Here is a 57,671-nt window from a genome sequence, read left to right as displayed (position 1 = left end):
ACGTGAGAGCTGTCGCGGCCGAAATCTACTCGGCTCTGCCCCTGACGGCGATGGCCCTGCCTTGTATCCCGCGAGGAGGGTAATGTCCTCTGGGCTCCGTTGCGGCAGCATGGAACGTGTGCTGCGTCAGACAGTTTTCCGCTTCTTGGCTGCGGCACGAGGGCTCGACATTCGGTGCAGGTGCTGTCGAATGTTGATTCGAGCGTCGGTCTAGATCCATCGCATCTTGCAGGATTTTTTCGTTCACCTCCAATCTTGCGGCGGATTTCACCGCAAGCGTCCAGCGAAGGCAGTCAGATCGCCGAGAAACGAGGCCGTCGCGGTGCTATCTTGCGCGCAGACGCGAGGGAAAATGCAATGGGGCGGGGATCCAATGTGAAGCGCAATCGGCAGCTGGATGCAGCACGACGCCTGACGTTGAGGCTCATCCGCCGCAATCCTCATTTGGTTCTGAGCATCGAGTGAGCGAGCTTTCGTTGCAGGCGTGACGCGAAGGTCGGTATCCCGGCTCGGCGCATGGCGGGATGATCCGCGTCATGGAATGCCGCGCTGGCAACATTGTCTCTTCATTCGGACCATTGGATGACTGAGATCTCCATTGCCATTTGGCAGATCGCGCCGATTGGAAAAGCGGCGCAGCGCCGCGAGCTTAAAAGGCTCGGCGTCTTTAGGAAGGGCGCAAGGCAGGCAAATAGAGTCTAGCAAACGAGCTTTGTACCCAGTGCGAACAAGTCATCACTACGAACGAATTCGGCCGTTCCGCGGGCCTGCGCGCTTGGAAGACTATTGTATGAAGACAGGCGGCGCTCGCCGGGAGGTTTGGTGAAGATCGCCGTAACCAAGGAAATCGATCCGTCGGAGCCGCGTGTCGCCGCTTCGCCTGATACGGTGAAGAAGTTCAAAGCGCTCGGCGCCGAGATCGCCGTCGAGCCGGGTGCCGGCATCAAGTCGGGCCTGTCGGATTCCGAATTCACCGCTGTGGGTGCCACCGTCAGCGCGGATGCGCTTGTCGACGCCGACATCATCATCAAGGTGAAGCGTCCTGAGGCGTCCGAGCTTGCGCAATATAAGCGCGGCGCGCTCGTCATCGCCATCATGGATCCCTATGGCAACGAGGCCGCGCTGAAGACGATCGCCGATGCCGGCGTCTCCGCCTTCGCGATGGAACTGATGCCACGCATCACCCGTGCACAGGTGATGGACGTGCTGTCGTCGCAGGCGAACCTTGCCGGCTACCGCGCCGTGATCGAGGGAGCCGAAGCTTTTGGTCGCGCCTTCCCGATGATGATGACCGCGGCGGGCACCATTCCGGCCGCAAAAGTGTTCGTGATGGGCGTCGGCGTTGCCGGCCTCCAGGCAATCGCGACCGCGCGGCGTCTCGGCGCCATCGTCACCGCGACCGACGTGCGGCCGGCGACCAAGGAGCAGGTCGAATCGCTCGGCGCGAAATTCCTCGCCGTCGAGGACGAGGAATTCAAGAACGCGCAGACCGCCGGCGGCTACGCCAAGGAAATGTCGAAAGAGTACCAGGCCAAGCAGGCCGCGCTGACCGCCGAGCACATCAAGAAGCAGGACATCGTGATCACCACTGCGCTGATTCCGGGCCGGCCGGCGCCGAAGCTGGTCTCGGCCGAAATGGTGAAGTCGATGAAGCCGGGTTCGGTGCTGGTCGATCTCGCCGTCGAGCGCGGCGGCAATGTCGAGGGTGCAAGGCCGGGCGAAGTCGCTGACGTCGATGGCATCAAGATCGTCGGCTACACCAATGTCGCCGGCCGCGTCGCGGCGTCGGCCTCGAGCCTCTACGCGCGCAATTTGTTCAACTTCATCGAAACGATGTTCGACAAGACCAACAAGGCGCTGGCCGTGAATTGGGACGACGAGCTCGTGAAGGCGACCGCGCTGACCAGGGACGGCGCCGTGATTCACCCGAACTTCCAGCCGAAAGCGTAAGGAGAGCCGCGATGGAGCATGTTGCACAGGTCGTCGACCCCTTCGTCTTCCGGCTGTCGATTTTCGTTCTCGCCGTCTTCGTCGGCTATTTCGTGGTGTGGTCGGTGACCCCGGCGCTGCATACGCCGCTGATGAGCGTGACCAACGCGATCTCCTCGGTGATCGTGGTCGGTGCGCTGCTGGCGGTCGGCGTCGGCATGATCTCGAACGGCTCGGGCTGGGCGCGCGGCTTCGGTTTCGTCGCGCTCATCTTTGCCTGCGTGAACATCTTTGGCGGCTTCCTTGTCACCCAGCGCATGCTGGCGATGTACAAGAAGAAGTCGAAGTAAGCGGCCACCTCGGGCTGAAGGGATCAATGGGGACCTGAGATGAACGCCAATCTCTCTGCATTCTTGTATCTCGTGGCGGGGGTGCTGTTCATCCTGTCGCTGCGCGGGTTGTCGAGCCCGGCGTCGTCGCGCCAGGGCAATTTGTTCGGCATGATCGGCATGGGGATCGCGGTCGCAACCGCGCTCGCCAGCCATCCGCCGGCGGACGGCGTCGCCTGGATCCTCGTGATCCTAGGCATCGCCATCGGCGGCGCGATCGGCGCGGTGATCGCCCGCCGCGTGCCGATGACCTCGATGCCGGAACTGGTCGCCGCCTTCCACTCTCTGGTCGGCATGGCCGCGGTGCTCGTCGCCGCCGGCGCGTTCTACGCGCCCGAAGCCTTCGACATCGGTACGCCCGGCAACATCCATCCGCAGAGCCTGGTCGAGATGTCGCTCGGCGTCGCCATCGGCGCGCTGACCTTCACCGGCTCGGTGATCGCGTTCCTGAAGCTGTCCGCGCGGATGAGCGGCGCCCCGATCATCCTGCCGTTCCGTCACATCATCAACATTGCGCTCGCGATCGCCCTCGTCGTCTTCATCGTCGGGCTGGTAATGACGGGCAGCGCGCTCGACTTCTGGCTGATCGTCATCATCGCGCTGACGCTCGGCGTGCTCATGATCATCCCGATCGGCGGCGCCGACATGCCGGTCGTGATTTCGATGCTGAACTCGTACTCGGGCTGGGCCGCGGCCGGCATCGGCTTCACCCTCGGCAATTCCGCCCTGATCATCACCGGCGCGCTGGTGGGATCAAGCGGCGCGATCCTGTCCTACATCATGTGCCACGCGATGAACCGCTCCTTCATCTCGGTCATCCTCGGCGGTTTCGGCGGCGAGAGCGCCGCAGCCGGTGGTGGCGGCGGCGAGCAGAAGCCGGCCAAGCTCGGCTCGGCCGACGATGCCGCCTTCATCATGAAGAACGCGCAGAAGGTCATCATCGTGCCCGGCTACGGCATGGCAGTGGCGCAGGCTCAGCATGCGCTGCGCGAAATGGGCGACATCCTGAAGAAGGAAGGCGTCGAGGTGAAATACGCCATTCACCCGGTCGCCGGCCGCATGCCGGGCCACATGAACGTGCTGCTGGCCGAAGCCAACGTGCCCTATGACGAGGTGTTCGAGCTCGAGGACATCAACTCCGAGTTCGCGCAGGCCGACATCGCCTTCGTGATCGGCGCCAACGACGTCACCAACCCGGCGGCCGAAGAGGACAAGACCTCGCCGATCTACGGCATGCCCGTCCTCCAGGTCTGGAAGGTCGGCACCGTGATGTTCATCAAGCGCTCGCTCGCATCCGGCTATGCCGGCATCGACAATCCGCTGTTCTATCGCGACAACACCATGATGCTGCTCGGCGACGCCAAGAAGGTCACCGAGAACATCGTCAAGGCGATGTAGCCGCAACAGGAGCTCAACATGGCTCGGGACCTATCGATTGTTGATCAACCCCGGCGCCGCCGCGCGATGGGCTTGAACAATCGGCGCCCCCTGACAGCCGTGAGGCGTTTTCATCTCGCTTGCTCGATCCGCTGCAACCCATGCTTTCGGAGACATTGAGATGCCGCCCCCGCCGCTTTGGATTCCAGAGTCGCAAGATGCTCCTGACCTTTCGCCTGCGACCACTTGGTTGCTGGCGATCGTGGCCGCCCTCGTCAATCTCGCTTTCGTTGGATTGGTCCTGTTCTGGGCGTGAGCGCAAGCTGCGCTCTTGCGGTGAAGGCGACTATGTCCGCCTCTGGAATTCGCATCACGCCTCGGAGCACAAAGCGCCCCGATGCAGGAGCATCCAATGTTTCATATTCAGCTTGAGGAGCTAGCGTGACTGCATACCATGGGCCAGTGTTTGAGATGGCCGTAAAGCAATTCGAGGTGATCGCGAACTATCTGAGCATACCGGATGACGCGAGATCGCGCCTGTTGCTGCCGAAGCGATCTGTCACAGTGTCGTGTCCGATTCACCGTGATGATGGCACCACTGCGGTTTTCGAGGGCTACCGCGTTCAGCATCATTTGACGCTTGGCCCGACAAAAGGGGGCACCAGGTTCGCGCCGACAGTTGACCTTGGCGAAGTTGCAGCGCTTGCCATCTGGATGAGCTGGAAGTGTGCTCTGGTCGGATTGCCGTATGGCGGGGCCAAGGGCGGAATCAACGTCGACCCGTCGACCTTGTCGAAGCGCGAGCTTGAGGCGCTTTCGCGCCGCTATATGCAGGAAATGATCCCATTTGTTGGGCCGCACACCGATGTTATGGCTCCGGACCTCGGGACAAACGAACAGATCATGGCCTGGTTCATGGACACATACTCGATGTATCAGGGCCAGACCGTCACCGAGATCGTGACGGGCAAGCCCGTCAGCGCCGGTGGAACGCTCGGTCGCCGTGAAGCGACAGGCCGGGGTGTGGCTCATTTGGTCAGGCGCGCTGCGGACGAGCTCAAAATCCGCCTCAATGGCTCGACGGCCGTCGTTCAAGGATTTGGAAACGTCGGTTCGATTGCCGCGCTCGAGCTGCACAACATGGGAGTGAAGGTGATTGCTGTCAGCGATCATACCGGCGCGCTCTACCGGCCTCGGGGGCTCGACATACGCCAACTGGTCCGGCACGCAGCGTCGCAAGGAAGCCTTGACGGTTACTCCAACGAGCTTGCTCTTGACCCCGCAGAGATCCTGACCGTGCCGTGCGACGTGCTTGTTCCGGCTGCCGTCGAACGGGTCATCGACGCCGAAATGGCCGGTAGGCTGCGCTGCCGGATCCTTGCCGAAGGCGCCAACGGACCCACCACACCGGAAGCCGATAGAATCCTGGAGGGACGCCAGGACGAGGTGTTCGTCATTCCCGATATTCTCTGCAATTCGGGAGGTGTTGTCGTCAGTTACTTTGAATGGGTGCAGGACCTTCAGCGATTGTTCTGGGAGGAGGAGGAAGTCATGCGCCGCGAGTATCAGCTCCTGGATCGTGCATTCGAACGTGTCTTGGCGCGAAGCAAACGTGAAAAGTTGTTCAATCGCACCGCAGCCATGGCAATAGGCGTCGAGCGTGTTCGCGGTGCCAAGGAAACGCGCGGACTGTTCCCGTAACAGCTTCATCTTTTTTTCGCGTGCAACCGCTGCGGGCCCATATCGCGTCGCTCATCGAGCCACTTGAATGACCAGCTCCAAGCTAGCCTGTGCCCTCGCGCTAATGGTTTTCTTTGCGAGCTCGATACACCCGATCCGCTGGCAGACCGGTATGTCTGCCAATTAGCCCTAGACTTGGCTGGGCCGCTGCCGACAACCGCAGCGGCCCTTTTTACATTGAGTGACAGTCTCGCGTCTTACGAGTTTTCCATCGGCCGGAGGATTGGCAAGCCATGCGCCATTTTAAGGTCTGTACCTAATTAGCGCCACGTGATTCTCTTGTCCGCATATTTTGATTCGGGGACGAGAGATGCGTGGCGGCCTGTTTTGGTTGAATGATAAGCAGTGGGCGCGGATAGAACCGCACCTGCCGACGGGACTGACCGGACCGGATCGGAACGACGATCGGCGCATTATCAGCGGCATCATTCAGATGCTGCAATCGGGTGCGCGGTGGCGCGATTGTCCCCCTGAATACGGGCCTTACACGACGATCTACAATCGCTTCAATCGTTGGGCAAAGCGCGGACGATGGTGCGCGATCTTTGAAGTGCTGGCCAAGCCCGGCAAAGATGCCGTCGCGCTTTCGCTCGACTCGACCTCGATTAAAGCTCACCGGTGTGCCTCCGGCGGAAAAGGGGGGAGCACAATCAGGCAATCGGCCGCTCGCGAGGCGGCCGCACGACAAAAATCCATGCGCTGAGCGATCCGCTCTGCCGGCCAGTCGTCCTGCATCTGACACCAGGCCAGAATGCCGATATCTCGGCGGCGCCAGATGTTCTGGCGCTCGCGCCGCCGATGAGCGCGCTCCTCGGCGACAAAGGGTATGACGGCGACGACTTTCGCAGCGAAATCGTACTTCGCGGCGCCAAGCCCGTCATCCCCAACAAATCCAACCGCGTCGTCATCCACCCCTTCAACAAGCGTGCCTATAAAGGCCGAAACGTCATCGAGCGCTGCTTTTGCAGGCTCAAGGACTTTCGCCGCATCGCCACCAGATACGACAAGCTCGCCCGCAATTTCTTGGCCGCTGTTCATCTCGCCGCTCTCGTCGCATACTGGCTCAATTGAGTCCGGACCCTAGAAGGAAAGAAAGCATTGTTCTCACCTCTCACACTTCGCGCGCTCTCCTTCAAGCGCACCTCATTGTGGCGCTTGCTCAAGCTGCCTGCCAGCCGGGGAATCAGTGCCTCATTGCGCGTCAAGATCGGCCTGCTTGGCATTATCGCGGTCATTGCGACCGGTGCGGTCTGCCTGGTCGGGCTGAACTACGCAGCGCAGGTCCAGCGTGATGCGGACGAGGCCGCTCGCTTTCGCGACCGGTTTGCGGCGCTCTCCCTGAGCTTTCTGGAATCGCAACATGTGACGACCGAATTCCTGCGCCGGCGTGACGAGGCAATGATCGAGCGTCATGCCGAGCTGCTCAAGCAAGAAATGACGCTGCTCGGCGATATCGAAGCCTTTGCGGCCTAATTGCCCGAGGGCGACCCTCTCAAGAGCTCGTCCGAATTGCGCAGCGGGATCGACCTCTACGCCGCGCGCTTTCAAAACATCGTCTCGGCCGAGCGCGCTCTTGGTTTCAGCGGGGACCAGGGGCTTCAGGGCGGGCTCCGCACCGCCGAGCTTCAGCTGCAACAGCGGCTTGCTGAGCTGGACCAGCCAAGGATGACCGCGCTCATGGAGACGATGCGCGGGCACGAGAAAGATTTCATGCTGCACGGCGACGAGAAATACGGCCAGGATTTCGACAAGTCCGGCGCCGAGTTCGCCGGGCTACTGGCCGCTTCAGATCTCTCGTCGGGCATTCGGATGGAACTTGAGGGTCTTCTCAAGTCCTATCAAGCCGGCTTTTCTGCCCTCATGTTCGTGCAGCAGTCGCTGAACGACGAGATGGAGGATATTGCCAAGGTTTATAGCAGCCATCGACCGGCATTGGCACGGGCGATCGCAGAAGCCGATCGCCGAAGTGCAGCGGCTGGTTTGCGGGCGGCAAGCGCCCGCGATCTCTTATTTTGGCTGGTAATTGGCGCGATGGGCCTGGTCGCGACCTTTGCCCTGCTGTTCGGCCATCGCATTGGCGGTGCCATTTCTCGAATGACGGCCGCCATGCGTCAGCTTGGTGCCGGTCACTTCGCGATTGTTCTGCCGGGGCTTGACCGCAAAGACGAGATCGGGGACATGGCACGTGCGGTCGAAGACTTTAAGCACGGCATGCGCCAGAAGGCTGAGCGCGACGTTGCCGAACAGTTGGAGCGCGACCGCCTGCAGGGCGAGCGAAGCCGCGCGGAGCTCGTGCGGGTTGCTGATGCCTTCGAGGCGGCCGTCGGTAACGTCATACAGACGGTGGCTGATGCCTCTTGCCAGCTTGAAAGCGCGGCTCTTGGCCTTGCCCAGTCGGCCAAGCACACGACCGGCGTTTCGAGCCACGTCTCGACAGCATCCGACAGCGCCTCTTCCAACATCCAGCTCATTGCTGCCGCGACGGAGCAGATGATGACCTCCGCCTCCGAAATTGGGCGGCAGGCGCAGGAATCCTCAAAAATTGCGCTGGAGGCGGTCCGCCAGGCGGCGCAGACCGACAGGCAGATGTCCGAGCTCACCGAAGCGGCCGAACGGATCGGCTACGTCGTTCGGCTCATTGCGAAAGTGGCACGCCAGACCAACCTGCTTGCCCTCAACGCGACGATTGAAGCCGCACGTGCGGGCGAATACGGTACCGGCATTGCAGTGGTCGCGCAGGAAGTCAAGGCTCTGGCGGATCAGACTTCTGATGCCACCTCGGAGATTGCCGCGCAAATCGGCTCGATGCAGTCGGTCGCCCGCAAATCGGTGAACGAAATCGTCTCGATTAGTGCAACGATCGACCGCATCTCGCAGATTTCAGGAGCTGTGTCGGAGTCTGTCGAACAGCAGCTCCTGGCAACGCGCGAGATCGCGCAGAACATCCAGCAGACCGTCGCCCGAACATCGGAGGTTGCCAGCGGAATGAGCCAGGTCGCCTATGGCGCCGCGAGCACGGACACGGCTGCAAGTGATGTCCTGCAATCGGCGCGGGTGTTATCCAAGAGCAGTTCTGCGCTGCAGGCAGAACTGAGCCGTTTCTTGCAACCTTGAGACTGGCATGAGATGCCTATCGCGCAGCGGTCGACAAGGGAAATGTCCTTGCGCAGGAACAGCCAGCGCAACCTGATGATCAGCGAGACCAAATGGCGCTCAAAAGACACTCCACTTTGCTCCGGGAAAATACATTTCGCCCCAATCAGTCCGTTGTAATAAAAGAACTAGATCTAAAGAGCTCTTGTTGAAAAAAGAGCCCTGATCGGGTGGCCGAACCGGCGGCAGCTCACGATTCGCTTCCGTGAGTTAAGTCGCCGCCTGCGCGATAGAGTTTCCGATTCTCATGCGCGGGAAGTCTTGCGAGTTGCAAGAAGTTCGTAAGCAGCACGTGACCTTGTTGGGTGAGTATCGATTCTGGATGGAACTGCACGCCATAGGTTGGTTGATAGCGATGTGCGACGGCCATGATCTCGCCCTCGTCGGAACGCGCTCTCACCGTAAGATTCGGTGCGCATGACTCATCGAGCTCAACAACAAGAGAATGGTAGCGACCAACGCAGAGTGGGGACGGTAGCTCCCTGAATAGCCCTCGGCCGTCATGCATTACATATGAGGACCGACCGTGCATAGGGCAACGTGCACCCAGGCAGATACCGAGAATTGGAACGCGACCCGAAAGTTCGCGGACGACGGCCGTAGATACTCCGGCCTCAATTGGAGTGCACGGACCGGGGGAGATGACCACTGCGCGCGGCTTGAGGTCAACAAGGTCGCTGACCCTAATCGCGTCGTTCCGGAATACTTCCGTTGCTTCACCAAGCTCCTGGAAATAGCGGGCAATGTTGAAGACGAAGGAGTCGTAGTTGTCGATGATGACAATCAAAGTGCACCGGATGTTTCAGCACGAAATGCGTCAAAGATTCGCTGCGCCTTGGCAAGCGTCTCCTCGTATTCTGCCGCCGGATCCGACATCGCCGTTATACCGCTACCTGCATGGAATACAGCCATATCGTCGTCGATCGTTACAGTGCGGATCGCGATATTCGTATCCATCTGCCCGTTGAAGCCGATCGCCCCGCAAAAGACCTCGCGCGCCACACGCTCGATTTCCGTAATTATCTGCATCGCTCGCACCTTGGGCGCCCCCGTAATGGAGCCACCAGGAAAGCAAGCTCGCAGTAGCGTAACCGCATCTTCGTTGAAGTGGACCCCGGAAATAGGACCAAACGTTAAGGTGTGAAGCGTCCTGCTCTGTTTGAACCGACGGAGCACGGATATGACGAAATCGCGCAAGAAGTTCGATGCCGCATTCAAGGCCAAGATTGCCCTGGAGGCCCTGCGCGAGGTCGCGACGGTGCCTGAACTGGCGAAGCGGCACGGCGTTCACCCGAACCAGATCTACGGCTGGAAGAAGCAAGCCCTCGACAATTTGGCGAGCCTGTTTGTGCGTGGCGCGACGGCTTTGGGAGATGGCGAGGAGGAGCATGAGCGTGAGACGGCGAAGCTATATACCAAGATTGGCCAGTTGACGGTTGAAAGGGATTTCTTGGCCAAGAGGCCCGGGCGATGACCGTCCCCGAGCGCAGGGCGATGGTCGAGCGCCCTGGCGAGAATTTGTCGGTTCGGCGGCAATGTGAGCTGCTGAATCTGGCGCGTTCGGGCGTCTATCGCTCCGAGCCGGTGACCAGCTCCGACGATCTGGCCATGATGCGACGGATCGACGAATTGCATCTGAAGTGGCCGTTCTACGGCTCGCGACGAATGGTGTTCGAACTCAACCAGGCAGGCTACGGCATCAACCGCAAGCGCATGCAAAGGCTGATGCGCGTGATGGGAATCGAGGCACTGGTCCCGCGTCCCGGCACCAGCAAGGCAGCGCCCGGCCACAAGATCTATCCATATCTTTTGCGCGGCGTCAGCATCACCGAGCCCAATCACGTCTGGGCCAGCGACATCACCTACATTCCAATGGCGCAGGGATTCCTGTATCTGGTGGCGATCATCGACTGGGCTACCCGGGCGGTACTGGCGTGGCGTCTGTCGAACACGATGGATACGGGCTTTTGCATCGCCGCGCTCGACGAAGCGCTGGCGCGGCACGGCCGGCCTAAAATATTCAACACGGATCAGGGCGCGCAGTTCACCAGCTCAGCCTTCACCGGCAGGCTTGAGGCTGTAGGCATTGCGATTTCGATGGACGGACGCGGTCGTTTCATGGACAATATTTTCATCGAACGGCTGTGGCGCTCGATCAAGTACGAGGAAGTGCATCTGAAAGCCTATGCCGACGGACGCGAAGCGCGAGATGGCATCGGATCATGGATGAGCTTTTACAATCATTGCCGCCCGCACCAGGCAATGAATAACCAGTTTCCGATGGCGGCATGGCGTGCCGGCATCGACAGGATCGAGGCGGCGAGGACTGTGGATATGCCGCTTCGCTTGGACAACGCAAACGCGTTGCCCACATACCCACAGCAGACGCAACAGCAGCACAAGAAAGCTGCTTGATTTGAACGACAAGGCAGGCCGGATCACACCTTAACTTTGGCGATCCATGGTCCCCGCTCCGGGGTCCACTTCACGTCTCCCGCGAGTGTACCCGTAACGATGGAGACGAGGTGATGCACTGAGGCATAGGACTCGAGATCGCACTGGGCTGGAACGTCGACTGAATGTGGAGTGCAAACACGCGATAGATCGTTGCGCAGGAGGTCGACGATCATAATGTTCTCGGCACGATCCTTTTCGGACGCAACGAGCACGTTAGCGCGGCGCTGGTCTTCGTTGGAATCAACCGAACGCGCGATCGTGCCTTTGATCGGTCGTGTTTCGACCTTTGTTCCGTCGAGCTTCAGGAATCGCTCAGGCGAGCTCGATGCGATGGTCAGCTTTCCGCACCGTAGGAGGGCCCCAAAGGGTGCCGGGTTCAATGACCGCAGTTGACGATAGAAGGTGAGCGGATCGAATATAGTCGACAGCCTGGCCGTGAAGCGCTGCGCAATGTTGGCTTGGAAGAGGTCTCCGGCCAGAATCAAGTCGATGACGCGCTGTACCGCCGTAATGTATGCTTCTCGGCTGAAGTTTGAATTCCATGCACCCGCTGTGCCGGGGAGCACGATCCGCGGCGACTTTGGGTTGGCAAGCAGGGCTGCGAACTCATCGGCTCGACGACGTGCGCGCTCGCCGCGACGTGCGGGATCCTGCTCCGGCCATCCGGTCGAGACGATCCAGCATCTGTTGTTCCGGTGGTCGTAGCTGACGACCACGTCGTAAAGATGCAGAATGGAATGGGGTAAACGCTGACCGGGAATTGCCGGCGCCGGCAATCTCTCCAGCGTCCTGTTCAAATCGTAAGCGAAGAAGCCAGCCGCGCCTGCCTGAAATGGCGGGAGATCGGGACGATGCTCTTGCGGATAATTGGCGAGAAGAGTGCGAAGAACTTCCCATGGATCGCCATCGATATCTTCGCCGTTGCAACTCGCCCGTCCACCCGCGACTATGTAGGTGCTGAATGGATCGCAGGTCACATATGAGTAACGCCCGAGCAACTCATGCGTTGCTGCGCTATCGAGAAACGAGAGGTGCGGTCGATGCGCGAGACATTGCACCGCTGTGATAGGCTCAATCCACTGTAGTTCACGGACGTGCATCGCCTATGAGTCACCGCTGACTGGCGTGCTGTTAGACACGCTTCGATTATGATCCCGACCACAACGAGAGCGACGCTGGTCGGAGCGCCGCAAGCTCTCGAGATTGACTGTCAGACTAAGCCCCGTCGGGGGATACGATGCGCGGACTAAGTTGGACTCCGCGTGCCGCTGAGACGAAACGCGCATCTGTTGATACGTCATAGTCGGCCGCGAGGCGCAGCTCGCGCAGTGGTCGTGCTCGCCTGATTGCGGATTCCGACGAAGCCGGCCATGCATTCCAATTCGAAGCCGGCCGGTGATTCCGATCTGAAGCCGGCCACCCGTGGCGTCGTTCGCATGGGTCAATTTCATGATGTCGTCGAGGGCTGGGAAGGTCAAGAGACGGGTTGATCTTGAGCGGGTTGCTTCTGCCTCCTGAGGCTCTCTCCTTTGAGTTCGATGCGGTAGGCATTGTGGACGAGGCGATCGAGGATCGCGTCGGCGATGGTGGGGTTTCCGATGATTTCGTACCAGCGATCGACGGGCAGCTGGCTGGTAACGACAATCGAGCGGGCTTCGTATCGATCCTCGACGATTTCGAGCAAATCACGGCGCTGGTCGGCGTCGAGAGGTTCCGGTCCCCAGTCGTCCAGGATCAGCAGATCAAGTCGTGCGATCGCCCGCAGTATCTTGGTATAGCGGCCATCGGCGCGGCCGAGTGCGAGAGCGGCGAAGAGACGCGGCACACGATGGTAGGCAACTGAGAAGTCGTCTCGGCAGGCCTTGTTGCCGAGGGCGCAAGCGAGCCAGCTCTTGCCGACGCCGCACGAGACAGCGTCACAATGCCGGGTGTCCGGCGTTCGAGGTTTTGATCCTCTATCCGTTCCATCCTCGGGCCGGGCAGATGGTGCAGGTCGAGCACCGCAAGCGCTTCGCCGGCGAGGACCATCTGGTCGTGGTGCAGCCCGACGGGACACTCGCCCTGATCCCAGCCTGGATGAGCGAGGATATGCTCCACGCACGGCGCTTCATCGAGCGGTTTGCTAAGTCTCTGCTCGATCTTAATCTTAGGGTTGGGCTGAGTCCCTATGGATTCAGGAGTTTCCATACGCGGTATTGCTCGCGCAACTTCGCTTCTATCGCCACCAATTGGCCTTGATAGTCGTGTCCGTCGAAGCCGCGTGCCGCGATATCGGTCGACAACTGGACTAGCCGCCAAGGCGTGTATTCGTGGAATGGGTTTAACCCGATGACATTGCCAAGAGACAGGTCAGCCGGTGCCGGCGCCTTCAAGAGCTTGGCAAACGTTGCAATGGCTGCGTTCATATCCCACCGTGAGACAAACAACGACAGCGCGCAGAGGGCAAGGAGTGGAATCGGCGGTCCTTTCCACCTGTAGGAATCAGGATTGATCGGGCTGAACTTGATGCCAGCGTTCTTCGCGACAAAACCGCAAAGCGTCAGGGCTCCGTCGTAGTGCGGCCGCAAGGTACTGACGTCAAAAACCTCCTGGTCCTTGTGCTTGGTGGCCAGTTCCTGGGCCCTGCGCCAATGAGGCGGATCGAACGGCGTCTCCTTGAGAAGTTCAAACAGGGCAAGGTGCTCTTCTGTGAAGTGGTATTTCGCGGCCGAGGCCCAATCGAAGCCTGGCATTTCTGCCTGGGCGGGATGGAAGGTCCAGCGTTGAAATTGCGAGTGGCGCCGGAGGCATCGGGTCCATTCTATTTGCTCAGGCGTCACTGTTACTCGGACGCGGCTAGAGGCTTTCAGTTCGAAAAACCATTGGCGCATGGCGCGGATCGCCGATTGATCGAACAGCCTCTGCTCGATGCCCTTGCACACAAGCTCTCTAATCAGTCGTGTTTCCGCGGATTTCTCGGATCCGAGATTCACGAGCCCGTCAGGTTGGGTGAGGACGCCATCGTCTTCGCCATAGAATTCACAGAAAGGATGATGCGCGTCGTTGCCGTCCTGCCCAACGAACCGGAAGTGAGATTGCCTAATCAGCTTTTGTGTTGCGCGGGCACGAGCTGAACGCACGACATGAGCGCCGGTCCTGCCGCACGACGAACACCGAACGTCCGAGCGAATCCAGTCGCCCCATTTGGGATCTATTTCGGAAACCTGCTCGTCGGCGGCAATGGGCTGTCTTCCGCTCAGCAACCAGGCGAGTTGCTCGACGTCGATCTCTCGAGCGTAGTGTTGCGAGTAAGCAGTGGTTGCCATAGATCCTCCCAGAATGATCTTCAATGTTCGTTGGACGTCTGTCGCCGTTGGTGTTGGCGCAGTGCTTCCAGCGAATTGTTGTCCTGAATCAGAAGCGCGCTCTACGCCGCCGGCGTGAAGCGGGCGCTCGTCGATATGATTCTTATAGTTTTCGTTGCGCGTGTGAGCGCTACATACCAATCCTTGCCGCTCATTGCGTTGGTTGATGTCACGATGGCCCGGTCGAACTCCAAACCCTTTACCAAGAGCGTGCTTCCAATACTGCGGGTTCCCAGTCGGCGACCGGCGTGACGACTTCGATTTTGAACCTCCCAGATCGACGCGTGGAGGCTCGGAGGTTGGGTATTCGTCGTGGTCTGCAGGGCCGATTGCATCGCGAAATACATTTCACGTCGGTAGATGCGGACGCCCGGGCGATCGCGCAGCGCGTGAAGGAAGGCGAGCATCGCGGCATCGCCACCGTCCTGGATGACCGCTTCGATAAGCTGCAAGAGATCGCCGAATTTGGCCTGGCCCAGGCGTCGGCCTTGTTGGCGGGCATCAACGGCACGCTGGAGTTCGGCTTTGTCGGCGCCGGTCATGCATTTGGCTGCAAAGGCTAAGAGCATTTTGAAACGCGCCTGCCCGACCGACCCGTCGATAGCTTTAGCCGCGGCGAAGAGTGTCTTGCAGCCGACCGCCTCGATAGTGACGAATCCTTGCTGGGCAAGCTTCTTCGCGAGCGCCGATCGGCGATTTTCGTTGGTGCTGTCGCCGATGACAATGAGCTTTCCAAGCAGGTCATCACGCATCGATTCGAGGCATTGCCGGACTACCGCAGCTTGCTGATGACGCGGATCGGCAGGTAAGGCGGTCCATGTTACGCAATTTGGACGATTACCGAGATCAAGATTTTCACCCTTCTGAAGTGTTACCCGCACGGCGCGAAGCCACTCGGCCAGTTCTTCGTTCTCGGCATTCTTCCATCGCCATGGAGTGACCAGTTCGGCGGCTTGTCCGAAGATCGGAAAAACGTCCTTCTCCCAACTAACCGGCGCCTGTCCCCGAAAGTCGAAGATGGCTTGAAGCGGGTCACCGAAAATGCACGTTGGCAAATGATTGGCGAGCCGTCGGATCACCTCGTGCTGCTGCAGGGTACAATCTTGATACTCATCAACGAAGCAGCCGCCGTATGAAGAATTGATCACTCCATCCACGGCACCACTATCGAGTAGACAAGCCCCGGCAGCATACACGGCGTTCCACTCGGCCGTGGAACTGGGGGCGGTCGAAAGAATGCCAGAGCGCCGAGGGAAGGAAGCTGCAAAGCGCAGGCACCAACCGGCGATCGTGTCGATGCGATATTTAGCGCTAGGAATGTGAAGCTTCTTTAGACGTCGCGTGAGAGCATCAACTCCGGCATGCGTGTGCGTGAGAATGAGCCTACGGTGTTCCGACACACCCACCGCACGGGCTATTTGCTCTGTCTTCCCGCAGCCGGCGGCTGCAATGATGCTTCCGTGTCGGAGACCCGCCGCCAGTCGTGCAATATCTATGTCCGCTTCAAGAGACATCGACCCACTTCCGCATGACATCGAGCCCTTGGGCGAGTGGAGTCGCAGCGACGGCGTTCAGGTGCGGCCCAACGACTGATGCCAACCCTTCGCCGCGTGAAATATCCTTGAACCAGCTCTTGTCGTTCGCGACCTTACCAATCAGTCGACGCAAATCTACGGTGTCGCGCTCCGGTCCCAGCTTGGCAGCGGAAACGGTCGGAAGGTCGGCGGCGTTCAAGGCATTGTCGAGGACGGCGATGACGCTGTCTTGCCCAACGCACTCGATTGCAAGCGCGATCAAGGCTCGCACGCCGGCCCAGGGTAAGTCGAGAAACAGTCGTTGCTCCGTCGAGCAATTGTCCGGCCATTGCCAGAGGGCCGCGCCTTTGTCGGTCGCTCGTCGCAAGGCCTCCGCGTTTGGCGGCTTGTCGGAATCCAGAAGCAGCCAGACCTCGTATCCAAGATCGCGGAGATGCTCGGCGATAAGGGGGGCCTTATCTTTGCCGCCGCCATCGATCGGGACTGCTCCCTGCAAGGCGAACGAATCTCGGCCGCTAGCATGCCACCACCCGTCCAGGCCGCGCATAAGGCCTTGTTCCGTTCGCCCCTCGCCAACAAGAACCTTTCTGGCGAGGAAGGCCTCAGGCGTTCCGCGAAGGTGACGCTGCGCGGTGTCGAGGTCTCTGGCCAGTCCAGAGACAGATGCGACTGTTGTGACGCCTGCCGATGATCGAACGGCAAAAATATCCGAGGCGGTCAGCTCGCGGATCACGACTGGCGAATGTGTCGTCACGAACATCTGTGGCTGGGCGGCGCCTTCTCCGCCCTTGGGAGTTTTCGAATACTTGAGCAGCCGGGCGACGCGATGCGGTTCAAGGCCATGCTCGATTTCATCGACGATAGCGATGTGAGGCGGACCGGCATCGTGTTGAAGTGCCGAGACGAGAAGGCGAGAGGAACCAGTACCGAGTCGACGGAGTGGAAGGTTGCCGTCATGCAACGCAATTCCGCCAGAGGTGATGCTGACGCCCTGAACGTCGAGTTCGGCTGTGAATTTCCCGCGGACGGGGACGGCGAATAGCTTGCTGAGCTCCTCTGCCCGGTCGACGGCTTTTTTAAAGATGCCTTGATCGCCGGCCTTGAAGGCTGTGCGGGCCGCGCGGCCCGCCTCTGCCAGTTGAAGGCTGTACCCCTCACCAGCCTCGCCTATCCGTGTCAGGACGGAGGTTCGGCCCCAGCCGAGATGTCGTTCGGCATACGGCCCCAAGCGATTGGTGCCCATTCGCTTGGTGTCTTTGTAACGTACCGTCGGCGGATCCTTGTCGACGGTATCGATACGATCATTGTGGATCGACCAGCGTGCCTCAAGTGATTGGTCGATAACCACGGTGATGGAGAGCGCGTCTTCTAAACCTGCACCGGACTCGTCCTCGATTTTGCTAGCTGCTTGGTTCCAGCCGCGAAGGTGTAAGCCGTATCGGTCCTCGGCCTTGAAGTCGCCGGGTAGCCCAGCCAACGTGACTGTGATCCGCAATGGCTTTTCGATATCGAGGTCAAAGAAGTCGCAATCATCCGCGAAACTGTACGAGCGGGGATTGAGACATAGCTCGATGGCATCCAGGATCGTCGTTTTGGTGGAATCGCCGGGCCCGATCAGGCAGTTCATGCCCGCCGCGGGTGCCCAAACCAGAGATTTGATGCCACGGAAGTTCTGGACCTCCAGATAGACGATGCGCATTCCCGCCCCCAGGCCGCTGACGCAGATCGTCAGTCAAAGTTCTTTTTTATGCCAAATCGCTCGCAAGGACCCTCAAGCCGGATACGCTGGTCGAGGGCATTCGCTCAGCACGTCGGCGAGCACATTGGAGATCTCCATTCGTGCGTCCTGGCCGGATTGCGAATGGACAAAGAATTTCTGTTTCAGGCCCATCGACAGACTCGACGTCCTCGGCAATCTATATAGCTTTGAAGCTATGTTGCGTCAATGGTATGGACTTCCGGCACGCTTACCGTGGCGTGCAAAACGTCAGACCGCTTGCCTACTCAGTCGCTCATGCTCGGCAATGAGAAAAGTGAGATAGCTGCGGATGAGGTTGCAGTAGAGGCGGGCCTCGTCGATTTGAAGCGCGAGGCCTTCGCGAAGGTCGAGGCCATGGCGAACGCCACCGCCTGTCGGCGAAGACAGGTAGCCGTGCAGGATCATCATCCATTGAAGGATTTGATCCTGATGCCCGCGCCCGCGTTGCCGCAGTTCACCAATGATCTTGTTGAAGTACCGTCCCTGGATGCTGCCATCGTGGATATCGGCGCCGCGGAACGCCGTGGAGATCGTCTCCAAGAGCCACAACACCTCCTGAACGGCTTGCCGGCCGTTGCCTTCGCTGAGCGCCCGCTCCGAGCTTTGGAGTGCCTGCTCGATCAAGCCCTGGGCTTGGGCGTCGAGCGAAGGCGCCTGCTCAGGGACGGCAATCGGGATATGAACGCGGGTGGCAATCAGGCTCGGGGGATCGAGCTGATAGCCGGCTCCCGCATCGGCGAGGATGCGATTGATCCGAGCGGCGTCGGGCATCACCATTTCGGGATTCCCGCGTTGCAATTGTTCGCAAGCGGTCCAGAAGGCTTCGATGAACAGTGGTGCGTTCGTTGCCGCTTTGCCCATCGCCGTAGTAAGGTCCTCAACGGCGAAGCGCTCGTTGGAGCTGGGATAGTATTGGACGTTCGCAGCGGCAGCAAACCGCGCTTTGAAATGCTCGAGGATCGCTTTGCGCTGACCCTGGCCGCTGATGCGATTGATGAGATCGAGGAATCCCGCCTCAACATCGCCTTCAATTGGGCCAGGGCTATCAAATCGCCAGCGGTTGTCGAACGTCAACATTGGCGAACCTTGTCGTGCAATTAGCGCTTCGCGGTCAGCGCTCAATTTCCTTTTGAGGCGCCCGCGACGTTCGCCGGGCTTTCGGCCGGATAATCGACCCCGGAGACGTAAAGCGTCACGGCGTCGCCCTCGATGAAGATGCAGTCGGCGTCATTGGAGATGAACCCGGCGAGAGCGTTTCGTCCTCCTCTCATGCGACCATGCGCGGTGTTGAACGCTACGTTTTCGCCAATGACATAGCCGTATCGGACATAGTCCGAGCCGTAGAGCCCGTCTGCACCCTTCGGATAATTGGCGAACTTCACGATGTTGTATTGCGGTTTCAGAAGGCTGACGAACGCCTTCTCTGCGTCGGCGACGATCCGTTTCTGATCGTAGGCGCCGCTGAAATCTTCGCCCTCAAAGTCGTGGTCCAGCTCGAACGTCGTCATGATCAAAGGCTGTACATTGAACATGAACAGGTAGATTTCGTCGGTGACGCGTGCCCCGGGATATCGTTGTGGTTCGTTGGAGAGTATCTCCATGCGAGCTTTGTGGCCGTGGCGGATCAGACGATCGAAGCTGTCGCCCACCTTGGCGATGCCGACATAAAGAAGGTCATACGTCGCCGCTTCGCGATAGCGTTCGAAGCCCTCAATTCCAGCTCTGCCTCTGGAGCGGTCCCAAAGAAGCTTCTCGGTCGTGAACCATTCCAGAAGGTTAGATCCCTCTTCGCCAATCGGACCATCCCAGACCCGTATCATTTTTTCGCCCGCCTCAACCAGATAAGAGTCGATTTGGGCAGCGGACACGCCCGGCAAGTCTTTGAGGCGCAGCTTCACATCATCAGCGAAGCTATCGCCGACGACGAACGTGAACGTGATCTCGTGGGTGTCCGGGTCGATAACAATGTCCTGATACCGCGCCTCAGCACGTGCCGCGATCATGTAGAAGTCGCTCTGCCGCAGAAGCGCCTCGACCGCGGGGTCGCTCTGCATCCAAACCGCCTCCTGATTGGAGATCGGAGGGTACACAGTCTCGATCACCGTCAGCTTGGACTTAATACTGGTTGCCGTGCCGCTCATGTTTCAGGCCTTGCGCCTGGTCCGAGGAGCATCGTCCGGCGAAGCCCCGACATCGCCGAGATGTTGTAGACGGAGTGCGCGGCGGCTCGGCAGCTTGACGACAAGTTCCAATTTTCCGCCGACTGCCTCGACATAGCTGCGCAACGTAGAGAGATACATATCGGCTTGTTTCTCGATCTTGGACACCGAGGGCTGTTTGATGTTAAGCGCCGTGGCGATGTCGGCCTGGGCCTTCCCTGCAAGCTGGCGGAGCTCACGCAGACCTTCGACCTCCTGCTTTGCCTCCTGATAGCGAGCTTCGATCCCCTTCTGCCGTTCGGGGGGCAAGTCGGCGATAATCTGGTTTAGGCTACGGCCCATTCTATCTTCCCTTCCTTCCGGCATTCAGGCTCTCCAGATGTGCGGAAAACCGTGAATCCGCTTTTGCGAGAAGCCGCTTGTAGAAGCGTTTCTGACCGCCTCCAGATTTGTCTCCGGCTACAAGCACGATCGCCTTCCTCTCGGGGTCGAACGCGAAAGCGGCGCGCCACCCGCCATTCGACGCCTCGAAACAAAGCTCCTTCATGTTGGTGTGCTTCGAGTCTTTGAGCGTATCTGCATATGGCCGGCCGAGCTGCGGGCCGTAGTCGGCAAGCAGCTTGGCGACGGCCAGCAAGGAGTCCTGCTTGGACGGCTCAAAGGCAAGAAACTCCGCCTCAAAGGCATCGTGAAATACGACGTCCCAAGTCATCTATATAGCTTCTAAGCTATGTCCGGTCAACGGGAAGGATGCGCCGCGGCTCCGGCGAGGCCGTCACGCTGCGGCAACTTCCGCCAAGGCGTCGACGTCATTGACGGCGTAGCGCACCCATTTCCCGAACTTTAGGAAGACGGGCCACCACCGAGTGGGCGGTAGGACTCCCCCAAAGCAGGAAAGCTCCTGCATTGCGGGCATCATGCCGTGAGGGCATGGAATAGGGATTAGGAGCGGCCTCGCCACCAAATGACTGGCTCGCCGTTCAGTCCCGCTTGGCACGAGGGATCACCATGGTGCACGCTGGAGCACCTCTGGGCTTTGAGGGCGCAAAGCCGCACCACTTAGGTACTTTGTCGGTCATGCGACCTCCAACGTCTACGCTGCGCGCCGGCCGAGGCGTTCGTGCTCGGCGACCGTGGGCTGCGGCATCAGTTACTTGTCGGTTTCATTTCCGACCCAGACAATCTCTCCGCTGGTGAGGTAGACAACCGCGCCCCGATTGGCATGGGTCGCCGACAGATAGTCGAGCAGCTGTTGCGCGTGTGCCTTGCGAACGGCGAGTGTCGGTTTGACATCCGATTTCCAGTCAATTGCGGCGTCGACACCCTGGTCGCTGATGGCCAAAGCATCGGCGCGCCCCGCGACAAGAACGTGCCCATCAATAGCCCAGACCGGAATCTCAGGTACAAGATGAGGCCGCAGTTTAGAAATTTCGGGCAAAGCAAACGCACGAAGCGCAGCCGCCGCCATTTCGTTGGGATCTGGCCGCGTTCGATCATCCTCTGCGCTAGGCGTTAGCTGATCGAGCAGGAAGCGGGCGCGCGCGACGCTCGCCGCCAGTTCATCCGCGAGCTCGCCCGTCAGGAGTTCCTCCATAAGCTTATGCAGGATCACGCCGCGGCGAGCGCCAGCCCCTGCAATTTCGAAACGCTCCGCCTGGCCCTCTAAGGCGATTACTCCGTCGAGAGAATCGCCAAGACGATCACCGTCATGTTCGCTCGGTCGACGCCAGACTAGAGGCGGCGAACTGTCCTCGACGGAACGCTGTTCCGTTGCAAAAATTTCAGCCGACTGTTCATTCGGTTGAGAGGCGCCCGAACGGTTTGCCAATAGCATGAATGAAGAAAGATCCAGCTCTGGGACTTCAAGCTGACGAAGATTCACGGAGCTGAACCACGAATCCTTTGACGCCTGGGGGATATGAGGAAGGATGAGAAGGTTTCGCGCCCGTGTGCTCGCCACGTACCAGATTCTCTCGCGCTGATTTGCATCCTCGAGGCTTTCTGCCGCGCGCGCCGCAGCCAGCCCCCGGGGCGCGACGCCACCGATCATCCAATGCAGGCTGTTGTCGGATTGCCTATGAACGAACTGTTCCGGCCGATAGAGCTCGGTCGTCGAATTGATCGGAATGACCACTGGCCATTCCAACCCTTTTGCACTGTGGATTGTGACAATCTCGACCGCATGCTCCGCGGCGTCGATGCGTCCCTCCGGTGCTCTGGCCTTGCGCTCCCAGTCAGATTGGAGATCGCGGACGAATGCGCGCAGGCCGGCAACCCCGTAGCTGCGCGCTTTCTCGATCAGCGCATCTAGGTTGGCGAGGGCCCGCGCGTTCCGGTTGCCATGCCGCGCCGCGATGATGACGCGGGCGTTCAGGCGCTCGATGGCCTCAGCGAGGATCAGGCTCGGGGTGACAAGGGCCGCTTTGCGCCGCAGGCTCTGCAGCAGTATGAGAATTTCCTTGGCCAGCGGATGCTGCACCAAGTCGGGATCTGTGCGCACAGTAAAGAAGGTCTGAGCCGTCCCATCTGCGGAGAGGGCTGTAGTAATGTCGAGCAGCTCCTGCTCGCTCAGCCCAACCAGCGGACCGCGCATGAAAGCGCCGAAGGCGAACGTATCCGACGAATCTGCCAGCACCCTCACAAGTGCCAGGACATCCTGCGTTTCCTGCCGTCGCATTAAGGTCTGGCCAGCTTGCGATGAAACCGCGAGGCCCCGCTGTTCGAGGGCTCGTTCATAACGCCAGAGCTCCGTATGACCGGGTGATAGAAGCGCGATGTCACCGGCCTTCAGGGGCGTGTGCGTGTTGTCGGCCCGCAGAATTGGTAGGTTTCCGATCAACGCTGCGCAGATATCCGCGACCCTTTCGGCTTCGGCTTCCCGAAACATCTCCGCGTAAATGCGCTCGGCGGTCGGGATCTCGATCGTGGAACGTGCTACGCAGGGCAGGGGCTGCGACACGTCAGACAGTGTTGGAGCAAGAGCGACATATCGGGGCTGCGAAGGCTTCGCAAAAACCGGTTCGAAGCATGCATTGACGTGATGGATGATCGGGCTAAGCGATCGGAAGTTGGCAGTGACTTCGATGACTGCTCCGCCATTCTGGCCTTGGATCAGCCTGCTGCAAAGCTCGTAGGCTTCGATATCGGCACCGCGAAAGCGATAGATCGCCTGCTTCGGATCGCCGACGAGGAAAAGCGCTCCAGCGCGTAGCCGCGCGGCCTCCCAATGCGTTGGGCGTTCGGCGATTGCAGCAATCGAGAACAGAATCTCACTTTGAATGCGGTCCGTATCCTGAAATTCGTCGACTAGAATATACCGATAGCGCCGCCCGATTGCCTGCCGAACCTCTTCGTGTGAGCGCACTAGGGACTGAACGTGAACTATCAGATCGTCGAAATCCAAAATTGCCGCCGCGCGTTTGCTGGCGCGATAGCTCTCCAGAAGTTGGTCAAGCGAGCTTGATAGCGAACAGACGAGCGTGCTCGCGATGTGGCCAATGAGCTGGCTCCACGCGTCGTTGACCGCTTCGAACAGCGCCCGCCCTGAATCGTTGCCAACATCATTCTTGTGAGCGCCAAAACCGCGGGCGGCCTCGTCATAAGTCTTGAGCTGCAATCCCTTCCGTCCAAACAACCGGCCCGATCGCGGATCGCAGAGTTGCCACAGCGAGCGAAAATCCGGATCGCCGGTGAAGCAGCCTTGATAGCGCGTCGCCAGCCTCCCGAGTTCCTGTGCGATTTCTCGCGCCCATGCCTCGTCCCCGACGCTTGCTCTCCATCGCTCGAAGTCGTCGACAGCCTGGACGAAGTCGATGTCGGGTCGCAGATCTCGGGGCGGAGCGATCGGCTCAGCATCGGGGTGCTTGTGCCTCAGGAATGCAAGTTCACGGACGAGGTCGACCACCTGCAGCGGAATTTGCTCCGCCAAGACAACGATCGGATCGTCTTCTGAGGCGTCAGTTGCGAGCCGGCGTGAGAACCACGCTGATAATTCTGCCATGAACAGATTGTCGGCGACGATCGCGTCGGCGACGCGAGCGCCAGGATCAAGGCCTGCCTGGACGCCATGGCTGCGAATGATCGCCTGACAAAACCCATGGATGGTTGTCGCAGTCAACTCGTCGAGTTGCGCGGATGCGGCAATGAGCGCGTTTCGCTGCTGGCCGGACAGCCCCTGCGGAATGACCGCCTTTAGGAAGGCCGGAACCACGCCCATCAGCAGGAGGTCGACGGTCTCTCTAATTCGCGCGGCAAGTTGGCTTGCCGCTAACTCGGTAAAGGTGATTGCGGCGATCTCTTCGGGGCGGTGCCCCGCGGCGAGCATCATCGCCACGCGCCCGGCCATGAGCGACGTCTTCCCGGTTCCCGCAGCCGCTTCCACCAGCAGGATCGACGAGAAGTCTGTCATTGCCCGGCAACGGTTATCCTGATCGACGAGCGTCATGTCGCGGCGCTCCAGAGCTTGTTGAGTTGCTGATTGGCTGCGCGGAATTCCGAGGCCTTTCGACGAAGATAGCTTTCGCGATCCGCTGGGAGCGCAAGACGCATGTCGTCGTAAAAGGCGTCTTTTTCCCAGCGTGGCGCAAGCCGTCCGCTGCGCAAGATTGTCGTTCCCGCCGACAGGTAGCCGATGGCGTGCGTGATTTCGTCGTCGAGTTCGTCTCCCTTGAGCTCGAACGTTGCCGGGTCATCCGCCAGATAGACCAGACGTGCGACCACTGTTCTCACGTCAGGCAGTAGGGCCCGCACGGCAATTGCGTAAAGCACGCGTTGCAGCTCGCGCCCTTGTCCAAGGGTGATGCGTTGCGTTTTCGGAGGCGGCTTGATGCTCTTGTAATCTGTGATCCTTGCGGCGTCGCCAGTCGCCCGAATATCTAATCGGTCCATCCGACCACCGAAGATCAAGCCGGTCGGCTCGATCGGAACGGCCGACGTTGCGTCCCAGGGCACTTGTTCCGACACCAAATTGATTTGGCCGAATGGCACCTCGGTCCAGCTTCGCGTGTCGGATCGTACCAGATCGTCGGAGGCAAGGCCTTTCGCCGTCCTGCGCGCCGCTTCCTTCACCGTGTGACGCCAAAGGATCGGCGGCGGGACCGACCGTTGCAATGGCCATGAGGTAAGGACAGCCGCTGAAGCGCCTTCGATTGCTGCCTCGATTTCGTTGGCGCTTGCGCGCGCAAATCCCGGCGCGGGCTCAAGCGCTGAGATCGCACCGCTGATCAACTCGTGTACCAGTTCGCCAAACGACGTCGGATCGAGCTCCAACGGTTCGGGCTCTTGGCGAGCCGAGCGCCAGCCCAACGCATATCGCCAAACGAATCCGAGCGGGTCACGCAGCAAGCGCTGCAATGAGGTCGTCGACTGGACCCGCACAAGGGCGGCCTCGATCGCTGGATGATTGGCGTCCGACAATCCGTCATGCGCGGTCAGATCCGCACGCCACTGCCAGTTTCGCCAGCAGAGCTGAGCCTGCCGCACATGGGCGAGCTGTCCGGCGTCGCGGGCGCGCGCCAACAACCGGTCGGCTTCACTGAAGGCGTGTTCTGGCACGCGGTCGCGTTTGTGGACGACCGTGTCGCCGGGCCATAAGGTGCTTGGCGATAGCTGGCTGCCTCTGGTGTTTCGCTGAGCGCGCGACAAGACCAGTTGCTCGCGCGTTTGCGCCCTTATGATCTCGAAATGAAGACGGTCTCGCTCAGCGGTGCTGACCGGATGCAGCTTGCGGCGCTCGAGCAGATGATGCGGGATGAGGGGATCGTCATGGTCGGAACGTGGCCAGGATCGGCTGGTGAAGCCAAGCAGACGTGTGAACGGTCGCGGACACGACACCAACTGCGATGCCGGACACCAGACAACGCTGTTGGCAGGTTCGCGTTGATCCGCGACCCGCAATGATTGGAGTGACAGCACAATTGCATGCGGCGGGGCGCTTCGCAGTGCCTCTTCCCACATCGTCAGGCTGGCGCCGCTCAACAGCCGCGTGCCGGCTTCGCTTCCAGCGTCTGGTCCGCGGGCGAGGAGATCGAGGATCGGTAGAAGAGTTTGCTCGGCAAGCTCGGCCGTGGCCCGCCGTGGCCTGGCCGCGGTGAACGCTTCGCTCCATTGATCAAGTGTCCGTAGCGCTGCCCCTCTCGGAATGCCGGCGAACCAATCTTCGGGAAGTGAGCTGGCGAACGGCCGCGACGGAAGGCGCCGGAGCAGCCGCCAGACGCGTTCCTGGCTGAGACCGTTGCCTAGAATATCCGCGAGGGCAGCGCAGGTCTGACCGTCCGCTGTGCTCAACGCCGGCACGCCATGAGAAAAATGGACCGGCAGTGCCGCACTTCTCGCGTAGGCAAGAAAGTGATCGTCCCAATCTTGCGTCGAGGTCGCGGCGATTGCGATGTCCTGTGCCTTGACCTGGCCCGTCGATAGCAGTTGCCTAGCCCATCTCAGCGCTTCCACGACCTCTGATTTCGGATCTGCGCTCGCTTCGGCGGAAATATGTGTAGGTCCAGGGGATGCGCTCTTGCGGATCGCGCCACCGAACCAAGGCTGCTCAACACCGTCCGGCATATCCCAGGATAGGTCGGTCACGCGTGTGATTGCATTGAGAAGGGGACGCCAAACCGGATCAACCTCGTCGATGCCGGCAAGTGTGACGGTGCCCACAAGGGTGCGGGTGTAATCAGCGCGTTTGACGGCGGCGTCGCGAAGGTCGCGGGGCAGCAGATGGGTAGCTGGTAGGCTCTCGCGGATTCGCGCCTCAATCAGAGCAAGGTCGTGGAACCGCACGGCTTCGTGGGCGAGTGAGGCTAAATCCAAGTCCGAGCGCCAGACGGAATCGAGCGATTGAAGGACCGCCCGTGGCATGCCTGGCAAGCCCGCAATGCCGGCAATATCTCGAAAACCGCCAGCAGCAAGTGCTGCCTGAATCGCCGGGTAAAGAACATCGGTTCCCGCGGGCGTTGTAAACCCGCCGGCAAGGCGACCGGCGAGAAGGGGGAGCGTCAGGATTTCGCGGCCGATGGCACCGCTCATGGCTGCTGTAGCGCGAGCACTGCGTAAAGCGAGCAAACCGTCGACGATGTGGGCGGAGCGAGTGATCATTTGCCTACGTTACGCTATTGTCGGTCGAGTCTCGCTTGTTGCTCAGACTCGCGGTCTACCGAAATGTTGGGTTAATAAAGACATATAATCCTGGGGGGTGTAATGCGTCTAAGCAAGTTGAGCATAAGAAACTTCAGAAACTTTCAATCTATCGATATTCCGCTAGCTGGCAATGTCGTGTTGCTTGGGCAGAATAGAGTCGGAAAAAGCAATCTGCTGTTTGCAATCCAGCTCATACTCGATCCGACCCTCCCTGACTCGGCCAGGCAGCTGAAGCTGACCGACTTCTGGGATGGAGGGCCGGCTGATTTCAGTGCGCCGATCGAGGTACATCTGGAGCTTTCAGATTTCGCGACGGATATGGCCCTAACCGCGATTCTGACTGATTTCCGCGCGTCACATGATCCAACGATCGCGCAACTCAGCTACGTCTTCCGCAAGAAGCCCGAGGTTACCGGTGCTCCACAATCCAATGCCGATTGTGAGTTCTTCGTTTTCGGAGGCGGCGACGAAACCCGCTCGCTTCCCAGTAGGGTCCGACGCCGCATCGCGATCGAATTGCTGGACGCTTTGCGAGATGCTGAAGGGCAGTTGGGGAACTGGCGTAGTTCGCCATTGCGCCCTCTGCTCGAGGATGCCGTTTCCGGGATCAGCCGCACGGACATCGACGCCGTAGCTGCCGAGCTCGACAAGGCGACCAAGACGCTCGAAACGTTTCCGACGATCAAGACGCTGGAAGACGAGTTGCGGTCGGGCATCCTCCATCTTTCCGGAAAAGCGCATGACATCGATGCTCGCCTGAGATTTGCGCCAACCGACCCGCTGCGCCTGTTTAGGGCGATTGCGATGTTCATCGACAACGGAAAGCGTGGCATTGGGGATGCCAGTCTGGGATCGGCCAACGTGGCGTTGCTCGCTCTGAAGCTCGCGGAATTTTCATGGCGCCGCAAGAAGAACGAACGAAACTTCTCGCTCCTGTGCATCGAGGAGCCCGAGGCGCATCTTCACCCGCAACTCCAGCGATCTGTCTTCAAGAAGCTGCTGGGCAGTGTCGACGCCTCGCAGGCCATGATCGTCACCAGCCATTCGCCGACTTTGGCCGCCGTCACCCCGTTGCGATCAATCGTGCAGTTGAAGAGGCAGGCGGGCTCGACCCAGGCGTTCTCGCTGGCGAACCTGCCGGTAACTTCGGACGAGATCGACGATCTTGAAACCTACCTCAATGCGACACGCGCCGAGTTGCTGTTCGCCCGAGGCGTCATTTTTATCGAAGGCGACGCAGAGGAGGCGCTCTTGCCCATCTTCGCCTCATCACTCGGCCATTCGTTGGACGAGCTCGGGATCTCGGTCTGCAACGTCGGCGGGGTCAACTTCCGCCCCTATGTGAAGCTCGCTGAAGCACTGAAGCTTCCTTACAGTGTGATCACCGACTGGGACCCTCTCGATGGAACGAAGCCTCCTCTGGGAAAGAAGCGGACCCTCGATCTCTGGCAGGACATGCTTGCGGTTCGTGGCCAGCCTCTCCTGACGACCGCGCAACTGGCGCCGTGGGAAGCAATGGACCATGCCGCGTTCAGCGCGGGCGCTGCAAAATCCAGCATTTTTCTCAACGAACAGACCGTCGAGGTCTCTATTGCGAACACGCCCACATTGCTGAACCCGCTGCTCGATATCCTGAGTGAGCAGGACTTCGGCTCCGTGCGCAGTCGGCGCATCGCTGCTTGGCGAGCTGGTACGGCAGTCGACGCCGCACAATTGCTTGCAATGATCGCAGATATTGGCAAGGGCAGGCTCGGCGCGCGCCTTTCGAAGAAAGCCGTTGGTCTCAAGCCACCTACTTATATCGAAGGCGCAATCAACACGGTCGTTGGACTGGTTGCGCATGTCTAGTGATCGCGCGCTTCGTCAGGCCCTGGCTGAGCTCCAGGCGAACCCGGAACAGTCGGCCGCTGTCATTGAAACCGGGCATTGTATCGTGCTGGCCGGGCCCGGAAGTGGGAAGACCAAAACCCTGACGACGGCTATGGCGCGGGTTTTGGCGCAAGACGTGGTCGAACCGCGAGGCGTCGCCTGTATCACCTACAATAACGAGTGTGCGATCGAACTCGAAACTCGTCTTGCCCGCCTCGGCGTCACTCATGGAGAGCGCGCCTTCATCGGGACGGTGCATGGCTTTGCGCTGAGCCAGGTGATCGGTCCTTATGTCCGCTGCGTGCCCACGGGCCTTCCTCCTAACTTCAGGCTTGCGACGCGATTGGAAGCGAGAGCTGCCGTGGAGGTGGCGTACCGGAACGCCATCAACGGCACCGACGATCCCCACCGGCGGTGGGAGTTCGCGTCCGAGAAGCGCAAGCGCGATGTTGATCGCTCGCGGCCCGAGTGGCGTGGGCGCAATCCCGAACTGGCGGCTTTCATCGAGGCCTATGAGGTGGAACTGCGCCGACAGGGCTTGCTTGATTTCGACGATATGCCGCTTCTCGCCTACCGCATGATCAGGGAACATGTCTGGATCCGTGAGGCTCTCCGCGCACGGTTCCCAGTGCTGTTTGTGGACGAATATCAGGATCTCGGCCACGCATTGCATGAACTCGTTCTGCTCTTGTGTTTTGAGGGGGGAATCCGGCTTTTCGCCGTTGGCGATGCCGACCAGTCGATCTATGCCTTTGCCGGTGCCAATCCTGAACTGCTCGAAAGCCTGACGCGGCGCGCCGGTGTGCGGACCATCAGGCTGCGCTTCAATTATCGGTCGGGCGGAAAGATCATTCGCGCTTCTTTGGGCGCGCTTGGCGAAGAGCGCGATTACCGCGGTGTCGACGGGGCCCCCGAAGGGGATCTGAACTTTTGGCACGTCCCGTATGGTCATGACTCGCAGGCCCAAGCCATTGCCGTCACGATCATCCCAAAGCTCATCGAACAAGGGTTTGAGCTCGGGCAAATCGCGGTTCTCTATCGAGCGGCGTGGCTCGGCGACAAGGTCGCGCATGCGCTGAAAGAAGCCAATATTCCCTTCGTCCGAACAGACACCAACGCCCTCGTCAGAAGAAACTCGCGCCTCGCGCGCTTCATTGAGGATTGTGCTCGTTGGGTGACCGGGGGATGGAGAGACGCTGATCCACCTTATGCGCGGGTTCTGTCGCAGGCTATTGCGCTCGTATTCGGGCGGCATGCCAGCGAACGCGAGCATCAGGATTTGTCCGCGCAGCTTATGACATTCCTCAATGCCTCGATCGGGAGGCAGGAGACAACGCATGCGTGGCTGGAGCGCTTTCATCGAGAAATCGTCACGCCTTGGCGCGACGTTGCCCGAAATTCGGAAGTAGAATGGCACATCTGCGACGAAATGATCACCAACACAGATCCGACGCGAGATCTCGATCTTTCACTCGCTCACTTCGCGGGGCGTGTCGAAGGAGCGGGACGCGTAAATCTCAGCACCCTACATAGCGCCAAGGGCAGGGAGTTCGACGCCGTCATCATGTATGGTGTCAACGCCAGCGACATCCCGAGCGAACGCGACAGCCGCACCCCGGCAGGGCTTCGCGAAGCAAGGCGGCTGTTCTACGTCGGTGTGACGCGGCCGAAGAAGCACCTCAGCCTAGTGTATCAAGAGCACCACCACTCGCCGTGGGTCCTCGAACTCTACCAGAGAAGCCAGCGGGACTAGGAACGCCTCACAGGATGGGCCACGCGCCAAAAAAGAGAGGAAAAGTGAAGAAATATCATATTGATCTCAGCGAGAGCGAAGCCGAGCTTCTTCAAAGGATCGATCTTCGCGTTTCGCACCACGATCATGCTGACGGGCATGCGGCTTACAACGCCAACAAAGAGCCCATTCTGGCGCTCTTGGGTTCGTTGAGCGAGCGCAAGGCGGTGCCGTTACAAAGACTGAACTATTGGAGTGATCCTCGGTACAATTTTGGTCGGGTCAAGGCTTCTCGAAAAGGACTATTCGAGCGCAACGGGTGCACGGGATCCGAGATTTACACGCACCCTCATTTTATTCCGTATCTGAGATATTTCTTGTTCGGTCCTGAACTTCCCGATGACGTCATCGCGAAATTCGAGGCAAAGGTCGGTAATCCAGAATGGGTGACATCGAGCGATGTCGTGCCAATCGGGAAATTTGCTAGGGATCTGACAAGGGAGCATCACCTCGATGTTTCCGACGCGCCGGAGGAGTTCTTCAAGCTATGCCTTGATATGGGCTTGAGCCTTAGCACCGCAGAGAGCGTCATGCGGTCGGTACGACAGGTTCGCTAAAGAGTTACGCACTGCGCGTTGGGGGCTTGCCTCTTACGTTCGGTACCTGATCGCTCAGCGTGTCAGTCACCGGCTCCTATCTCCCTAAGCTCGGCCAAGAAGACTGTGCCGATGTCAACGGCCTGCTTTGCAGCGTCTGCGTCGACGTCGACCCCGTGCGAGGCTTCGTTCATGACCCGCAGGGCCCTGAGCAGTTCCTGGGTGCTGGCCGGTGCGATCCCGTGCCGTTGTAGGTCCCGTAGCATATTCATGATGCCGACCGGCCGGTTCGCCGCGACGCCCTTTGCCACGGCGAGGTCGCGGAGCGCTCGTTCGATCTCAATGCGAAGCTTCACCACTGACATCAGCGGGAACTCGCGTGCAAACTCCTCCACCGTCGGAAGGTCCCCTGCAAGCTGAGGCGGAAGCGCATGGGAGAGCTGATATTGAGCCACGCCCATCGGCTTGCTGGAATCCCGGAGCGCATATTCCACGATGACCTCGTTGCGCCCCTTACACAGGATGATGCCGATGGTTGGCTTGTCATCGGGGTGGCGCAATTGATCGTCCACGGCCGAGAGGTAGAAGTTCATCTTCCCGGCAAATTCCGGTTTGAAGTCCTCGATCTTCAATTCGATCACCACGAAACAACGCAGGCGTAGGTGATAGAAGAGGAGGTCGAGATAGTAGTCTTGGTCGCCGACCTCGAGGTGGTATTGGCTGCCGACGAAGGCGAAGCCCTTGCCGAGTTCGAGGATGAGCGAGCGCAGATGCGCGATGAGACCACGTTCGAGATCGCGCTCCAGTATTTCGGGGCCAAGCGAGAGGAAGTCGAACGTATAGGGGTCCTTGAGGATTTGCTGAGCGAGCTCGGATTGCTCGGCCGGAAGGGTTCGCGAGAAGTTGGTCAGCGCACTGCCTTGACGAGCGAAAAGATTGCTGTCGATCTGGTTGGCGAGGACGTTACGGCTCCAGCCGTGCTCGATCGCTTGCCGAGCGTACCAGGTGCGTTCCTCGGACGCTTTGACGGCGTCAAGAAGGCGGACGTTATGGCCCCAAGGCAATAGTGCAACAACCTGTTGCACAAATTCGCTGTCGGGCCAGGCCTCAGCGAAGGCGCGCATATATTTCAGGTTTCGGGCCGAGAGTCCGGTCATCTCGGGGAAGGCTCGGCCGAGATCCTCCGCCAACCGATCGATGACCTTGGCGCCCCAACCCTCTCGCTCCTGTCGGCCGAGAATGTCCCGACCAATGGTCCAGTACAGGACGACGAGCTCCCGATTGACCGAAAGGCCGGCCCGGTGCCGTGCCGCTGCGATTTTCTGTTTAAGATCGCCGACAAAGGCAGAGTAGCTCTGCGCGTCGATTTCGACGGTCGGCTTACCAGTCTTAACGCGGCGAGTGGGCTTGGATGGTGTAGAACTCATGCGGCCATCTTCACGCGCTTCTTGGCGAGCATAGCGCGGACGAACTTGTCCCATTTCGCCATGCCGGCGCGTTTCTCGGCCACGTAGTTCCAGCGGTCGTAGTGCTTCGAGCTGACGTCCTGAAGGGCATGGTTCTGCAATCGGTCACGAATCTCCTTCGGGATGCCAGCCTTTCCCGCCAAGGTCTTGAAGGTCCGGCGTAGATCGCGGTTCGTCACATAGGGGATCACGCCGCGGTCGCGCTGACGCCACATGAACGAATAAAGCGTGCCGTGGCTGACGGGCTTCGACGGATCCTTGGCCGAAGGGAAGAACCAGCCGTATTCGTTGACATTGACGGATGAGATCAGCTCTGCGGCCAAATCTGGCACCGGCACGGCATGGGGCTGGTCATTTTTGGTCGTGGACCAGTCGATGATCTTCTCCTTAGCGTCCCATTGGTCGATGTGGAGGCTCGCGATCTCCGCGACTCGCTGGCCGGTCAGCATGAGGATTCGGACTGCACGGGTATACGGCGGATGGACAGGCGTGTCGGGGTACTCCAGCCACCGATAGAGCTGGACGAACTCGTCCTCATCGAGCCAGCGCGTGCCCTTGACCTTCGGTTCGGTCGGAATGCCGGTCGCCGGATTGAAGGGGATGCGGAAGCGCCGGGCGGATTGCTGCCGATAGTCGTTGTCTGACTTCATGCCCCAGCTAAAGGCGGCGTGGATATAGCACCGCACATGATCGGCCATCGACTTGGCTCCCCGTTCGTAGATCGGTCGGATCAGTTCGATGATTTCCTCTGACTCGATATCGCGGGCGAGGCGGTTGCGCCCGAGCGTGTCCGCAATCTTGTTCAGGCCCTTTTCGCTTTCTTTCCAGGAGGGTTTGTCCGCAGCCTTCAACGAAGCGACATAGCCCTCGAAAAGATCGGCCACAGTGCCAGGCCGCGTGTCGCTCGCAATTTTGATGCTTCGGCCCTTCTGGATCACGTCAGCGAAGTCGCGCTTGAAGATTTCTCGCGCCTGCGCGAGCGACATTGACGGGTAGGCGCCGAGCTTCTTCTTGGTACGCTTCCCGTCGCGCCACTGCTGCGCCATCCAGTCGGCCGTGACGCGCTTCGGCATGGGCTTGAGGACCAGGACGAGACGACCGGTGCCGCGCCCTTCGCCGTCGGCGAGGTTTTCTTGCTTCTGGCTCATCTCGACGCGCTTTAGCGCATGTCGGATTGCTGTGTCGGTCAGGCTTGGCATGGCGTTCCTCCTGGTCCCGCAACTGGGATCGGTCGAGGAGAAACGGGGATCGTTTGCTGGGATCGGAAAGCCGTTTTCAACCCCTCTAACCGCCCCCAATTTGCCATAGTCGCCCCCTGTACGCAATGCACAAAAAGCGGCTATTTCATTGACGTTTCAGCGGTACTGAGCGTGATCCAGCGTGATCGAAATGGGGGTAGTGGGATGGTTGATCCCGACCGATATGAAGCGCATGAACCTGCACATCAATTGCCGTGTTCGCGGCTCCGTTGTGCAGAAAGTGTAGTCAATGGATTGGGAACGGGTTCGGATATTCCTGGAAGTCGCGCGTGCTGGGCAGATCCTGAAGGCGTCAAAGCGGTTGCGGCTCAACCATGCGACGGTCGCCCGTCAACTTACCGCGTTGGAGAAAGGTCTCAACGCCAAGCTGCTCGAGCGCCACGTCTCAGGTTGCACGCTCACACTGGCAGGTGAGGCCCTGGTTGCGGCTGCAGAACGCGCCGAGAGTGAGCTTCTCAAAGTCGGCGCAAGCATTGGCGGTGCTACCGAAGCGATTACTGGCACCGTGCGCGTCGGGGCGCCGGACGGACTGGGCAACTATTTTTTGGCTAGCCGGCTCGGAGCGCTAGCTGCCAGACACCCTGGTCTTGTCATTCAGCTCGTTCCGCTTCCCCGCACGTTTTCATTGTCGCGGCGCGAGGCGGATATTGCAATCACCCTGGACGAGCCGAAGCAAGGACGGCTAATCGTTTCAAAATTGACTGACTATACGTTGAGCGTCTATGCGGCGCAGAGCTATTTGTCGCGTGAAGGCGAAATCAAAAGTCAATCTGATCTGGCGGGACGACTATTCGTCACGCACGTGGAGGACTTCGTATACAGCCGGGCGCTGGACTATGCCTCGGCTCTTGGCCGCCTGATGTCGCGTCGCTACGAATGCGGCAGCGTCGTTGCCCAGATAGAGGCCGTGCGAAGCGGCCACGGAATCGGCATTTTGCATGATTACGCGGCCCGAAATTATCCCGAACTACAGCGCCTGCTCCCCAAAGTGCGATTCGTGCGAAGCTACTGGCTGACTTCGCATTCCGACACGCACGAGACCCGTCGTGTTCAGGAGGTGCGCCGCTTCATCACGACTTCAGTCAAGGCCGCGAGGATCGACCTCGAGATGGATTGACCGATTTCGCTGCCCAATCGAGTGAAAGATACTCACTAGTAATGCGGCGGAGTAATCACCCAAACCACCTTTGCGGGCACCTTTCCTGGATTTGCGCAGCGGTGTTGCGAGGTGCTGCTGAACGAAAAGCTATCACCCTCCTCAAGCTGAAAGCGCTTTCCGTCAACCCATAAGTCCAATCGACCTGCAATCAGAATGCCCGCTTCATTGCCATCATGGCTGTACTCGCCGCTATCAGCGCCTGGTTCGATTGTGCTCAGAAGGAGTTCGAGAGGACCGGCGAGATTGGGAGACAGAAGCTCTTCAGCGATGCCTAGCCCGGTAAATGTCAGGCGTCGGCGATGCGCTTTACGAACGATGACGTCCCTTTCATCGGAGGCAGCCTGCAAGTTGCCATTGAAGAACCAATTCATATGGACGCCGAGAACGTCGCTGAGCTTCTTCAAAACTCCGATCGGCAGCTTGGATTGATTTCGCTCAATTTGACTCAAATAGCCGATCGAGATTCCTGCTGCCTGGGCAAGCTGGGTCAAGGTCAACTTCTTGATTTTGCGCAATTCACGGATCTGCCCGCCCACGGCGGCTTCAGGGTCCATGCTGGATCCCGCCTCTGTGGCCGCCCATTCGTCAGCCGCGCGTATCGACCTAATACCCATCGACTCCTTCGACCTTCAAAATAACGCCAGCACGAAAGTCCTCTCGATGATCGACGGAGTGCACCGGGACCACATCAGAAGCCAACCTCTCGCAACCTAGCCGCGCTCGGTTGCCCAGAGCGCTCGATTCTTTATAGCTGGCACAATTTTAAAAAAAAACACCTCCGTTGTGAAAAAATTCGTTCACATAGGTGAAAAAATCTGCCAGAATTTCACCGTTGGATCGGAGATCGGGTGTGACGGAACTTCCCAAGTCGGCTCAAGTCATCATCATTGGCGGCGGAATCATGGGCTGCAGTCTGGCCTACCATCTGACCCTTCGCGGTTGGAGGGACGTTGTTTTGCTCGAACGAAAGCAGCTTACGTCCGGCACCACTTGGCACGCTGCGGGTCTCGTTGGGCAGCTTGGTGCAACTCACAATCTCACACGATTAGCTCAATACACGACAGAGCTTTACTCTGAGCTCGAGCGCGAAACGGGTCAAAATGCCGGATACCGACAGATTGGATCGCTCGCAATCGCGAACAACCATGAGCGTTTTGAAGAGCTCCGGCGTGGAGCCTCGATGGCCCGATGTTTCGGGTTGGAAGTCAACGTCATGTCTGCAAAGGAGGCGGGTGATCTTTGGCCTTTGATGGCGACCGAGGACCTCGTTGGCGCGGTGCACCTTCCGAAAGACGGGCAGACAAACCCGGTGGATACGACGCAAGCTCTAGCAAGGGGAGCGAGGGGTCGTGGGGCGAAGATACTTGAAAATATCGCGGTTACCGACATTCTCATCGAAAATGGCCGTGCCACGGGCGTGCGAACAAAGGACGCTGAAATAACAGCTGAATTCGTCGTCAATTGTGCTGGCATGTGGGCGAGGGAGCTTGGCGCAAAAGCCGGCACGACTGTCCCTCTTCACGCGGCCGAGCACTTCTACATCGTGACTGAGCCGGTGCCTGAAATCAGAAAGCATCTTCCCGTACTGCGTGACGGCGATGCCTGTACTTACTTCAAGGAAGAGGCCGGCAAGCTGCTGGTCGGTTGGTTCGAGCCGATCGCAAAGCCGTGGGGTATGCAAGGAATCCCCGAGAGCTTTGAGTTCGACACTCTGCCAGATGACCTTGAGCATATTGAGCCATTGCTCGAAGGGGCAATTCGTCGTGTGCCAATACTGGCAAAAACCGGGATCCAGTTGTTTTTCAACGGTCCCGAAAGCTTCACGCCCGACGACCGCTACATGCTGGGCGAGACGCCGGAAGTGCGGAATCTATTCGTGGCGGCCGGCTTCAACTCGATCGGTATCCGGTCCGCGGGTGGAGCAGGTAAAGTTCTGGCCGACTGGATTGTCGACGGTCATCCGCCGATGGACCTTTGGGACGTTGATGTGCGGCGCGTCATGCCGTTCCAGTCGAATCGACGATACTTAAAGGACCGCACCGTCGAAGCTCTCGGTCTCTTGTACGCCATGCATTGGCCGTTCCGACAGCCCGATACGGCAAGAGGAGTTCGCCGCTCGGCCCTCCACGATCGCTTGCTTGCGCAAGGAGCTTGTTTTGGAGAGGTCGCGGGCTGGGAACGGCCGAACTGGTTCGCGCCGAAGGGGCGAGAGGCAAAATACGAATATAGTTACGGTCGTCAGAATTGGTTCGAACACTCCGCCGCAGAACATCGGGCAGTAAGGGAAAGTGTTGGATTGTTCGATCAATCGTCCTTCGCGAAATTTATCCTTGAAGGGGACGACGCCGAATCCATTCTGAACATGATATGTTCCAACAACGTTTCGGTGCCGGTCGGCCGCATCGTCTATACGCAATGGCTCAATGAACGAGGCGGTATTGAAGCGGATCTTACCGTCACGCGCCAAGGTTTGAAGCGATTCCTCATCGTGACGGCGGCGGCGACGCAAGTCAGGGACTTTGCATGGTTGAGCCGTCACATTCCCGAAAGATCCCGAGCAATCGCGATCGACGTAAGCTCCGCCTACGCGGTGCTGGGCGTCATGGGTCCGAAATCCAGGGATCTCCTGAGCAAGCTTACGGATGCGGACCTCTCCAACTCAGCATTTCCCTTCGCAACCTCCCAAGTCATTGACCTCGGCTACGCCAAAGTCAGGGCAAGCCGCATTACCTATGTCGGCGAACTCGGATGGGAATTGTACATCCCTACAGAGTTCGTGCAGGGGGTCTATGATTGCCTCGTCGAAGAAGGCGCGGCATCAGATATGCGTCTGGCTGGCTATCATGCCATGAATTCTCTGCGAATGGAGAAGGGATACCGTCATTGGGGGCACGACGTCACGGACGAGGACACCCCATTGGAATCAGGTCTCGGCTTTGCGGTGGCGTGGTCGAAGCCGCAAGGCTTCATCGGACGAGATGCACTGCTACGCCAGAGGGACGCAGGGCCCCGGCGAAAAATGATCCACCTCGCGCTGAACGATCCGAACGTGTTGATCTACCACAACGAGCCGATATGGCACGACGGCCGGCTCGTTGGCCGTATCACGTCCGGCATGTTCGGACATACAGTCGGCACCTGCTTGGGATTGGGATTCATCGATAACTCAAACGGCAGGATCGATGCAACCTTTCTCCAGACCGGAAACTTCGAAGTCGAGGTCGCCGGCGTGCGCATACCCGCACGCGCTTCACTGCGTCCATTTTATGATCCCAACAACAGTCGCGTAAAGGATGTCGGGGCGGATGCTCTCGTCTCAGCCGCGGCCTCGTAGAAGAGTACTATTGTCATGACCGAAACAAGCGTCGTATTCGAGCCTCGACCTATTCATGCCGAAACGCAAACGTCAGTTGTCGACAGGTCTTCCAAAGATCGCTCCCTGCGTCCCGATTTCATTCTGACATTCTCCTGTCCGGACCGAATTGGCATTGTGCACGCCGTATCAGGCTTTCTCGCCACGCACGGGTGCAATATCCGCGACAGTGCTCAATTCTCGGACCGCAGCGTTGGAAGGCTTTTCATGCGCGTGTCATTTGATGCGCCTGGCGTCCTGCTGTCGGATCTGCAGGCGGAATTCTCGGAAGTCAGCACTTCATTCGGCATGACCTGGGAATTTCATGATTGCAAGTCGAAGCCTCGTCTCCTGATCATGGTGTCGAAGGCGGGGCATTGTCTGAACGACCTGCTGTTCCGGTACGCAACCGGCACCCTTTCCGTCGAAATCCCGTTGATCGTCTCCAATCACCGGGACTTCTACCGGCTCGCGGCTTCCTATGACCTTCCTTTTCATCATATGCCTATGACCGCTGATACGAAGCCCGCGCAGGAGGCAAAGCTTTTCGAATTGGTTGAGCAGGAGCGGATCGACCTCATTGTCTTGGCGCGGTACATGCAAGTCTTGTCGGACAATGTTTGTCAAAAGATGTCCGGCAGGATCATAAATATACACCATTCCTTCCTGCCGAGTTTCAAAGGAGCCCGGCCCTATCATCAGGCTCACTCACGAGGGGTCAAGTTGATTGGGGCAACAGCCCACTACGTCACAGCAGATTTGGATGAAGGTCCAATCATTGAACAAGATGTGCTCCGTGTGGATCACTCCCTGACGCCAGACGATCTTTCGGCGATCGGAAGAGATGTCGAGGCCGCTGTCCTGGCGCGGGCCGTCAAGCTGCATGCCGAAAATAGAATACTCATGAATGGCGATCGCACGGTGATCTTTCGATGAACGTCCAGGACACGATGGGCACTCACACAAGTGAGGCCACTCTCATCGATGGTGCCGCGGTTGCGGCAGGGCTCCATTCTGAGCTGCGAAGAGCAGTTGAGAACCTTGTGGAGAGGGGGCTTACACCCGGATTGGCCGTAGTCCTTGTTGGCAACGATCCGGCGAGTTCGGTGTATGTCCGCAATAAGATTCGCCGTTCTGTTGAAGCTGGTTTGCGTTCGTTTCATCACGAACTGCCAAGCACGACGAGCGAAACAGATCTGTTGTCGTTGATCGATCGGCTGAATTCCGCTCACGATGTGGACGGCATCCTCGTCCAGTTGCCGCTACCTTCCCATATCGATGCGCAAAAAGTGACCGCGGCCATCGATCCGGCGAAGGACGTAGACGGTTTTCATCCGATGAATGTAGGCAAGCTCTCGCTCGGCGGGGGGGCGCTAGTCCCCTGTACTCCGCTTGGCTGTATGCTGCTGATTAAGGGAGTTCGGAGTCAGCTCGCTGGACTGAATGCCGTCATCGTTGGACGTTCCAACATCGTCGGTAAACCGCTCGCACAACTTCTACTTCGAGAAAATTGCACAGTCACAGTCGCGCACTCCAGGACTGAGGACCTTCCTTCGCTATGTCGCCGCGCGGATATTCTTGTAGCTGCTGTCGGCCAGCCCGAGCTCATTCGTGGTGACTGGATCAAGCCCGGTGCAATTGTGATCGACGTCGGGATCAATCGAGCCGAGCACGAGGGCCGTCAGAAATTGGTCGGCGACGTGGACTTTGCAGGCGCGCGTGCCGTGGCCGGCGCACTTACCCCGGTCCCGGGCGGGGTAGGCCCCATGACGATCGCTTGTCTTCTCAGAAATACAATCGACGCCGCCTGTCGCCGACACGGCGTCTCTTCGCCCATCGGTAACTCGTGACCAATTATCCCCGCTAGCGGACGGGGCCCCTGCTAATGAACGCTTCCCACTTAACGCCCGCAAGCATAACGATCGACGAACCAAAACTCCTGGCCGTGTCCGGAATTCAAGTTTCCTACGTCGCTGGGGTCCATGTTCTTCACGGCGTGTCGCTTGATGTTAGCCCGGGCGAAGTGGTTTGCCTTTTAGGCCGCAACGGCGCCGGAAAGACAACGCTGATCAATGCACTATGCGGCTTGCTCCCTGTCAACGCCGGGCAGGTGACGTTCGATGGCAAGTCTCTTCTCGGTCTGAAGCCGAGCGGTATCGTTGCTGCCGGCATAGCTGTTGTACCGGAAGGCCGGCGAGTTTTCTCCAATCTGACCGTCGCGGAAAATCTCGCGATGGGCGCCTATTCTCGTCGAACTGGTTTCGGGCCCTCTTGGCACTTCGAACGCGTCTACGATCTCTTCCCTCGGTTGGCGGAACGTCGTGATCAACTTGCCGGAACGCTGTCTGGCGGCGAGCAGCAAATGGTCGCCATGGCGCGGGCCATGATGGCACAGCCTAGGCTCCTTCTATTGGACGAACCGTCCATGGGGCTTGCGCCTTTGCTGATCGAATTGATCTTCGATACGATCAACCGGTTCGCCAAGGAGGGCATGACCATCCTTCTTGTGGAGCAGAATGCAGCAGCGGCGCTTGATGTGGCCGATCGTGCATACGTTCTGGAGCGCGGCTCAATCGTCCGATCGGGGCTCGCTGCCTCGCTTGAGAGCGATCCAGAGATCCAACGAAGCTATCTTGGCGTCTAACGTGTTGCATATGGAGGATTGGAAGATGGTACTCGCTCGTATTGGGATATTCGCAACTCTTCTTCTCTCATTCGCGTCTTCGGCCATGGCCAAGGACTTTCCGGTCGGCTTCTTCGGACCATTGTCCGGCCCGGCGGCGGCCTACGGGTCCGAAAGTCTTGCTGGTGCGCAATTAGCACTTGAAGAAATCAATGCCGGATATTTGGGTTCGGACAAAATAAAGCTCATACCGGCCGACGACACCGCAAGCCCTGGCGTGGCCGCGCAGGCCGTTCAGCGCATGATCGACATTGACGACGTGGTGGCGGTGGTCGGCGGCTCCACCAGTGCCGGCACAGCCGCGGCGATTGAGGTCACCAAAGAGGCGAAAGTGCCGCAACTCTCTCCACTTGCCGTGGACAGTGCCCTGACGCTGGCGAACAATCCCTGGTTCGCGCGAATAGCGCAATCGTCAACCACCTGGGCCGAGCGCACTGCAGAGTGGCTCAAAAAGGATAAGGGAGCAAAGAGCGCGTATCTCCTCGTCCGAAACGATAACTTCGGAATCCCGCTGGCTGACGCATTCGAGAAGAAAGCCAAGGAAATCGGACTCGAGCTCAAGGGAAAGATTGCTTACGAACCCACGTCCCGCGAGTTTAGGCCAACGTTGGCGACCGTGGCATCGGCAAAGCCCGACTATATCGTGCTCTGGGGGTACTACACCGAAGCTGGTCTAATGGCGAAACAAATGGCAGAAATGCAGATCAAGTTTCCCTTCTATGTTGGAAGCGCGATTGGCATAGACCAATATCGTGAAATAGCCGGGCCTTCGGCCGAGGGGACTTATGGCCTGCTCTATTATCTGGCGGGCTCCATCGAAACGGACGCCGGGAAGAAATTCGTTCAAAAATGGAATGAGCGCTATCATAGAACGCCAACTCAATATGAAGGCATGGGCTATGATGCGATGTATGTCCTTGCCGACGCAATGAAGCGGGCGGCCGCAAAGGGCGGGATTTCCAAGCAGACAATCCGCGACGAAATCTTCAACACCAAGGCATTTCAGGGCGCAACAGGCCCGATCACAATACTGTCAAACGGTGACGCTCAACGGCCTTTGCCCATGGCCGAACTCGTCGACGGCAAGGTCAAGCTCGATATATTGCTCAAGTAAAGCCGTTCGAGGCGCGTTCCACCATGAATCTCTCGCTTCAGCTGTTAAGCGGACTGGCAGTCGGTTGCATCTACAGCCTCGTGGCCGTCGGATTCAGCATGGTCTACCGCGCCATGGGCTTGGTGAATTTTGCCCAAGGCGACTTGATGATGGTTGGGGCTTTCGTCGGTTATTCGATCATCATCAGTGCTCCTGCTCTTCCGTTTTGGCTCGTTGTCCCATTTGCGGCCGCGCTCACGGCCTCCTTAGGGTACGTCATCGCGCAAAGCGCACTCTGGCCCGCCATTCAGCGTGGAGCGAGCCAGACTTACCTCGTGCTCCTCACGCTGGGAATTGGCATCGTTCTTAGCAATGGCGCCAGGCTCATCTGGGGAGCAAATCCTCGGGTCTATCCTATCCCTCTTACGCACGAGACGATCAGGGTCGGGCAGTATCCTGTACCAGCAGTCTATCCCCTCATCGGATTGACGATGGTGGTGTTGATCGTTGGGCTTCACCTCCTCTTCACTCGGACATGGCTCGGTTTGGCCCTCCGTGCGGCAGCTGACGATGCTCAAACTGCGTCTATCATGGGAGTGAATCGCAGATTTGCATCTGCGGCTTCCTTTGCGTTGGCCTCGGGTATCGGTGCTGCGGCCGGCGTTCTCTATGCGCCAATTACCTTCGTGTCTGCCGACATGGGAATGCTCGGAATTAAAGCGTTCGCCGCGGCTGTGTTGGGCTCGTTGGGCAGCATCCCGGGATCCGTGATCGGTGGCCTTGTGATTGGCATTGGTGAAACGCTGGGAGGTCAACTCGTTTCATCTGAGTACCAGGACAGCTTAGCCTTCCTCCTCATGATCGGCATCCTGCTCGTAAAACCGACCGGACTAATGGGAAACAGGGGCTAGGCACGTGCAAGAGGCTGTCTTGTTAAGAACGGCAAAGGAGTCGCTATCCCAGCAAAATGATTTCGCGAGCGCGACAAGCCAGAATCGAAATGACTGGATTGTCTTTGCGGTTATCGTGAGCATTCTTTGGTCTGTGCCCTTGAGCCTCGGTGGCTTCTATCTCTACCTCGGCTTGGCCGTTGCGATTTACGCGATTTCTGCGCTCGGCTTACAGACTATGGTCGGGCTCGCAGGGCAACTGTCCCTCGGGCACGCGGCTTTCATGGGAATCGGAGCTTACACTTCCGTTCTTCTCCAAAAAACTCTTGGTCTGCCGTTTCTCGTGACACTCGCCGCTGCTGGGCTAACGGCAGCTGCCGCCGGATTGCTGATGGCGCAGTTGATTAGGCTTTCGGGTGTTTATTTCAAGATTGCGACGTTCGGGTTTGGCATCGTCGTCCATCAGATTCTTTCCAATTGGACTGCTCTGACAGGCGGTACCGCCGGAGTCCGTGGAATTCCTGTGATCAGCATGATTGGTTTCCAGGTCGAAACGCGCACGGGCCTGTTCGTATGTGAAGCGCTAACGCTCACACTCATTTATGGGTTGCTCGTTCGCCTTAGCCACGGAAAAATCGGTCGTGCCTTCCGCGCGATCGGCCAGAACGAAGCGGCGGCTCGGAGCGTTGGTATTCCCGTGGCACGCTATCGAATGATCGTGATCACACTCGGTTGCGCGATCGCCGGGATAGCAGGCGCATATCTGCCACATCTCATGCGCTTTCTAAGCCCCGAAAGTTTCACCTGGTACGAGTCGCTCACATGTCTGATCATGATAACTGTGGGCGGCCTAGGTTCGCTTCCTGGCGCGATCATCGGAGCGGCCGTCCTGATCGTTGCTCCAGAATATTTACGAGACTTTGCGCAGTATAAGATGCTTGCGTTCGGAGTTCTGCTTGTTGCTTCGATGATCTTGCTGCCTAAGGGCATAGCGGGTGCCGGTGCTGCCTTGAGCCGCAGCAAGAGGAATCATGCAAGATGAGATCTTCTGAGGTTATCCTGACGTTGCGCGAGGTGACGCGGCGCTTCGGCGGCCTTGTAGCTGTCAATAAACTATCGATGGACGTGAAGGAGGCGAGCATACATGGCCTCATTGGACCCAACGGGGCTGGAAAAAGCACTGCTTTCGATCTGATATCGGGCCTCACCACCGTAAGCACCGGCGAGATTTGCTTTAGAGGCGAAGCGATCACACATATGGCCCCCGAGGCTCGGGTGGCTTCCGGTGTCTGCCGCACTTTTCAGACCCCAAAACTCTTCGACGAAATGACCGTGTTAGATGTCGTCGCAACAGGGCGGCATCTCCACAACTCGGTCGGTCTTTGGGGAAGCATGTTCTCGATCGGCAGAAAGCGGAGGGAAGAAACGAAAACCGTTTCTGCGGCGAGAGAGTTTCTGGAGATCGTCGGTCTCCTGGCGAAAGAGGACGCGCCGGTAGCGGACTTGTCCTACGGTGACCGCCGTCTCGTCGAGATCGCTCGTGCGTTGGCGACCGAGCCCAGCCTTCTGCTGCTTGACGAAGTCACGTCGGGCTTAAACCCCGTCGAAACGGCTACCGTTGGCGACCTCTTGCGCAATCAGGTCCGGCAGGGATTGACGATTGTCTTGGTAGAGCACGATATGAAATTCGTCATGGGGCTGTGTGAACGGATAACCGTCATGAACTACGGATCGGTTATTGCAGACGGAAGTCCCGATCAGATTGCTACTGATCCGAATGTAATTGCCGCTTACCTTGGAAGTCCAAAGGACGGACAGCGATCTCGCAGAGCTCTTAGATCCGAACAGTTGGTCTAACACCGTCTGGTCGCCGGGGCGGCTTTCTCCTACGAAACGGACGCGTTCTCCTGGCACAAAATAGACGCCACGTGAAAATTCCTTATGAAATTTCATATTGACAAAATTATGATGGGAGATTTAGCTCTCCGAGGACAAGAATGGGGAGAATTTTTGATGGCTGGCATCACGAAACGTTGTGTGCGCACTGCGCGATCATCCGTATTCCTCTTGACCGCGGTTTGTTGCGTTTCGTCGGCAGCCTTCGCCGAAGATTTCAAGATCGCTTTGATCACGAGCACCACAGGCAGTTTCGAGGTTTACGCCAAGCAAGCCCAGATTGGTCTGCAGCTCGGCCTAGAGTATGCGACGCAGGGCACAATGAAGGTGAATGGCCGACCAATCGTGGTGATCCAAAAGGATGACCAGTTGAAGCCCGATCGGGCACGTGCGCTGATCGAAGAATCCTTTCAGGACGATAAGGCCGACATAGCGGTCGGAAGCACCTCATCTGCAACCACCCTGGCCATGATGCCCGTTGCTGAGGAGCTCAAGAAGCCTCTCGTCGTCGACGTCGCCGGCGCCGACAGCATCACTGGTGACAAGTGGAACAGGTATGTGGTTCGCACGGGCCGAACCGTTGGGCAGGAAGCTGTAGCCTCGGCCTCGCTTCTGGCTCGGAAAGACACTTTCGTCGCAGTGCTCGCTCAAGACTATGTTTTCGGTCGCGAGAGTGCGCAGGTCTTTAAATCGGCGGCGACAAAAGTCGGCGCAACCGTCGTGGCCGAAGAGTTTCTGCCTATCAATACCACCGACTTCACTGGGGTCGCGCAGCGCGTCTTTGATGCGCTTAAGGACCGCCCAGGCAAGAAGATCTTGTGGGTCAATTGGGTCGGCACCAGCCCGATCGCAAAGATCAACGCGATGGATCCCGCTCGCTATGGAATCGAACTAGCGACGACCGCTGCTCCGCTTCAGGGAATGGCCGCGTACAAGGGCATTCCTAACCTGATGGGCGTGACCCCCTATTACTACGAAGTCATCAAGAACATCGAAAATGAATGGCTCGTCGCCGAGCACAAGAAGCGATTCAATTCTCCGCCCGACGTTGGAACGGCGTTCGCATTTGACGCAGCCCTGGCCATCGTCAATGCCGTCATCAAGTCAGGAGGTTCGGACTCCGAAAAGCTGGTCACTGCCTTCGAAGGTATGTCGTTCGAGGGTTCGACCGGCCAACTCACCATCCGCAAGGAAAATCATCAGGCACTCCATGATTTCTATGGCGTGACTTACACCACGGTGCCGGGCGTCGAATGGGCTGTGCCCAAGCTGATCAAGGCATTTGGTGGTGACGAGTTGAACTCCGTGCTGAACTCAATGGCCAAGAGCAAATAGGCCATAACAGCCATGTCCCCCAATCGGTCCGAACGCGCAGCTTCCCCTAACGCAGGTGCCAATCCGGCAATACTTAGGACCGTCGATCTTGGCGTTTCCTTTGGAGGACATCGGGCCGTACATGCCGTCAGCTCGTCCTTCAACGGCGGAGCGCTTACCGCCATTGTTGGTCCAAACGGTGCGGGCAAAACGACTTACTTCAATCTGATCTCGGGTCAAATCGCAGCCTCCCACGGCGAAGTATGGCTTGGCGCAGAAAATGTAACAGCCTTGTCCGCAGCCCAACGGGCAAAGAGAGGGCTAGGGCGTGCATTTCAGCTTACCAATCTCTTCCCGCGCCTGACTGTCTTTGAAAATATTCGCCTGGTGGCGCAATCGATGCAAGCTGGTCGCCACTGCCATGGTCTCAATTTCTGGAGCATTTGGAGCGATGCAAGCGACCTGATCGAGCGAGCGACCGATATTCTCAAATCCGTCTCGATGGCGAATCAACTCGGCGAGCCGGTTGCCACTCTTTCGCACGGCGACCAACGCAAATTGGAGGTTGCCATGCTCATCGCCATGGATCCGAAAGTGTACATGTTTGACGAACCAACGGCCGGCATGAGCGCCGACGAAGTCCCGGTGGTCTTGAACCTCATTCGCGATCTGAAAGATTTGAGCCACAAGACGATACTTCTTGTCGAACATAAAATGGACGTCGTCCGCGATCTCGCCGATCGTATCATCGTCCTCCACAATGGGGAGCTCGTGGCCGACGGTAAGCCAGCCGATGTGATTGAATCGAAAATCGTACAGGAAGCTTACCTGGGCGCAAATGCCGGTTCGAGACGAGGCGCGATGTGACGGAACTTTTGCTCAATCTTGAGAACGTTCACACCCACATTGGCTTATACCACATCCTGCAGGGGGTGGGCTTTCGCGCTCAACGCAATCGGATCACACTTCTCCTTGGAAGAAATGGTGCGGGCAAAACGACGACGCTGCGCACGATTATGGGCCTGTGGCCGGCCTCAAAGGGCCGCATAAGCTTCGCCGGCACTGACATTGTAGGTCGCTCGACCTCAGAGATTTCGCGGCTCGGTATCGCTTATGTGCCCGAGAACATGGGCATCTTTCCTGACCTCAGCGTGAAGGAAAACATGCTCTTGGCAGCGAGAAACGCCTCGCGCGTGACAGATATCGATCAGCAGCGCCTTGAGTGGATTTTTGAACTGTTTCCGGCCGTTCATCAATTTTGGAACAGGCCGGCTGGAAAACTGTCCGGTGGTCAAAAACAAATGGTGGCAATGGCACGGGCAATCGTCGAACCCCGAGAGCTGCTACTGATTGACGAGCCAAGCAAAGGGTTGGCGCCGGCGATCGTAAACAACATGGCTGAAGCTATGCTCAAACTGAAGCAGAGCGGAACCAGTATATTACTGGTCGAACAGAATCTGCAGCTTGCGCGCGACGTGGGCGATGACGTGGCAATTATCGATGCCGGAAGGATCGTCCACACGGGCCCCGCGGATGAGTGCTTTGCGCGTGACGACCTCCTTAAAACGCATTTGGGTCTCGCGCTATGTCCATAAACCGAGCCGACCTGATGCCCTTGGCGCTCCTACCCATTCTGATGGGCTGCGCATATTTGGCGATCGGTAATCCGGCTGCTTGGTTCACTCTGACGATTGCCGGAGTGGCCATGGGGATGATTATCTTTACGGTCGCGTCCGGCATGACCATTGTTTTTGGTTTGATGGATGTTTTGAATTTCGGCCAGGGCATTTTCATCACTGTTGGAGCCTATCTCTCGGCGACCGTCTTCGCATCACTCAGCGGCTTCGTCGTATCTCCATACATGAGCGAGAATCTGCTCGTGATCCTGGTGGCCGTCGTGGCGGCCGTCGCTGGTGCCGGCATGTCCGGCTTTCTGTTTGAACGATTGCTGGTCAAGCCGGTCTACGGCGATCACTTGATGCAAATTTTGGTGACGACCGGAGGTCTGATCGTCGGTGAAGAGATAATCAAGATTATTTGGGGCGTACAGCAGGTAAATGTGGCGCTGCCGCCGTTTCTGAGCGGTGCCTACGTGATCGCCGATGTCGCGATTGAACGTTATCGCGCCTTCGCATTCCTGGTTGGGGCTCTCGTCTTCTTCGGCCAGTATCTTGTGTTCACCCGCACAAAAACCGGGCTGTTGATCCGCGCAGGGGTTCACGACCGCGAAATGGTCGAGGCTCTCGGCTACGGCGTGCGACGCCTCTTCGTCGCGACATTTGTATCAGGTTGCGCGCTTGCTGGCCTCGGCGGAGTAATGTGGGGCCTCTACCAGCAGACGCTTGTCCCCCAGATCGGGAGCCAAATGAACGTACTGGTCTTCATCGTCATCATCATCGGCGGGCTCGGATCCACCGGGGGCGCTCTCCTGGGCGCGATCTTGGTCGGGATCTGCGCGAACTACGCCAGCTTCATCGAGCCCAAGGTCGCACTATTCTCAAACATTGCTTTGATGACGACGATACTCCTTTGGCGCCCGAATGGGCTCTATCCGGCGAGTGCGCGGTGACTACGTCGATGGATTGGACACGCCTGATATCCAGAGACCGGCCAGCAAGCCGGCTTCTGATCATACTGCTGATCGCAATCGTTGCCGTGCTCCTCATAGCGCCGTTCGCGTTAACCGGGGCAAAGGCGATCAGCATTTGCGTTAAGATCATGATCTTCGCGGTTCTTGTTGCAAGCTTCGATCTGCTGCTCGGCTATACCGGCATCGTAAGTTTCGCCCATACGGTGTTCTTCGGGATCGGCGCCTACGGGGTCGGTATCGCCATCATCAGATTGGGGGCGAGCTGGACCTCCCTAGCCGTTGGGGCGAGCGCGGCAATCGTTGTATCCGTCTTGCTTGCGCTTGTCATCGGCTTGTTCTCGCTGCGAGTGCGAGCGATATTCTTCTCTATGATCACGCTTGCACTGTCGGCGGCGGCCCAAACACTTGCAACTCAGTTGTCCAATCTGACTGGCGGGGAAGATGGCATTATCTTCCGGTTGCCGCCTGCTTTGATGCCAAGCTTCCGCCTGCTGGATACAAAGATCTTCGGGCTTATCATCAACGGTAAAGTCGTCTGCTACTACTTCATTTTTGCGATGAGCGTGACATTCGTTCTCGCGCTGCTCCGTATCGTGAATTCACCGTTCGGACGTGTGCTGCTCGCTATCCGCGACAACGAATTCAGAGCGGAAGCGATCGGCTATCCGGTTTTTGTCTTTCGAACGCTGTCCAACGTCGTTGCTGCCGTGTTCGCCTGCCTGGCTGGTGTCATGCTGTCGCTGTGGCTTCGTTACACCGGCCCGGACGCCTCGCTCTCGTTCGAAATCATGCTCGATATCCTCATGATAGTCATCATCGGCGGGGTCGGAACGATCTACGGCAGTATCGTGGGAGCGGCCGCGTTTTTAGCGGCGCAAGGTTATCTGCAGGATCTACTGAAAGGCGCGAGCGCGGCATTAGGCTCGTTGCCGGGAATCGGCCAGGTGCTGGCCCCGGATCGCTGGATGTTGTGGCTCGGACTGCTCTTCATTCTGGCAGTCTATTACTTCCCAACTGGAATCGTTGGAGTGTTGCGTCGTCCCACGCGGAGGCTAAATTCCAACAGCAAGCGATCCGCCAAGGAGCGCCTCAGCATTGTGTATCGCTGGATGGGACGCGCGAGATGATGCTTCCAGTGACCATCGTCTGCGGGTTTCTCGGCGCGGGCAAGACAACGCTCATCAATCATCTCTTGCATAACCCTGGATCCGAACGTCTTGCCGTGCTGGTTAACGATTTTGGTGCGGTTAATATTGATCAAGACCTCATCAAGGTCGAGACTGAAAATCAGATAGAGCTGAGCAACGGTTGCGTTTGTTGTTCAATCCGTGACGACCTGGCGTCCGGTTTGGTTTCGGTCAGCCGTCTTCCGAGCAAGTTCACACGGGTCCTGCTCGAGTGCAGCGGTGTATCTCATCCCGCTGGCGTATTGAGAGTCTTCGACAGCGATCCTATCAGAGCGCAGTTCTATGTAGATGGCCTATTCTGTTTGATCGATACATCCAACATACTCGAGCTCGACTACCAAAGCACGGAGCTTGCAATCGATCAAGCGGCCATGTCCGATCTGGTCTTGTTGAATAAAACCGATTTAGTGCCGGAGGCCGTTCAGCTCGAAGTCAGGCAAATGCTTCAAGCAGCTCAACGCAGCATGAAGCTGTTGGATGTTGTGAATGCGCAGGTCTCACCTGAAATTCTTTTTGGTCCGACGGAACAAGTCCGACACAGAGCTCGAGGGGCGGTGCAGGGTAAGCACTCGGATGTTTACGAAAGCGCCTCGTTTTACTGGGATGTTCCAATTCGTGCTGAAGCCTTCAGACGGTTTGCCGAGGCTCTCCCGTCCCAAATTCTGCGCGGCAAGGGCTTGTTGAGTCTGACGATCAAGGACCAAGAGCGCCCGTCACGGGGCATCTTTCAATTCGTAGGAAAGCGATCTTCCGTCGAACTGGAGAACGCGGAAGGTCCTGAGAGAAGCCAGGTCGTATTGATCGCCCGGCGAGGAGAACTCGACAGGAGCGCGATTGACGCGGCTCTTGACCTGTGCCCCGGTGCGCGTGCCGCCCTACCAATCGCGCAGCGCCGGCGTCCAAGGCGTCCGAAGATTTGCGAATAGAAGCCATAATCGAAGAAGGGTGGTCCAAATGAAGACAGCTGACCGAATATTCTTTGGCGGCCCGATCCGGACCATGGACCCAGCGAAACCGATCGCCGCGGCCGTTGCGGTTCGAGAAGGTAGGGTTCTGGCGGTCGGCTCTAAGGCGGACATCGAAAGGCTCGCGGCCGCCGATACGATCAGGAGCGATCTTGGTGGAAGGGCAATGCTGCCCGGCTTCGTCGAGGCCCATAGCCATCCCATGATGAGTGCGCTGGCTTGGGGCGACCCTGTCGTCGATATTCGAGCGGTTCATGAGCCGACGTTTTCCGCGGTGCTTGCGAAGATGCGTCGACGTGTTGCGAAGGCGAAGCCTGATGAAATCCTCTGGTTTCTCGGACTTGATCCGCAACTGCATGAGGGTATGGAAGAGCCGTCCCGCGAACTTCTCGACGACATAGCCCCCGACAATCCGATCGTTGTTCAGACAATCAACTTTCACGGAGTGTTCATAAACACAAAAGCCCTCGCCGCTTTTGGAATCGGCGCTGACTACAAACCGCCACTTGGCGGAAAGGTGTTCGACGCAGCAGACGGGCTTCCTTGGAAGTTTGCCGAGACTTCGGCATGGCAACTGTGCAACCGCTTTTACGAGGTCTGCGGTGAAGAGCGAAAGAAGCGTAGCTTCGAGGAGTGGGTGCAGAAGTTTGTGCGGGCAGGATATACCACCACGTCAGAGATCATGATTGAGCCTGGCGCGGGCCCAATGCTCTACGCTCTGGTAAAATCGCGCCGAAACCCGCTCCGTATTGTAGGATACGAAGCGAAACATCTAGGCGGTGAGGTGACCGTTGCCCGCGATTTTGGCGACGACGATTTCAGGATGATTGGCACCAAGCTCCACGCGGACGGCTCCGTCCTGTTGGGCAACGTCTGGACCACAAGTCCTTACCTGAACAACAAGATGACACTCAAAGGAATGGGGTTGCCCGAGAATAGCACGGGGCATTCCAACATTTCAGAAGAGAAATTGCACGAATTGGTCGCCAAATACGTGAGTGAGGGCTGGCAGATGTCGGTCCACGCCCATGGCGATCGGACCATCGACATGGTCCTCAATGTCTATGAGAGGGTTATCGAGAGGGTCGGCGCTCAGAAGGTGTCCGGGCCGCTTCGCATTGAGCACTGCGGGATCATGCGCGAGGATCAGATCGATCGTGCCGTTCGACTGAACGTCGTTTGCTCTTATTTCTTGCCTTACATCCACCACTGGGGCGAAGCGCTCCGCGACTATCTGCTTGGCGAAGAGCGCGCGGCTCGCTTCGCTCCGTCAGGCTCGGCGTCAAGAAAGGGCATGCGGGTCTCCTATCACTGCGATTCTCCAATGACATGGCCAGATGCGCTTGTTTGCCTGAATGTCGCCGTCAACCGAAGCACAATGAAGGGCGCAGTCCTTGGCCCTGAGCAGCGCGTGTCCATGGAAGATGCACTGAAGGCGATCACGATCGACGCGGCATATCAACTGCAGATGGACGATAGAATCGGGAGTATTGCCACCGGCAAGTTTGCAGATTTCGTCATTCTTGATCGAGATCCGGTTGTCTGTGAAACCGACCGAATTCTTCAGATTTCGATCGTCGGGACAGTCGTCGGCGGAGTCGATACCGGCGATTTCTTTCGAGTTTCGTCGCGGAATTAACTGACCCAGGTGGCTGACAAGATCGCCGTAGGTACTGCACGAGGTCCATGGGGCGTATGGCCGCCGCTCGAAAGCGCTCCCTCCGAGGCTGGGCCATTTTCGCGATGGCCACCCAATGATCGACAACAGTAGTTGCTCGGTTGCCCGCCGCCTACCAAGGACAGCCGGTGGCGATTCGTACCAGGCGACGCCGTGCAGATTGCTCTGTAATTTGCGGCGGCATGTGGTCACGCGAGTTTGCCTCCAAGCATGGCATTTCTTTGCCTCTTCATGCGGCAGAGCACTTCTACGTCGTCACTGACGCAATTCCGGACTTACCCGCGCAACTGGAGAAGTGACATGCATCCTTCAGCTTTTGACTACCCTGCCACGACTCCCGAAACGACGGTTGCTCGACTAGGCGAAAAGGATGTGCCCGACGAGTATAACTGGCTCGCGGAAACCAGCCCGCGGGTGCAGGCGTGGGTAGCGGAACAAAATCGACTGACCTCCCACTACCTTGCCGGGCTTCCGAGTGGCGAATTCGTTTCGGAGGCCATCAGCCGATATGATGTCGCTCGGCCGGATCAACTTCCGAGGTTCGCTGGGGGCGCTTGGTTTTGGATCTCGAGCAATCTCGAAAGCGGCAGGCCGGCTGTCCGGACCGGGCCAAAATTTCCGGCGTCCGGAAGTGTCCTATATGACACGACTGATCTCGAGTCAGCCGTACCTACGATCACCTGGATCAGCCCAAGCTCGGATGGAAAAATACTCGCTCTCGGATTGTGCGAAGACGGGAGTGAAAATAATCGCATCATATTGATCGACGTACCGACAGGCCACGTTTTACCGGATGGGCCTGATATTCCACTGATGGACAATTGGACGGGCGGCGTTCACTGGCTGCCCGACAACCGCCGCTTCTATTTCACGGGCTTGCCAAATCGATCCGTGGATGGAGGATTCGAAGTCTTCCTTCACGATCTCAAGTCAAAGCACACCGGCCTAGCCGACATTATCTGGCCTCAAAAGGCAGACTATCGAGGTGTATTCATTAGGCCCGGGACTACATGGGCGATTGCGGTGCAGGGACTATCGGACCCTGTTCCCATTGCGGTGCTTGATCTGGCTGATCCGCATGCCCAATGGCGTTCTTTCGTTCGCGGGGCAGAGGGCGGGCTCCCAGGTCAGGTGTTCGGCGATCGATACATTGCTGTAACATTCGTTGGCGCCAATCGGGGGCGGATTGTCAGTATACCGTTATCCGGTGATGGCTCAACGGACACCTGGCGCGAGATCGTTCCGGAATCTAATGTTGTTTTCAGGACGATCATCCCGGCAGGAAACTGTTTCTACGTCACCTTGTTCGATGACACCTATTCTGGCGTTCATATCTACGGATTGAACGGCGAGTTTATCGATAGCGTTAGGCTGCCCGCTCTCGGCGCGATTACCGAGGGCATCTTTCCGATCATGAACCTGACAAGACCAACCTTCGAAACAACGGCTCTGTTTGTGGTCTCAACCCTAACGACTTCATGGGGCATATATAAGCATGACCCATCAAGTGGCGGTCTAGAAACAGTTGTTGCGCCTGCCACAACTATTCCCGACGCGATCGTGGAAGAAGGCACGGCGCGGTCCAAGGACGGCACGCCTGTGCGCTATCATGTCGTTGGAAAGAGACGGACGGAAACCGGGCCGCGTCCCACACTGATCTTCGCATACGGGGCGAGCAATCGTCCGCTCATCCCTGAATTCCCAGGTGCTATGGCCACTGTGGTTGAGGCCGGTTGTATTTTCGTCCACGCCCATATCAGGGGCGGTTCAGAGTTTGGACTTAGCTGGTGGCTGGAGGGGAGAGCTCAAAACAAGCAGAACGGCTACGACGATTTATACGCCGTTGCCGAAGACCTGATCAAGAAGGGTTTTACCCGACCTGCGCAGCTGGCCGTAGCCGGAAAATCAAACGGGGGTATGATGGTTGGTGTGGCGATAACGCAAAGACCCGATCTTTGGGCTGCAGCAGTTCCCCTGGTGCCAGTGCTGGACCTCCTAGACTGGTTCACGCGACCCTACTTGCATGGAAACATCGAGTTTGGCGATCCCGATGATCCGCGGGACCTTGAGCGTATCCTCGCAACGTCGCCTTATCACGCTATCAGGCCTGGTGTTGCGTACCCAGCGCTTCTAGCGATTGCTGGCGCGACCGACCCACGTTGCCCGCCCTGTCATGCCTCAAAGTTTGTAGCGCGTCTCCAGTCCGCACAAGCGCAAGGCAAACCAGCCTTACTGCGAATCCACGAAAACGAGGGTCACGGTGCCGCGGCCGCAGCTGAGGTGCGCATGCGTCTCAACACAGAGTGGCTTACCTTCGTACTGTCCGAGATCACTAGATAAGCTATTTCACGGCAGGTACATGAGCCCATGGTCCGATGTATTGCGATTCAGAGTTTTTCAGGATGATCTGAAGCGCAGATTGTCGCGCGATAGCTAGCTTACAGACTTGCAGCCCATGAGCTTCATGCCGCGCTCCACCTCGCCACGCAACAACGCGAGCGCCCGCTCGACCCCTGCTTCTCCGGCAGCAGCGAGGGCGTAGAGATAGTACCGCCCGATCCCTACCGCCTTAGCGCCCAACGCCAGAGCCTTGATGATGTGCGTTCCGCGCTGGATGCCGCCGTAATCACAACATCGATCCGGTCGCCGACCGCATCGACGATTTCGGCAAGCTGACCGAATGCGGCGCGCGATCCATCGAGCTGGCGGCCGCCATGGTTCGACAGGACGATCCCTGCACAGCCGATCTCGACCGCTTTCCCTGCATCATCAGGCGACATGATGCCTTTGAGACAAAACGGTCCGTTCCAGATCTGTACCATCTCGGCGACATCGTCCCAGTCATCGAGGGATCGAGACATCTCGGTGAAATAGCGACCGATCGACATAGCGCCACCACTCATGTCTTTATGCTCATCGAGTTGCGCCAGTGTGAGTCGTTCGTGGCTGAGATAGTTGATGCCCTACTTCGGCTTGATGGCGCATTGGGCCATCCCGGCAAGTGTCAATTTGAATGGAATGCTGAAGCCGGTACGAAGGTCGCGCTCGCGGTTTCCACCGGTGATGCTGTCCACCGTAAGCATCATGGTCTCGACCCCCGCTTCCTTGGCACGCTGCATCATGGCCCTATTCAGGCCGCGATCGCGGTGAAAATAGAACTGATAGACTTGCGGCGTGTCGTGCGTTCTGCGTAACTCCTCAAGACTGACCGTTCCTAGCGAGGAGACGCCGAACAGGTGCCGTGTTTTGCCGCCGCCGCAGCGACGGCGCGCTCTCCACGATGATGGAACAGGCGCTGCAGCGCTGTTGGCGAGCAATAGAACGGCACTGCAAGCCTCTGGCCCATCATTGTCACCGACAGGTCGATGTCCTGCACACCGCGCAACACGTCCGGCACGAGATCGCAACGTTCGAAGCTTGCGCTGTTCCGCCGAAGGCTGGCCTCATCGTCCGCGCCCCCGTCGATGTAATTGAAGATCGGTCTTGGCAGCCGCTTCAGCGCCAGCTTACGGAAATCGTGGACATTGTGGCATTGTTCGAGCCGCATGGTCTAGATCCTGTTTGTCGATGATCAGCCTTAGGGCCTCGGTCTGTTCAAACCTCGGCGGTGCTACGCAATTGGCGATCCCCGCATCTACGAACCAGATTGGCTTAAAGATGGGAAGCCGAGAGTTCGGTTCGCTGAATTCTTCAAGCTCGCGACCTCACACGGTGAGCTCGTCCTCGCTTTCGAACTTGGGAAGAAACAAATCAGCACGGACATTTTCACCACATCGGGTTCGACCAGCACCGTCTCCTCACCTTGTAGGCCTATCTCCGCCTGGCCTGATGTATCATTCCCCTTCAGGGCGCTACCAGCGTACGTCCAGTGGATCACCCTATTCATTTCACAGTTCGATCTAGCGAATCCACAGAACTTCGGGTGAACTCAGTGGGGTCGTCATTTCCATCTTTGACGTCGGTGTTGAAATTCTGCGTCTCAGCGCCAAACTTCGCTGAATTTCTGCATCCGCTGGGCTCCCGCTCCGCAACTTTGCAGGAAGACAAATCGACCTTTCAACTAGAAAGTCGTCGTCCAGTAGGGAGATCGGAACATGAAATGCCGCCGGGGTCTTGGAGCCATTCGCAAAGCTGTGGCGGCAGCCTAAGAGCCTAACTCAAAAGTGGGTGGCTTTCAGTGTCTGGCGAGGCGCCGTGTCAGAAGCCTGATATGGGCGGCGAGAAGCCAGGCGACCTCGGTGGCGGCCGAACCTTCGAAGTCTCTGCTTAGGCGCCGGCAGCGGCCGAACCACGCAAAGGTGCGTTCGACCACCCATCGTCTGGGCAAGAGCTGGAAGCCTTTGACCCCGAGCGGTCGCTCGACGATCTCGATCGTCCACGGGCCGCAGTGGGAGAGTGCATTGAGGAGCTGTTTGCCGCGATAAATCCGATCGGCAAACACATGCTGAAGCCTGGGAAAGCTGTCTCGCAGGTGCTCCAGCAAAGGGACAGCGCCATGGACATCCTGAATGTTGGCGGGATGAACCTGGACAGCCAGGAGGAGACCGTTGGTATCGATGACGATGTGCCGCTTGCGTCCGTAGAGGCGCTTGCCGGGGTCAAAACCACGTGGCCCCCCGGCCTGTGTTGTCGAAGCGGTTTGGCTGTCGATGACACCAGCTGTTGGCTTCGCCTTACGCCCGAGTTCTTGCCGCGCTCGCCGAACCAACATTGTGACGATCCGGAGCCACCTACCGGTATCGCGCCAAGCATAAAAATAGCCTTGGACCGTTGAGTACGGAGGGAACTCGCTGGGCAGGGCTCGCCATTGGCAGCCGGTCGACAGGATGTAGAAAATCGCCTGGACAACCTCGCGCAAATTGACTTCCCGAGTATCCCTCCGGTGAAGGCCGCCTTGCCGAATGAGACGTGTTGTTGAGAACTGTCCTTATGGACAGTGATAGGCGCAGTGCCCAAGTCGAACGGC

Annotated in this window: 42 protein-coding genes and 5 pseudogenes; 29 read left to right on the top strand and 18 right to left on the bottom strand. The window is 58.4% G+C overall.

Translation table 11 applies throughout. The annotated features are described in order from the left end of the window. Positions 1-822: 822 nt before the first annotated feature. The 7 genes from ABIA96_RS32045 to ABIA96_RS32015 all read left to right on the top strand — a co-directional run bounded on the left by ABIA96_RS32045 (position 823) and on the right by ABIA96_RS32015 (position 8,549). Positions 823-1,950, top strand: coding sequence for a Re/Si-specific NAD(P)(+) transhydrogenase subunit alpha (locus ABIA96_RS32045; protein WP_354140917.1), 1,128 nt, complete (start codon positions 823-825; stop codon positions 1,948-1,950). Positions 1,951-1,961: 11 nt separating this feature from the next. After that, the gene (locus ABIA96_RS32040) at positions 1,962-2,279 is read left to right on the top strand and encodes a proton-translocating transhydrogenase family protein (RefSeq protein WP_354140916.1); all 318 of its coding nucleotides are present in this window, start codon (positions 1,962-1,964) and stop codon (positions 2,277-2,279) included. 39 nt (positions 2,280-2,318) lie between these two features. Continuing rightward, the gene (locus ABIA96_RS32035; RefSeq protein ID WP_354140915.1) at positions 2,319-3,716 is read left to right on the top strand and encodes an NAD(P)(+) transhydrogenase (Re/Si-specific) subunit beta; all 1,398 of its coding nucleotides are present in this window, start codon (positions 2,319-2,321) and stop codon (positions 3,714-3,716) included. Positions 3,717-4,136: 420 nt separating this feature from the next. Then, a complete protein-coding gene (locus ABIA96_RS32030) occupies positions 4,137-5,396 on the top strand; it encodes a Glu/Leu/Phe/Val family dehydrogenase (RefSeq protein ID WP_354140914.1) in 1,260 nt (419 codons plus the stop codon). A 349-nt stretch (positions 5,397-5,745) separates the two neighbouring features. After that, positions 5,746-6,506 (top strand): IS5 family transposase gene (locus ABIA96_RS32025; RefSeq protein ID WP_354140913.1). Its coding sequence is split into 2 segments (ribosomal slippage): positions 5,746-6,072 and positions 6,075-6,506, totalling 759 coding nucleotides; the frame shifts between segments, so codons are not numbered across the junction. A 123-nt stretch (positions 6,507-6,629) separates the two neighbouring features. Further along, positions 6,630-6,908: a hypothetical protein gene (locus tag ABIA96_RS32020; protein WP_354140912.1), complete on the top strand. Its 279-nt coding sequence runs from the start codon at positions 6,630-6,632 to the stop codon at positions 6,906-6,908. Then, the gene (locus tag ABIA96_RS32015) at positions 6,909-8,549 is read left to right on the top strand and encodes a methyl-accepting chemotaxis protein (RefSeq protein ID WP_354140911.1); all 1,641 of its coding nucleotides are present in this window, start codon (positions 6,909-6,911) and stop codon (positions 8,547-8,549) included. It abuts the gene before it with no gap. 229 nt (positions 8,550-8,778) lie between these two features. On the opposite strand, the gene ABIA96_RS32010 is transcribed toward ABIA96_RS32015, so the two are convergent. Next, positions 8,779-9,375: an anthranilate synthase component II gene (locus tag ABIA96_RS32010; protein WP_354140910.1), complete on the bottom strand. Its 597-nt coding sequence runs from the start codon at positions 9,373-9,375 to the stop codon at positions 8,779-8,781. Then, positions 9,372-9,692 (bottom strand): annotated as a pseudogene (locus ABIA96_RS32005) (chorismate-binding protein); the annotation flags it as partial. The gene ABIA96_RS32010 and the pseudogene ABIA96_RS32005, both read right to left, overlap by 4 nt. Before the next feature lie 76 nt (positions 9,693-9,768). Between ABIA96_RS32005 and ABIA96_RS32000 the strand changes: the two are divergent. Next, positions 9,769-10,880: pseudogene (locus ABIA96_RS32000) on the top strand (IS3 family transposase); the annotation flags it as partial. 197 nt (positions 10,881-11,077) lie between these two features. Here ABIA96_RS32000 and ABIA96_RS31995 read toward each other — a convergent pair. Both ABIA96_RS31995 and ABIA96_RS31990 read right to left on the bottom strand, forming a co-directional pair. Further along, a pseudogene (locus ABIA96_RS31995) lies at positions 11,078-12,145 on the bottom strand (anthranilate synthase component I family protein); the annotation flags it as partial. A gap of 374 nt (positions 12,146-12,519) precedes the next feature. Beyond that, positions 12,520-12,948, bottom strand: a pseudogene (locus tag ABIA96_RS31990) (ATP-binding protein); the annotation flags it as partial. Positions 12,949-13,028: 80 nt separating this feature from the next. Here ABIA96_RS31990 and ABIA96_RS36650 point away from each other — a divergent pair. Further along, a complete protein-coding gene (locus ABIA96_RS36650) occupies positions 13,029-13,283 on the top strand; it encodes a hypothetical protein (RefSeq protein ID WP_502918864.1) in 255 nt (84 codons plus the stop codon). On the opposite strand, the gene ABIA96_RS31985 is transcribed toward ABIA96_RS36650, so the two are convergent. The 9 genes from ABIA96_RS31985 to ABIA96_RS31945 form a co-directional block, all read right to left on the bottom strand. Beyond that, the gene (locus tag ABIA96_RS31985) at positions 13,211-14,350 is read right to left on the bottom strand and encodes a hypothetical protein (RefSeq protein ID WP_354140908.1); all 1,140 of its coding nucleotides are present in this window, start codon (positions 14,348-14,350) and stop codon (positions 13,211-13,213) included. The genes ABIA96_RS36650 and ABIA96_RS31985 overlap by 73 nt on opposite strands. 101 nt (positions 14,351-14,451) lie before the next feature. Continuing rightward, entirely contained in the window at positions 14,452-15,903 is a 1,452-nt protein-coding gene (locus tag ABIA96_RS31980) for a UvrD-helicase domain-containing protein (protein WP_354140907.1), read from the bottom strand. After that, the gene (locus tag ABIA96_RS31975; protein ID WP_354140906.1) at positions 15,893-17,623 is read right to left on the bottom strand and encodes an ATP-dependent nuclease; all 1,731 of its coding nucleotides are present in this window, start codon (positions 17,621-17,623) and stop codon (positions 15,893-15,895) included. Before ABIA96_RS31975 ends, ABIA96_RS31980 begins: the two co-directional genes overlap by 11 nt. A gap of 288 nt (positions 17,624-17,911) precedes the next feature. Continuing rightward, the gene (locus ABIA96_RS31970) at positions 17,912-18,760 is read right to left on the bottom strand and encodes a hypothetical protein (RefSeq protein ID WP_354140905.1); all 849 of its coding nucleotides are present in this window, start codon (positions 18,758-18,760) and stop codon (positions 17,912-17,914) included. 41 nt (positions 18,761-18,801) lie between these two features. Continuing rightward, positions 18,802-19,824 carry a hypothetical protein gene (locus ABIA96_RS31965; protein ID WP_247800707.1) on the bottom strand — a complete coding sequence of 341 codons (1,023 nt, stop codon included), beginning with the start codon at positions 19,822-19,824 and terminating at the stop codon, positions 18,802-18,804. A 3-nt stretch (positions 19,825-19,827) separates the two neighbouring features. Beyond that, complete coding sequence (locus ABIA96_RS31960) at positions 19,828-20,208, bottom strand: XRE family transcriptional regulator (protein WP_502918863.1); 381 nt, start codon at positions 20,206-20,208, stop codon at positions 19,828-19,830. Then, on the bottom strand, positions 20,186-20,554 hold the full coding sequence (locus ABIA96_RS31955) for a type II toxin-antitoxin system RelE/ParE family toxin (RefSeq protein ID WP_354140904.1): 369 nt from the start codon (positions 20,552-20,554) through the stop codon (positions 20,186-20,188). Before ABIA96_RS31955 ends, ABIA96_RS31960 begins: the two co-directional genes overlap by 23 nt. 438 nt (positions 20,555-20,992) lie before the next feature. Continuing rightward, positions 20,993-24,286, bottom strand: a complete 3,294-nt coding sequence (locus tag ABIA96_RS31950) for a UvrD-helicase domain-containing protein (protein ID WP_354140903.1) — start codon at positions 24,284-24,286, stop codon at positions 20,993-20,995. After that, positions 24,283-26,865 (bottom strand): PD-(D/E)XK nuclease family protein, encoded by a 2,583-nt coding sequence (locus ABIA96_RS31945; protein ID WP_354140902.1) that lies wholly within the window; start codon positions 26,863-26,865, stop codon positions 24,283-24,285. The genes ABIA96_RS31950 and ABIA96_RS31945 overlap by 4 nt, the downstream gene beginning before the upstream one ends. Before the next feature lie 171 nt (positions 26,866-27,036). On the opposite strand from ABIA96_RS31945, the gene ABIA96_RS31940 reads away from it, so the two are divergent. From ABIA96_RS31940 to ABIA96_RS31930, 3 genes are read left to right on the top strand one after another with little or no spacing between them, the layout of a single operon-like run. After that, entirely contained in the window at positions 27,037-28,824 is a 1,788-nt protein-coding gene (locus tag ABIA96_RS31940) for an ATP-dependent nuclease (protein WP_354140901.1), read from the top strand. Continuing rightward, on the top strand, positions 28,817-30,598 hold the full coding sequence (locus ABIA96_RS31935; protein WP_354140900.1) for an ATP-dependent helicase: 1,782 nt from the start codon (positions 28,817-28,819) through the stop codon (positions 30,596-30,598). Before ABIA96_RS31940 ends, ABIA96_RS31935 begins: the two co-directional genes overlap by 8 nt. A 44-nt stretch (positions 30,599-30,642) precedes the next feature. After that, positions 30,643-31,194, top strand: coding sequence for a hypothetical protein (locus ABIA96_RS31930; RefSeq protein WP_354140899.1), 552 nt, complete (start codon positions 30,643-30,645; stop codon positions 31,192-31,194). 62 nt (positions 31,195-31,256) lie between these two features. Here ABIA96_RS31930 and ABIA96_RS31925 read toward each other — a convergent pair whose 3' ends face one another. Then, complete coding sequence (locus tag ABIA96_RS31925; protein ID WP_354140898.1) at positions 31,257-32,600, bottom strand: PDDEXK nuclease domain-containing protein; 1,344 nt, start codon at positions 32,598-32,600, stop codon at positions 31,257-31,259. Continuing rightward, complete coding sequence (locus ABIA96_RS31920; RefSeq protein ID WP_354140897.1) at positions 32,597-33,838, bottom strand: tyrosine-type recombinase/integrase; 1,242 nt, start codon at positions 33,836-33,838, stop codon at positions 32,597-32,599. The genes ABIA96_RS31925 and ABIA96_RS31920 overlap by 4 nt, the downstream gene beginning before the upstream one ends. A gap of 289 nt (positions 33,839-34,127) precedes the next feature. Here ABIA96_RS31920 and ABIA96_RS31915 point away from each other — a divergent pair, with 289 nt between their 5' ends. Beyond that, positions 34,128-35,015, top strand: a complete 888-nt coding sequence (locus tag ABIA96_RS31915) for a LysR family transcriptional regulator (protein ID WP_057855189.1) — start codon at positions 34,128-34,130, stop codon at positions 35,013-35,015. 35 nt (positions 35,016-35,050) lie between these two features. Here the strand turns inward: ABIA96_RS31915 and ABIA96_RS31910 are convergent, their stop codons facing one another. Further along, entirely contained in the window at positions 35,051-35,611 is a 561-nt protein-coding gene (locus ABIA96_RS31910) for a helix-turn-helix domain-containing protein (RefSeq protein WP_245311067.1), read from the bottom strand. 296 nt (positions 35,612-35,907) lie between these two features. Between ABIA96_RS31910 and ABIA96_RS31905 the strand changes: the two genes are divergently transcribed. The 16 genes from ABIA96_RS31905 to ABIA96_RS31830 all read left to right on the top strand — a co-directional run bounded on the left by ABIA96_RS31905 (position 35,908) and on the right by ABIA96_RS31830 (position 55,045). Further along, a complete protein-coding gene (locus tag ABIA96_RS31905; RefSeq protein WP_354140896.1) occupies positions 35,908-38,391 on the top strand; it encodes a GcvT family protein in 2,484 nt (827 codons plus the stop codon). A gap of 15 nt (positions 38,392-38,406) precedes the next feature. Continuing rightward, complete coding sequence (purU, locus tag ABIA96_RS31900) at positions 38,407-39,345, top strand: formyltetrahydrofolate deformylase (protein ID WP_354140895.1); 939 nt, start codon at positions 38,407-38,409, stop codon at positions 39,343-39,345. After that, a complete protein-coding gene (gene folD / locus ABIA96_RS31895) occupies positions 39,342-40,259 on the top strand; it encodes a bifunctional methylenetetrahydrofolate dehydrogenase/methenyltetrahydrofolate cyclohydrolase FolD (protein WP_354140894.1) in 918 nt (305 codons plus the stop codon). The genes purU and folD overlap by 4 nt, the downstream gene beginning before the upstream one ends. 35 nt (positions 40,260-40,294) lie before the next feature. Continuing rightward, the gene (locus tag ABIA96_RS31890) at positions 40,295-41,053 is read left to right on the top strand and encodes an ABC transporter ATP-binding protein (protein ID WP_354140893.1); all 759 of its coding nucleotides are present in this window, start codon (positions 40,295-40,297) and stop codon (positions 41,051-41,053) included. A gap of 25 nt (positions 41,054-41,078) precedes the next feature. Continuing rightward, a complete protein-coding gene (locus tag ABIA96_RS31885) occupies positions 41,079-42,206 on the top strand; it encodes an ABC transporter substrate-binding protein (protein WP_354140892.1) in 1,128 nt (375 codons plus the stop codon). A gap of 23 nt (positions 42,207-42,229) precedes the next feature. Further along, positions 42,230-43,096, top strand: a complete 867-nt coding sequence (locus ABIA96_RS31880; protein ID WP_354140891.1) for a branched-chain amino acid ABC transporter permease — start codon at positions 42,230-42,232, stop codon at positions 43,094-43,096. Positions 43,097-43,100: 4 nt separating this feature from the next. After that, the gene (locus ABIA96_RS31875; protein ID WP_354140890.1) at positions 43,101-44,117 is read left to right on the top strand and encodes a branched-chain amino acid ABC transporter permease; all 1,017 of its coding nucleotides are present in this window, start codon (positions 43,101-43,103) and stop codon (positions 44,115-44,117) included. Beyond that, complete coding sequence (locus tag ABIA96_RS31870) at positions 44,114-44,932, top strand: ABC transporter ATP-binding protein (RefSeq protein WP_354140889.1); 819 nt, start codon at positions 44,114-44,116, stop codon at positions 44,930-44,932. Before ABIA96_RS31875 ends, ABIA96_RS31870 begins: the two co-directional genes overlap by 4 nt. Positions 44,933-45,088: 156 nt before the next feature. Then, complete coding sequence (locus tag ABIA96_RS31865) at positions 45,089-46,306, top strand: substrate-binding domain-containing protein (protein ID WP_354140888.1); 1,218 nt, start codon at positions 45,089-45,091, stop codon at positions 46,304-46,306. 12 nt (positions 46,307-46,318) lie between these two features. Then, complete coding sequence (locus ABIA96_RS31860; RefSeq protein WP_354140887.1) at positions 46,319-47,152, top strand: ABC transporter ATP-binding protein; 834 nt, start codon at positions 46,319-46,321, stop codon at positions 47,150-47,152. Continuing rightward, positions 47,149-47,880, top strand: a complete 732-nt coding sequence (locus ABIA96_RS31855) for an ABC transporter ATP-binding protein (protein ID WP_354140886.1) — start codon at positions 47,149-47,151, stop codon at positions 47,878-47,880. The genes ABIA96_RS31860 and ABIA96_RS31855 overlap by 4 nt, the downstream gene beginning before the upstream one ends. 14 nt (positions 47,881-47,894) lie before the next feature. After that, positions 47,895-48,854, top strand: coding sequence for a branched-chain amino acid ABC transporter permease (locus tag ABIA96_RS31850; RefSeq protein WP_354140885.1), 960 nt, complete (start codon positions 47,895-47,897; stop codon positions 48,852-48,854). An 8-nt stretch (positions 48,855-48,862) separates the two neighbouring features. Then, on the top strand, positions 48,863-50,002 hold the full coding sequence (locus ABIA96_RS31845; protein WP_354140884.1) for a branched-chain amino acid ABC transporter permease: 1,140 nt from the start codon (positions 48,863-48,865) through the stop codon (positions 50,000-50,002). 8 nt (positions 50,003-50,010) lie between these two features. Next, the gene (locus tag ABIA96_RS31840; protein ID WP_354140883.1) at positions 50,011-50,988 is read left to right on the top strand and encodes a CobW family GTP-binding protein; all 978 of its coding nucleotides are present in this window, start codon (positions 50,011-50,013) and stop codon (positions 50,986-50,988) included. A 28-nt stretch (positions 50,989-51,016) separates the two neighbouring features. After that, the gene (locus ABIA96_RS31835; protein WP_354140882.1) at positions 51,017-52,666 is read left to right on the top strand and encodes an amidohydrolase; all 1,650 of its coding nucleotides are present in this window, start codon (positions 51,017-51,019) and stop codon (positions 52,664-52,666) included. A gap of 339 nt (positions 52,667-53,005) precedes the next feature. Then, a complete protein-coding gene (locus tag ABIA96_RS31830; protein ID WP_354140881.1) occupies positions 53,006-55,045 on the top strand; it encodes a prolyl oligopeptidase family serine peptidase in 2,040 nt (679 codons plus the stop codon). 93 nt (positions 55,046-55,138) lie between these two features. Here the strand turns inward: ABIA96_RS31830 and ABIA96_RS31825 are convergent. Both ABIA96_RS31825 and ABIA96_RS31820 read right to left on the bottom strand, forming a co-directional pair. Further along, positions 55,139-56,252: pseudogene (locus ABIA96_RS31825) on the bottom strand (alpha-hydroxy acid oxidase). Between the two features lie 627 nt (positions 56,253-56,879). After that, the gene (locus tag ABIA96_RS31820) at positions 56,880-57,608 is read right to left on the bottom strand and encodes an IS5 family transposase (protein ID WP_354140978.1); all 729 of its coding nucleotides are present in this window, start codon (positions 57,606-57,608) and stop codon (positions 56,880-56,882) included. Positions 57,609-57,671 lie beyond the last annotated feature (63 nt).

The organism is Bradyrhizobium sp. LB11.1 (assembly GCF_040549385.1).
In the GTDB taxonomy this organism is placed as follows: Bacteria; Pseudomonadota; Alphaproteobacteria; order Rhizobiales; family Xanthobacteraceae; genus Bradyrhizobium.
The sequence above is the reverse complement of the archived record's forward strand: the minus strand, read 5'-3'. Positions and strand labels throughout refer to the sequence as shown.

Coding starts and splice junctions, on each gene's coding strand:
- ABIA96_RS32040 (WP_354140916.1), top strand. CDS start 1,962: ATGGAGCATGTTGCACAGGTCGTCGACCCCTTCGTCTTCCGGCTGTCG.
- ABIA96_RS32035 (WP_354140915.1), top strand. CDS start 2,319: ATGAACGCCAATCTCTCTGCATTCTTGTATCTCGTGGCGGGGGTGCTG.
- ABIA96_RS36650 (WP_502918864.1), top strand. CDS start 13,029: ATGGTGCAGGTCGAGCACCGCAAGCGCTTCGCCGGCGAGGACCATCTG.
- ABIA96_RS31985 (WP_354140908.1), bottom strand. CDS start 14,350: ATGGCAACCACTGCTTACTCGCAACACTACGCTCGAGAGATCGACGTC.
- ABIA96_RS31980 (WP_354140907.1), bottom strand. CDS start 15,903: ATGTCTCTTGAAGCGGACATAGATATTGCACGACTGGCGGCGGGTCTC.
- ABIA96_RS31975 (WP_354140906.1), bottom strand. CDS start 17,623: ATGCGCATCGTCTATCTGGAGGTCCAGAACTTCCGTGGCATCAAATCT.
- ABIA96_RS31970 (WP_354140905.1), bottom strand. CDS start 18,760: ATGTTGACGTTCGACAACCGCTGGCGATTTGATAGCCCTGGCCCAATT.
- ABIA96_RS31965 (WP_247800707.1), bottom strand. CDS start 19,824: ATGAGCGGCACGGCAACCAGTATTAAGTCCAAGCTGACGGTGATCGAG.
- ABIA96_RS31960 (WP_502918863.1), bottom strand. CDS start 20,208: ATGCCGGAAGGAAGGGAAGATAGAATGGGCCGTAGCCTAAACCAGATT.
- ABIA96_RS31955 (WP_354140904.1), bottom strand. CDS start 20,554: ATGACTTGGGACGTCGTATTTCACGATGCCTTTGAGGCGGAGTTTCTT.
- ABIA96_RS31950 (WP_354140903.1), bottom strand. CDS start 24,286: ATGACGCTCGTCGATCAGGATAACCGTTGCCGGGCAATGACAGACTTC.
- ABIA96_RS31945 (WP_354140902.1), bottom strand. CDS start 26,865: ATGAGCGGTGCCATCGGCCGCGAAATCCTGACGCTCCCCCTTCTCGCC.
- ABIA96_RS31940 (WP_354140901.1), top strand. CDS start 27,037: ATGCGTCTAAGCAAGTTGAGCATAAGAAACTTCAGAAACTTTCAATCT.
- ABIA96_RS31935 (WP_354140900.1), top strand. CDS start 28,817: ATGTCTAGTGATCGCGCGCTTCGTCAGGCCCTGGCTGAGCTCCAGGCG.
- ABIA96_RS31925 (WP_354140898.1), bottom strand. CDS start 32,600: ATGAGTTCTACACCATCCAAGCCCACTCGCCGCGTTAAGACTGGTAAG.
- ABIA96_RS31920 (WP_354140897.1), bottom strand. CDS start 33,838: ATGCCAAGCCTGACCGACACAGCAATCCGACATGCGCTAAAGCGCGTC.
- ABIA96_RS31915 (WP_057855189.1), top strand. CDS start 34,128: ATGGATTGGGAACGGGTTCGGATATTCCTGGAAGTCGCGCGTGCTGGG.
- ABIA96_RS31910 (WP_245311067.1), bottom strand. CDS start 35,611: ATGGACCCTGAAGCCGCCGTGGGCGGGCAGATCCGTGAATTGCGCAAA.
- purU (WP_354140895.1), top strand. CDS start 38,407: ATGACCGAAACAAGCGTCGTATTCGAGCCTCGACCTATTCATGCCGAA.
- folD (WP_354140894.1), top strand. CDS start 39,342: ATGAACGTCCAGGACACGATGGGCACTCACACAAGTGAGGCCACTCTC.
- ABIA96_RS31890 (WP_354140893.1), top strand. CDS start 40,295: ATGAACGCTTCCCACTTAACGCCCGCAAGCATAACGATCGACGAACCA.
- ABIA96_RS31885 (WP_354140892.1), top strand. CDS start 41,079: ATGGTACTCGCTCGTATTGGGATATTCGCAACTCTTCTTCTCTCATTC.
- ABIA96_RS31880 (WP_354140891.1), top strand. CDS start 42,230: ATGAATCTCTCGCTTCAGCTGTTAAGCGGACTGGCAGTCGGTTGCATC.
- ABIA96_RS31870 (WP_354140889.1), top strand. CDS start 44,114: ATGAGATCTTCTGAGGTTATCCTGACGTTGCGCGAGGTGACGCGGCGC.
- ABIA96_RS31865 (WP_354140888.1), top strand. CDS start 45,089: ATGGCTGGCATCACGAAACGTTGTGTGCGCACTGCGCGATCATCCGTA.
- ABIA96_RS31860 (WP_354140887.1), top strand. CDS start 46,319: ATGTCCCCCAATCGGTCCGAACGCGCAGCTTCCCCTAACGCAGGTGCC.
- ABIA96_RS31850 (WP_354140885.1), top strand. CDS start 47,895: ATGCCCTTGGCGCTCCTACCCATTCTGATGGGCTGCGCATATTTGGCG.
- ABIA96_RS31845 (WP_354140884.1), top strand. CDS start 48,863: ATGGATTGGACACGCCTGATATCCAGAGACCGGCCAGCAAGCCGGCTT.
- ABIA96_RS31835 (WP_354140882.1), top strand. CDS start 51,017: ATGAAGACAGCTGACCGAATATTCTTTGGCGGCCCGATCCGGACCATG.
- ABIA96_RS31830 (WP_354140881.1), top strand. CDS start 53,006: ATGCATCCTTCAGCTTTTGACTACCCTGCCACGACTCCCGAAACGACG.